This is a genomic window from Streptomyces tauricus, from assembly GCF_014650955.1.
Classification (GTDB): Bacteria; Actinomycetota; Actinomycetes; order Streptomycetales; family Streptomycetaceae; genus Streptomyces; species Streptomyces tauricus.
The window spans coordinates 1-57,671 of record NZ_BMVY01000016.1; the positions used below are offsets into that span (position 1 = coordinate 1).

General features: G+C 70.8%; 31 protein-coding genes and 1 pseudogene (1 of these 32 running past the window's edge). 25 read left to right on the top strand and 7 right to left on the bottom strand.

The window, feature by feature from the left end; all coding sequences use genetic code 11:
- From IE278_RS23450 to IE278_RS23460, 3 genes are all read left to right on the top strand, one after another.
- A partial coding sequence (locus tag IE278_RS23450) for an SAM-dependent methyltransferase (protein ID WP_189775221.1) occupies positions 1-1,662 on the top strand: 1,662 nt, incomplete at its 5' end.
- Positions 1,663-1,667: 5 nt separating this feature from the next.
- Complete coding sequence (locus IE278_RS23455) at positions 1,668-6,620, top strand: non-ribosomal peptide synthetase (protein WP_189775222.1); 4,953 nt, start codon at positions 1,668-1,670, stop codon at positions 6,618-6,620.
- Between the two features lie 64 nt (positions 6,621-6,684).
- Positions 6,685-7,419, top strand: coding sequence for a thioesterase II family protein (locus IE278_RS23460; RefSeq protein WP_189775223.1), 735 nt, complete (start codon positions 6,685-6,687; stop codon positions 7,417-7,419).
- Positions 7,420-7,666: 247 nt separating this feature from the next.
- Here IE278_RS23460 and ddaH read toward each other — a convergent pair whose 3' ends face one another.
- Entirely contained in the window at positions 7,667-8,521 is an 855-nt protein-coding gene (gene ddaH / locus IE278_RS23465) for a dimethylargininase (RefSeq protein ID WP_189775224.1), read from the bottom strand.
- Between the two features lie 478 nt (positions 8,522-8,999).
- On the opposite strand from ddaH, the gene IE278_RS23470 reads away from it, so the two are divergent.
- The 10 genes and pseudogenes from IE278_RS23470 (at position 9,000) to IE278_RS23515 (ending at position 35,873) form a co-directional block, all read left to right on the top strand.
- Positions 9,000-9,311, top strand: coding sequence for a phosphopantetheine-binding protein (locus IE278_RS23470; RefSeq protein ID WP_189775225.1), 312 nt, complete (start codon positions 9,000-9,002; stop codon positions 9,309-9,311).
- On the top strand, positions 9,308-10,558 hold the full coding sequence (locus IE278_RS23475; RefSeq protein ID WP_189775226.1) for a cytochrome P450: 1,251 nt from the start codon (positions 9,308-9,310) through the stop codon (positions 10,556-10,558). Before IE278_RS23470 ends, IE278_RS23475 begins: the two co-directional genes overlap by 4 nt.
- Positions 10,555-11,289: a thioesterase II family protein gene (locus IE278_RS23480; protein WP_189775227.1), complete on the top strand. Its 735-nt coding sequence runs from the start codon at positions 10,555-10,557 to the stop codon at positions 11,287-11,289. Before IE278_RS23475 ends, IE278_RS23480 begins: the two co-directional genes overlap by 4 nt.
- A 67-nt stretch (positions 11,290-11,356) precedes the next feature.
- A complete protein-coding gene (locus IE278_RS23485; RefSeq protein ID WP_189775228.1) occupies positions 11,357-14,521 on the top strand; it encodes a type I polyketide synthase in 3,165 nt (1,054 codons plus the stop codon).
- A gap of 54 nt (positions 14,522-14,575) precedes the next feature.
- Positions 14,576-20,299 (top strand): annotated as a pseudogene (locus tag IE278_RS23490) (type I polyketide synthase); the annotation flags it as partial.
- Entirely contained in the window at positions 20,296-26,985 is a 6,690-nt protein-coding gene (locus IE278_RS23495; protein WP_189775230.1) for a type I polyketide synthase, read from the top strand. The pseudogene IE278_RS23490 and the gene IE278_RS23495, both read left to right, overlap by 4 nt.
- A gap of 1 nt (position 26,986) precedes the next feature.
- Complete coding sequence (locus tag IE278_RS23500) at positions 26,987-30,142, top strand: type I polyketide synthase (RefSeq protein ID WP_189775231.1); 3,156 nt, start codon at positions 26,987-26,989, stop codon at positions 30,140-30,142.
- 97 nt (positions 30,143-30,239) lie between these two features.
- Positions 30,240-33,485: a non-ribosomal peptide synthetase gene (locus tag IE278_RS23505; protein ID WP_246570545.1), complete on the top strand. Its 3,246-nt coding sequence runs from the start codon at positions 30,240-30,242 to the stop codon at positions 33,483-33,485.
- A 195-nt stretch (positions 33,486-33,680) separates the two neighbouring features.
- Entirely contained in the window at positions 33,681-35,021 is a 1,341-nt protein-coding gene (locus IE278_RS23510) for a lysine N(6)-hydroxylase/L-ornithine N(5)-oxygenase family protein (RefSeq protein ID WP_189775233.1), read from the top strand.
- An 81-nt stretch (positions 35,022-35,102) separates the two neighbouring features.
- On the top strand, positions 35,103-35,873 hold the full coding sequence (locus IE278_RS23515) for a thioesterase II family protein (protein ID WP_189775234.1): 771 nt from the start codon (positions 35,103-35,105) through the stop codon (positions 35,871-35,873).
- Positions 35,874-36,376: 503 nt separating this feature from the next.
- Here the strand turns inward: IE278_RS23515 and IE278_RS23520 are convergent.
- Complete coding sequence (locus IE278_RS23520) at positions 36,377-37,219, bottom strand: DUF4097 family beta strand repeat-containing protein (RefSeq protein WP_189775235.1); 843 nt, start codon at positions 37,217-37,219, stop codon at positions 36,377-36,379.
- 337 nt (positions 37,220-37,556) lie between these two features.
- Positions 37,557-38,756: an IS701 family transposase gene (locus tag IE278_RS23525; RefSeq protein WP_246570546.1), complete on the bottom strand. Its 1,200-nt coding sequence runs from the start codon at positions 38,754-38,756 to the stop codon at positions 37,557-37,559.
- A gap of 792 nt (positions 38,757-39,548) precedes the next feature.
- Here IE278_RS23525 and IE278_RS23530 point away from each other — a divergent pair.
- Positions 39,549-40,118 (top strand): LmbU family transcriptional regulator, encoded by a 570-nt coding sequence (locus IE278_RS23530; protein WP_246570547.1) that lies wholly within the window; start codon positions 39,549-39,551, stop codon positions 40,116-40,118.
- A gap of 142 nt (positions 40,119-40,260) precedes the next feature.
- Here the strand turns inward: IE278_RS23530 and IE278_RS23535 are convergent, their stop codons facing one another.
- Positions 40,261-40,905, bottom strand: coding sequence for an FMN-binding negative transcriptional regulator (locus IE278_RS23535; RefSeq protein ID WP_189775237.1), 645 nt, complete (start codon positions 40,903-40,905; stop codon positions 40,261-40,263).
- A gap of 339 nt (positions 40,906-41,244) precedes the next feature.
- Positions 41,245-42,756 (bottom strand): FAD-dependent monooxygenase, encoded by a 1,512-nt coding sequence (locus tag IE278_RS23540; RefSeq protein ID WP_246570548.1) that lies wholly within the window; start codon positions 42,754-42,756, stop codon positions 41,245-41,247.
- A 357-nt stretch (positions 42,757-43,113) separates the two neighbouring features.
- Here IE278_RS23540 and IE278_RS23545 point away from each other — a divergent pair, with 357 nt between their 5' ends.
- The 7 genes from IE278_RS23545 to IE278_RS23575 all read left to right on the top strand — a co-directional run bounded on the left by IE278_RS23545 (position 43,114) and on the right by IE278_RS23575 (position 52,922).
- The gene (locus IE278_RS23545) at positions 43,114-43,632 is read left to right on the top strand and encodes a hypothetical protein (protein WP_189775238.1); all 519 of its coding nucleotides are present in this window, start codon (positions 43,114-43,116) and stop codon (positions 43,630-43,632) included.
- Positions 43,633-43,709: 77 nt separating this feature from the next.
- Entirely contained in the window at positions 43,710-44,561 is an 852-nt protein-coding gene (locus IE278_RS23550) for a DUF4097 family beta strand repeat-containing protein (RefSeq protein ID WP_189775239.1), read from the top strand.
- 196 nt (positions 44,562-44,757) lie between these two features.
- Positions 44,758-45,747, top strand: coding sequence for an ATP-binding cassette domain-containing protein (locus IE278_RS23555; RefSeq protein ID WP_189775240.1), 990 nt, complete (start codon positions 44,758-44,760; stop codon positions 45,745-45,747).
- Complete coding sequence (locus tag IE278_RS23560) at positions 45,744-46,538, top strand: ABC transporter permease (RefSeq protein WP_189775241.1); 795 nt, start codon at positions 45,744-45,746, stop codon at positions 46,536-46,538. The genes IE278_RS23555 and IE278_RS23560 overlap by 4 nt, the downstream gene beginning before the upstream one ends.
- 297 nt (positions 46,539-46,835) lie before the next feature.
- The gene (locus tag IE278_RS23565) at positions 46,836-50,789 is read left to right on the top strand and encodes a glycoside hydrolase family 2 TIM barrel-domain containing protein (RefSeq protein ID WP_189775242.1); all 3,954 of its coding nucleotides are present in this window, start codon (positions 46,836-46,838) and stop codon (positions 50,787-50,789) included.
- 97 nt (positions 50,790-50,886) lie between these two features.
- On the top strand, positions 50,887-52,413 hold the full coding sequence (locus IE278_RS23570; RefSeq protein ID WP_281403188.1) for an AlkA N-terminal domain-containing protein: 1,527 nt from the start codon (positions 50,887-50,889) through the stop codon (positions 52,411-52,413).
- Positions 52,410-52,922: a methylated-DNA--[protein]-cysteine S-methyltransferase gene (locus IE278_RS23575; protein WP_246570549.1), complete on the top strand. Its 513-nt coding sequence runs from the start codon at positions 52,410-52,412 to the stop codon at positions 52,920-52,922. Before IE278_RS23570 ends, IE278_RS23575 begins: the two co-directional genes overlap by 4 nt.
- On the opposite strand, the gene IE278_RS23580 is transcribed toward IE278_RS23575, so the two are convergent.
- The gene (locus IE278_RS23580) at positions 52,919-53,410 is read right to left on the bottom strand and encodes an NUDIX domain-containing protein (RefSeq protein WP_189775243.1); all 492 of its coding nucleotides are present in this window, start codon (positions 53,408-53,410) and stop codon (positions 52,919-52,921) included. The two genes, IE278_RS23575 and IE278_RS23580, sit on opposite strands and share 4 nt — an antisense overlap.
- A 179-nt stretch (positions 53,411-53,589) precedes the next feature.
- Between IE278_RS23580 and IE278_RS23585 the strand changes: the two genes are divergently transcribed.
- Both IE278_RS23585 and IE278_RS23590 read left to right on the top strand, forming a co-directional pair.
- Positions 53,590-53,835 carry a hypothetical protein gene (locus IE278_RS23585; RefSeq protein WP_189775244.1) on the top strand — a complete coding sequence of 82 codons (246 nt, stop codon included), beginning with the start codon at positions 53,590-53,592 and terminating at the stop codon, positions 53,833-53,835.
- Between the two features lie 153 nt (positions 53,836-53,988).
- Positions 53,989-55,155 carry a glycerate kinase gene (locus tag IE278_RS23590; RefSeq protein ID WP_189775245.1) on the top strand — a complete coding sequence of 389 codons (1,167 nt, stop codon included), beginning with the start codon at positions 53,989-53,991 and terminating at the stop codon, positions 55,153-55,155.
- Positions 55,156-55,345: 190 nt separating this feature from the next.
- Here IE278_RS23590 and IE278_RS23595 read toward each other — a convergent pair whose 3' ends face one another.
- On the bottom strand, positions 55,346-56,548 hold the full coding sequence (locus IE278_RS23595; protein ID WP_189775246.1) for a PucR family transcriptional regulator: 1,203 nt from the start codon (positions 56,546-56,548) through the stop codon (positions 55,346-55,348).
- Positions 56,549-56,762: 214 nt separating this feature from the next.
- On the opposite strand from IE278_RS23595, the gene IE278_RS23600 reads away from it, so the two are divergent.
- Both IE278_RS23600 and IE278_RS23605 read left to right on the top strand, forming a co-directional pair.
- Complete coding sequence (locus IE278_RS23600) at positions 56,763-57,569, top strand: ABC transporter ATP-binding protein (protein ID WP_189775247.1); 807 nt, start codon at positions 56,763-56,765, stop codon at positions 57,567-57,569.
- A 10-nt stretch (positions 57,570-57,579) separates the two neighbouring features.
- On the top strand, positions 57,580-57,671 hold the 5' end (the start) of the coding sequence (locus IE278_RS23605) for an ABC transporter ATP-binding protein (protein ID WP_246570550.1). Its footprint extends 778 nt past the window's final position; only the first 92 of its 870 coding nucleotides appear in the window; it begins with the start codon at positions 57,580-57,582; the stop codon falls past the right edge of the window.

Here is a 57,671-nt window from a genome sequence, read left to right on the forward strand (position 1 = left end):
GAGGACCAGCAGGACGACAAGCGCCTCGTGGGATACGTCGTGCCCGAACCCGACACCGCACCCGCCGCAGCCGACACCCAGGTGGACGAGTGGCAGCAGGTCTACGACGACACCTACACGGCTTCCGAGGACCAGGAGTTGGGTGAGGACTTCCAACTGTGGAGGTCCTCGTACGACGGTGAGCCGATCCCGCTGGAGGAGATGACGGAGTGGCGTGATGCGGCGGTGGCGCAGGTGCTGCGGTTCTCGCCGCGGCGGGTGCTGGAGATCGGTGTGGGTTCCGGTCTGCTGCTCGCGAAGATCGTCGGTGAGGTCGAGGAGTACTGGGGCACCGACATCTCGGCCCCGGTGGTGGAGCGGGTCCGGGCCCAGGCCGAGCGGGCCGGGTTCGGTGACCGGGTCCGGCTCAGTGCCCAACCGGCCGACGATGTCACCGGGCTGCCCCGAGCAGGGTTCGACACCGTCGTACTCAACTCGGTGATTCAGTACTTCCCGGGTGTCGACTATCTGGACCGGGTACTGAGCCGGGCCCTGGATCTCCTCGTGCCCGGTGGACGGCTCGTCGTCGGCGATGTCCGCAACGCCACGACTCTTCGGGTCCTGCTGACCGCGGTGCAGCGGGCAGCACATCCTCATGCCACACAGGACGAGTTGCGTACGTCGGTGGAGAAGGCGCTGCTCGCCGAACGCGAGCTGGTGGTCGCGCCGGAGTGGTTCGCCGAATGGGCGGCGGACCGTTCCGTCGGCGTGGACATCCGGTTGAAGTCGGGTGCCGCGCACAACGAGTTGACCCGGCACCGGTACGAGGTCGTCCTCCACAAGGAGCCGGCCGACGTACTCGACCTGACCGGCGCCCCCGCGGTGCCGTGGGGCCGGGAGGTGCCCGACCTGGCCGGACTGCGCGGCCGACTCGCCCGCGCGGGCGACGGACCGCTGCGGGTGACGGGCATACCGAACGCCAGGCTGGCCGAGGAGGTCGGCGCGGCCACCACGGCGGGTGTGCTGGGTTCGGGCGGTGTGTCCGGCAGGGCCGTCGATCCGGAGGAACTGCTGCGCTGGGCGCGGGGCCAGGGCCGGGACGCGGTCATCACCTGGTCGGGCCAGGTCGTCCACGGCTTCGACGTGGTGCTGCTGCCCGAACAGCGGGCGGTCTCCGGCGCGTTCGTACCCGGTGGGGTGGCAGGGCGGACCCGGGCCAACAACCCCGGGCTCTCCCGCACGATCGGCCCCCTGCTCGCCGGCCTTCCCCAGCATCTGCGCGAGCGGCTGCCCGAGTACATGGTGCCGGCCGCGGTGGTCCCGCTCTCTGAGATCCCCCTGACTCCGAACGGAAAGCTCAACCGCCGCGCCCTGCCGCCGCCGGACTACGCGCAGGTGTCGACCGGCCGGGCGCCGCGCACCCCGCGTGAGGAGAGCTTCTGCGCACTGTTCGCGGAGGTGCTCGGCCTGGAGAGGGTCGGCATCGACGACGACTTCTTCGTGTTCGGCGGGCACTCGCTCCTGGCCACCCGGTTGATCAGCCGCGCCCGCGCGGAGATGGGCATCGAAATACCCATTCGCAAGATCTTCGACCTGCCGACACCGGCCGCGCTCGCGGCGTGGTCGCAGGAATCGGCCGCGCCGCGCCGACCCGGTCTCCGCAGGATGTTCGTAGAGGAGTGAGAAAGATGATCCCGCTGTCATACACGCAACGTCGTATGTGGCTTCTGCATCAGCTGGAGGAGGCCGCGGAGACCTACAACATGGCGGCGGCCTTCCGGCTGGCCGGGGCTCTGGACAGGGACGCCCTCGCGGCCGCGCTCAGCGACGTGATCGAGCGGCACGAAGTCCTGCGCACCGTCTACGAGACGGACGCCGACGGCCAACCCTCCCAGCGGATCCTGCCGGTGTCGAAGGAACTGGTGCCGCTTCCGGTGGTCGAGGTGGCGTCCGACGGGGTGTCCGGTGTGATCGACGAGGCCATCGCGTACCGGTTCGACCTGGCGGCGGAGATCCCGTTCCGGGCGAGTCTGCTGCGTTGCTCGTCCCAGGAACACGTGCTGGTGCTGGTCATGCACCACATCGCCATGGACGGCAGTTCGAGCGCGCCACTGGCGCGGGATCTGGCCGACGCCTATGCCGCCCGTCTCGACGGTCGGGCGCCGGGGTGGGAACCGCTGCCGGTGCAGTACAAGGACTACACGCTGTGGCAGCGTGAGGTGCTGGGTGACGTGGCGGATCCGGGCAGTCTGGCCGCGGCGCAGGTCGACTACTGGCGTACGGAGCTGGCGGGGGTGCCGCAGCCGCTGAGCCTGCCCCTGGACCGGCCGAGACCGGTGGAAGCGGCCTCGCACGGGGACACGGTCGCCCTCGCGGTGGGACCGGAGGTGACGGCGGGGCTGGAGAAGCTGGCCGCCGGCCGTGGGATGTCGATGTCGATGGTCCTCCAGGCGGCGCTGGCGGTGCTGCTGCAGAAGCTCGGCGGTGGGGAGGATGTGACGATCGGCAGCCCGACGGCCGGCCGGACCGACGAAGCGCTGGCCGATCTGGTCGGCTCCTTCGTCAACACTCTGGTGCTGCGGGTGGACCTGTCCGGTGACCCGTCGTTCGACGAGCTGCTCGCGCGCGTACGGGACAAGGCGCTGGCGGGCTACGAGCACCAGGACCTGCCGTTCGAGGTGCTGGTCGAGACGGTCAACCCTGACCGCTCCATGGCGTACTCGCCGTTCTTCCAGGTGATGTTCGCCTGGCAGAACTTCGAGCGGGGGCAACTCGAACTCCCCGGTCTGCGGGTGGAGTTCGAGCAGATCGACACGTCGACCGCCAAGTTCGACCTGTTCTTCGCCATGGCCGTGGACGACTCGGGAACGCTGCGGGGCGACATCCAGTACGCGACCCGGCTGTTCGACCGGGACACGGTGGAGGCCGTCGCCACTCGGTTCGTCCGTGTCCTGGAGCAACTGGTCGCCGATCCGGCGGTGCCGGTGGGTGCCGTCGAGGTGTTGGCGGAGGAGGAGCGGGACTGGTTGGTGCGGGGGGTCAATGACACGGCGTGTCCGGTGCTCGTTGACACGTTGCCGGAGGCGTTCGAGGCCCAGGTGGAGCGTGATCCCGATCGGGTCGCTCTGGTGGGCGGTCAGGAGACGCTGTCGTACGGGGAGCTCAACCGGCGAGCGAATCGGTTGACGCACTGGCTGATGGAGCAGGGCGCGGGCGCCGAGCGGTTGGTGGCGGTGCGCGTTCCGCGTTCCGTGGATCTGGTGGTGGCGCTCTACGCGGTGGTGAAGGCGGGTGCGGCCTACCTGCCGGTGGACACCGAGCTGCCCGAGGACCGGGTGCGGAGCGTGCTGGACATCGCGAGGCCGCTGCTGGTGCTGGACGAGGTGCCTGCGGAGGCGTCCGGGTATCCGGAGACGAATCCGGTGCGGGTGTTGTCGCCGGACAACGCCGCGTACGTCATCTTCACCTCCGGGTCCACCGGCGTCCCCAAGGGGGTGACGGTCTCGCACGGCGCGTTGGCGAACTTCCTGTCGACGATGGGCCGCCGGTTCCCGTTGACGCCTGCGGACCGGTTGCTCGCGGTGACAACGATCTCGTTCGACATCGCGGGGCTGGAGCTGTTCCTCCCGTTGATCTCCGGTGCGGGTGTGGTGCTGGCGGACAGGGAGACCGTTTCCGATCCGTCGGCCGTGGTGGCGCTGATCGGTCGTCATGGGGTGTCGGCGGTGCAGGCGACTCCCGCGTTCTGGCAGATGCTGTTGATGCAGGAGCCGGATGCTGCGAGGGGTCTGCGGGTTCTGGTGGGTGGCGAGGCGTTGCCGGCGCGGCTGGCCGAGACCCTGGCGGGTCAGGCCGCCGAGGTGTTCAACGTCTATGGCCCGACGGAGACGACGATCTGGTCGACGATGGCGCCCGTCGAGCCCGGGACCGGTATCCCGTCGATCGGTGCGCCCATCGGGAACACCCAGGTGTATGTGCTGGATTCGTCGCTGCGTCCCGTTCCGCGTGGGGTCCAGGGCGAGTTGTACATCGCGGGTGAGGGTCTGGCCCGTGGGTATCTGGGGCGTCCGGGGCTGACGTCGGGGCGGTTCGTGGCCTGCCCGTACGGTCCGGCCGGTGTGCGGATGTATCGCACGGGTGACTTGGTGCGGTGGGGTGCGGACGGGCAGTTGGAGTATGTCGGGCGTAGTGACTTCCAGGTGAAGGTCCGGGGTTTCCGGATCGAGCTGGGTGAGGTCGAGCATGTGCTGGCCTCGCATCCCGGGGTGGCGCAGGCTGTGGTTGTCGTGCGTGAGGGCCAGCAGGACGACAAGCGCCTGGTCGGATATGTCGTGCCCGAGCCGGATGCCGCGCAGGCCGCGGCCGACGCCCAGGTGCAGGAGTGGCAGCAGGTCTACGACGACAGTTACCAGGCCTCCGAGGATCAAGTGCTGGGTGAGGACTTCCAGTTGTGGAGGTCCTCGTACGACGGTGAGCCGATTCCGTTGGAGGAGATGACGGAGTGGCGTGATGCGGCGGTGGCGCAGGTGCTGCGGTTCTCGCCGCGGCGGGTGCTGGAGATCGGTGTGGGTTCCGGTCTGCTGCTCGCGAAGATCGTCGGTGAGGTCGAGGAGTACTGGGGCACCGACATCTCGGCCCCGGTGGTGGAGCGGGTCCGGGCCCAGGCCGAGCGGGCCGGGTTCGGTGACCGGGTCCGGCTCAGTGCGCAGGCGGCCGACGATGTCACCGGGCTGCCCCGAGCAGGGTTCGACACCGTCGTACTCAACTCCGTCGTGCAGTACTTCCCGAGCGCCGAGTACCTGGACCAGGTGCTGCGCCAGGCCATGGAACTGCTCGCGCCCGGCGGCCGGGTCATCGTCGGTGACGTCCGCAACGCCACGACCCTCCGGCTCCTGCTCACCGCGGTGCAGCGCGCCCAGTATCCCGACGCCTCGCAGGACGAGTTGCGTACGTTGGTGGAGAAGGCGCTGCTCGCCGAACGCGAGCTGGTGGTCGCACCGGAATGGTTCGCCGAGTGGGCGCGCGAACACGCCGACGGCGTGGACATCCAGCTGAAGCCGGGGGCGGCGCACAACGAGTTGACCCGGCACCGGTACGAGGTCGTCCTCCACAAGGAGCCGGCCGACGTACTCGACCTGACCGGCGCCCCCGCGGCGTCGTGGGGCCGGGAGGTGCCCGACCTGGCCGACCTGGGCCGCCGGGTGGAGCGGTCGGCCGGCCCGGTGCGGGTGACCGGGATACCGAACGCCAGGCTGGTCGACGAGGCCGCCGCGGCGACCTCCGCCGGTGTACTCGGTGCGGCCGCCGCGTCCGGCAGGCCGCTCGACCCAGAGGAGCTGGCCACCTGGGCGCGGCAGCAGGGCCGGGTCGCGGTCATCACCTGGTCGGGCCAGGTCGTCCATGGCTTCGACGCCGTGCTGCTGCCCGAACAGCGGACGGTCTCCGGGGCGTTCCTTCCCAGTGGCGTGGCAGGACGGACCCGGGTGAACAACCCCGGGCTCTCCCGCACGCTCGGCCCTCTGCTCGCCGAGCTGCCGGAGTATCTGCGCGGGCGCCTTCCGGACTACATGGTGCCCTCCGCGCTGGTGCCGCTGTCGGAGATGCCGCTGACCCCGAGCGGGAAACTCGACCGGCGGGCACTTCCCTCGGAACACACGACCACCACGAGCAGCGGAGCGCCGCGCAACTCCCACGAAGAGAAACTGTGCGCCATCTTCGGCGAGTTGCTGGGCCGGGAAAGAGTCGGCATCGACGACGACTTCTTTGCGCTCGGCGGGCACTCGCTCCTGGCCACCCGGCTCAGCGTCCGTATCCGCAAGGAGTTCGGCGTCGAGATCCCGCTCAGGACGATCATGCAGTACTCCACGGTGGCCGGCCTGGCAGCGCTGGCGCTCGTCGGTGGCATTCCCGACGAGCAGGCCGACCCGTTCGCGGTCGTCCTGCCGTTGAACAGCGATCCCGGTACGGGCAAGCCGCCGGTGTGGTTCTTCCACGGCGGAGGCGGCCTGGGCTGGGCGTACTTCACCTTCGTCCTGCATGTGAAGGACCGGCGGGCGTACTCGCTGCAGTCCCGCGGTTTCAACGGCACCGACCCCCTGGTGGGATCGGTGGACGAGATGGTCGACGACTACCTCGCCCATATGCTGGAGATCCAGCCCGAAGGCCCCTTCCACCTCATCGGCTGGTCCTACGGCGGCACCGTCGCCCACGCCGTCGCGGCGGCCCTCGACGGGCTCGGGCACGAGGTCGCGTTCCTCGCCCTGCTGGACAGCCAGCCCGCCTTCGGGTTCAAGGAGATGGCCGACCTGAAGCCGGAGGCGTACCACGAGGCCATCGAGGAGGTGTTCAGCGAGATGGTGAGCACCGACAACCTGGGTGACTTCCTCGACGACATGGCGAAGGTCGGGGCCAACAACATGTCCGTCATGGCGGCGTACGAATCACCGGTGTACCGCGGCGATGTGCTGTTCTTCAACGCCAGGCTGAAGGACGGGGACGAGGGGTCGTGGGCGCCCCTGTGGCGGCCGTACATCGTCGGTTCCATAGCCGAGTACGAGGTGAACGCCAAGCACACCGATCTGCACATGCCCGCACCGGTGGCCGAGATCTTCGAGGTCGTCAACCGCACGTTGGGACAGTGACCGGGCGGCGGTTACCCCGGACGGGCCCGCCGAAGTACCGAATGGATGAGGGGAGTTGGTCGGGATGACTGAACCCGGCAGGTCCACAGGACACCGGGAGGGGACCGCGCTGCTGTGCGTGCCCTTCGCAGGAGCAGGTCCTTCGTTCTTCCACCCGTGGCGGGAGCCGGCCGCCGACCGGTGGCGCGTGGTCCCGGTCGACCTCCCCGGCAGGGAGAAGCGGTTCCTGGAGACGCCGTACCGCAATGTCGTCGAAGCGGCCAAGAACGAGGTCGACGACATTGCCGCGGCCCTCGGCGCGGGAGCGTCGACCGTGCTGTTCGGGCACAGCCTGGGCGCGGTGCTCGCGTACGAGCTGGTGCACCTGCTGAGCGCGCGCGGTGTGCGCGTCGAGCGGCTGGTCGTCAGCGGCTCGCCGGGGCCGTGGACACAGCGCGAGAGGCGGGCGACCGGGCTCCCGGACGAGGAGTTCCTCGCCCGGGTCGAGGAGTTCGCCGGGTTCAGGCACGAGGCCCTCGACCATCCGGAGATGCGCGAACTGATCCTCCCCGTGCTGCAGGCGGACTGCGAGATGCACGAGAACTACGTCCCGAGCACCGACGAACCGGTGTCGGTGCCGATCTGCTCGCTCCGAGGCAGCTCCGACGGCCTGGTCACCGCGGCGGAGGCGCAGCAGTGGCGGACCGCGACCACGGGTGGGTTCAGCTATACGGAGTTGCCGGGCGATCACATGTACCTGGTCGATCGGGCCCGGGAGGTGCTGGACGTGATCGAGGCGGAGTCCGCCGGCGGTCGTTAGCGCCGCGGCGCAAGGGCTCGGTCACGTCGGCGCCGGCATCCCGCTCCGGTAGTAGTCTCCGGCAGGGCCGGCGGCCCGACCGGCCACGGCGCCTCCCGCTCGCGGATGCGGCGCTGAGCCTGCGCCGGGCCGGTGCTGAGCGGCGCCCGGCGCATCGGTCGGGGACGCCCTCACGTTGCGGGCGCACCGGCAGCCGGGTGCACCGGCAACGCCGCGCCGCGCTGTCGCGACCGGCCGTGCTCTCGGCTCATTCGCGGAGTTCGAGGGTGCAGCACTTGACGCTGCCCCCGGCCTTCAACAGCTCGGTCAGATCGGCGCCCACCGGCTGGTAGCCGTGCTCGCGCAACTGATCCGCGAGTCCGGTCGCCGCCCGGGGCAGCACGACGTTGCGGCCGTCCGACAGCGCGTTGAGGCCGAACACGGCGGCGTCGGCCTCCTCGGCGAGGATCGCGTCCGGGAACCGCTCGGTCAGCGCTGCCCGGCTCTGCGGGGAGAACGCCCCGGGGTAGTACATGATCTGCCCGTCCCCGAGCACCGAGAGCGCCGTGTCGAGGTGGTAGAACCGCGGATCGACGAGGGTCAGGCTGAGCACGGGGCGACCGAAGAACTCACGCACCTCGTCGTGGGCCCTGAGGTCGGAGCGGAAACCGGTGCCGGCCAGGATCTCCGCGCCCGTGAAGAGGAAGTCGCCCTCACCCTCGTTGACGTACTCCGCCTGCCGGACCGTGGACCAGCCGCCGTGGCCGAACCACTCCAGGTAGGCCGCTGACTCGTCCCTGCGCTGCGGGTGCCGGAAACGCGCGACGAGCACCTTGCCGTCCACGACGAGGGCGCCGTTCGCGGCGAAGACCATGTCGGGAAGTCCCGGTGTGGGCTCGATCAGCCGGATGTCGTGGCCCAGACCGACGAAGGTGTCGAACAGCCATTTCCACTGGGCCAGTCCTGTCTGTGCCGAGGTGGGGCGATCCGGGTCCATCCACGGATTGATCGAGTAGGTGACGTCGAAGTACGTGGGGCGGCACATCAGATATTGCCGGGTCGATGCATTGTGCTCTTCGTGTTGCTGTTCGTGCGCCGTCCGTTCCCACTGTGTGCGCGGCATTTCTGCTCTCCTTTGCTGGCGAAACGTCGAAAACTCCACAACCGATTGCGGATTGTTCACGGCAATCCGCGAAATCCGCCGGATGGGCTTGAAAAGAGGCCGGGAGGCGTGCTTCTCCGGGGAGTCCCGCGGGCCGCGTCCGGTGCCGTCCGGGGCTGCCGGAGGGGGCGGGCGGCGGAGAGTCCGCAGGCTAGCCGCACCGCGCGGGAGATATCCAGAGCGCGCAGCATCCGCATTACTGTCCTGTCGGCGGGACAACCTGTGTCCGGCAGAGATGGGCACTGTCCTCTCTTGCACCGGGTTTCCCCGGCCAATTACCTTGGCGTCGCGACGGCCAGAGCCGGACTGTCGAAAGGTCCGCTCTCCGCCCCACCCGGATCAAAGGGTTTGTCTCGTCGGCGGGACAGCGGAACGGACCTCAGAGGCCGTGACGGCACGGGCGGGCATTCCCGTTCGGCCAAGGAAGGAAGGGCTGGCAATGGAATCGTTGCCGCGAGTTCACCAGCAAGGCGAACAGCACGAGGCATCGGAACGACAAACCGCGCCCTCGGGCGCGCCGGCGTCCCTCGTGCGGGAGATCGCGGCGCTGTGGGAGGAGCACCTCGACGGTCGTGAAGTCGGGGCGGACGACGACTTCTTCACGGTCGGCGGCAATTCGCTGATCGGTATCCGCGTCATCGACCGGGTGTCCCGGGACTACGGCGTCGAGCTGTCCGTGCGCGCGTTCTACCTCGCGAAGACCCCGGCCCGGGTCGCCGAGCTGATCGAGCAGGGGAGGGCGCGGACGTGAGGTTGACGCCGGGCGCCGGGCGCGACATCGACCTCGATCGCGTCGACCTGTTCGACCTGGACCTCTACACCTCGGGCGATCCGCACCCGATCTGGGACGCGATGCGGGCGAAGGCGCCCCTGCATCACCAAGTCCTGCCGGACGGGCGGGAGTTCTGGTCGGTGACCCGCTACGACGACGTGTGCCGGGTGCTCGGCGACCACCGGGAGTTCACCTCGGAACGCGGCACGGTGGTCACCCACCTCGGGGTGGACGACGTCGCGGCGGGCAAACTCATGACGTCCACCGACCCACCGCGGCACACCCAGGTCCGTAGGGCCATCGGTGCCAAACTCACCGCGCGGGCGGTGGCGCCCTGGGAGGACCGGATCCGGCAGGCGATCGCGCGCTTCCTCGAACCGGCGCTCGACGGCGGCACCTTCGACCTGGCCGAGCAGGCGCTGCTCCTCCCGGCGATCGTCACAGGACCGCTGCTGGGGATCCCGGAGCGGGACTGGGACGAACTCGTGCAGCTGACCGCGATGGTGACAGCCCCCTCGGACCCGCACTTCCAGCACGGCAGCGAAGCCGCGACGCTGGCCATCTCCCACCACGAGCTGGTCACCTACGTCACCGAGTGGGTCGCACGGCGGCGGTCGGCCGGCGGCGAGGACGGGAGCCTGCTCGACCACCTCATGAACGTCCAGGTGGGTGACGCGCCGCTGACCGACGAGGAGATCGCCCTCGACGGCTACAGCATCCTCCTGGGTGCCAACGTGACGACGCCGCACACCGTCTCGGGCACGGTGCTCGCGCTCATCGAGCGGCCCGAGCAGTTCGAAAAGGCCCAGGCGGACCCGTCGCTGATCCCGAACCTGGTCGAGGAAGGGCTGCGCTGGACATCGGCCGCGTGCAATTTCATGCGGTACGCGGTCAAGGACACCCGGATCGGTGCGGGCACGGTCCCGGCCGGCGGGGCGGTCGTCGCGTGGATCGGGTCGGCCAACCGGGACGAGTCCCAGTTCACCGGTCCGCACGAGTTCGACGTCACGCGGAGCAACGCGAACCGTCAAGTCGCCTTCGGGTTCGGCCCGCACTACTGCATCGGGGGCCCGCTGGCCCGGATGACCCTGCGCGTCTTCTTCGAGGAACTGCTCCAGCGGTTCGCATCGATCGACCTCGCCGGCGAACCGCAGCACCTGCGGTCGTACTTCATCGCCGGGATGACCCACCTCCCCATCGTCGCCCGGAAGCGAAGGACGCCATGACCTCCGGCTCCGCCGCCCCGTCGCCGTGGTTCGTCCGGCCGCACTCCACCGGCCACTCCGCCCGGATCTTCTGCTTCCCCTTCTCCGGTTCCGGGGCCTCCGCCTTCAGTGCCTGGCCCGCCGCGATCGACGACGTCGAGATCTGCCCGGTGCAGTTCCCCGGCCGCGAGAACCGCCTCGGCCACCCCCACTACGACACCTACGAGAAGCTCGCCGCCGACCTGGTCGAACCACTGGCGCCGCTGCTCGACCGGCCGTTCGCGTTCTTCGGACACTGCGCGGGCGCGCTGCCCGCGTACGAGACCGTGCTGCGCCTCGCCGAACTCGGCCTGCCGGGGCCCGACCGCCTCTTCGTGTCGGGTCAGCCGGCACCGCACCACGCCTCACGTGACCGGATGCTCACCCTGACCGAGCCCGAACTGCGGGACGAGGTCGCGGCGTTCATCCGCGGCCGGGGCATCGAGCCGCGTCCCGACATGATCGACATGGGCCTGTCCGTGCTGCTCCGCGACCACGCCGCCGCGGCTGCCTACCGGCGGGTCGAGCAGGTGGCGGTGGGCTGCCCCATCGTCGTACTGCAGTGGCGGGACGACCCCGAAGTGAGCGTCGAAGACCTCCAGGGGTGGCGTCGGTACGCCGACTCGGTCGACATCCGGGTGGTCGAAGGCGGCCACTACGACTTCATGGAAGCGCCGGACGAGCTGCGGAAGTTGTTGACCTCTTGGCGATGAGAGCAGCGCGGCCCGTCACAAGCGCAGCCGTCAGATCCGTACGCCGAGGGAACCGGAAGGAATTCGCATGACTGGCGCAGCCACCGACATCGCCGTCATCGGGATGTCGTGCCGCTTCCCCGGAGTGCACGGCCTGGAGGAGTTCTGGCGCCTGCTGCTCGACGGGGAGTCCACCGTCGGAGAGTTTCCCGGGCGGCGGGCGGCCGACGCGCACCACACGACCCACCCGGACGCCGACACCTTGAACTCGGGTTCGTTCTTCGACTCCATCGACGGCTTCGACGCGGAGTTCTTCGGAGCGGGGCCGGCGGAGGCGGCCGCCATGGACCCCGTGCAGCGGCTGGGTCTCGAACTCGCCTGGGAGGCCGTCGAGGACGCCCGTGTCCCGGCTGCCGCGCTCGCGGGCCGCGAGATCGATGTCGTGGTCGGTAGCGCACCCTCCGGGTACGAACTGCTGCGCAAGCTGTCCGGCAGCGACCGGGAGGACCACTACGCCGCGCTCGGTTCGAGCGGTGCGTTGATCGCGAACCGGATCTCGAACCTGTTCGACGTGCGCGGCATGAGTTTCTGCGCGGACTCGGGACAGTCCTCCTCACTCGTGTCGCTGGCGCTGACGTGCGACCGGATACGGAGCGGCGCGGTCGACATGGCGATCGCGGGCGGCGTGCACCTGATCGTCGACCCGGAAGCGGGACTCGGCCTGGCGAATCTGGGCGCCCTGTCACCCGACGGCCGCTGCTTCACCTTCGACGAACGGGCCAGCGGGTTCGCCCGCGGAGAGGGCGGGGCGTTCGTCGTGCTCAAGCGGCTCGACCTCGCCGTCGCCGACGGCGACCACATCTACGCGGTGGTCCGCGGCTGGGGCGTCGGCAGCGGCGGTGCGTCCAGCAGGATGCCGGATCCGAGCCCCGGCGCGCAGGCGGCGGCTGTGCTGTCGGCTCTGGAACGCGCGGCCGTCCCGTTCGACGGTGTCGACTATGTCGAGGCCCACGGCACCGGTACGCGACTCGGCGATCCGGCTGAGATCGCCGGTCTGCGCGAGGTGTTCCGGACGACCGGGCGGCGCCGCCCGCTGATGATCGGCTCGGTGAAGACGAACGTCGGGCACCTGGAGCCGGCCGCGGGCATCGTCGGCTTCGTGAAGTCGGCACTGTGCGTGGACCGCGCTCACCTGGTTCCGAGTCTGAACTTCCGGTCCCCGAACCCCGCCATCCCGGACTTCCAGGAGGACTTCGAAGTCCTCCGAGCCGCGCGACCCTGGCCGGGCGCGCCCGGCCGGCCGCGGCGGGCAGGGGTGTCGGCGTTCGGGATGGGCGGCACCAACGCACACGTGATCCTCGAACAGGCCCCGAAGGTGCGGGCCGAACGCCACACCCCAGGCGGGGACGTGGCGCCCACGGGTGCTTCCGCGGTGCTGCCCTGGGTGCTGTCGGCGCGGTCGGAGTCGGCACTGCGGGAGCAGGCGGCGCGGCTGCGGGATCTCGTGGCCGCGGACGCGTCGCTGTCGGCGGCCGACGTGGGGCATTCGCTGGTGTCGACGCGGTCGTCGTTCGAGCACCGGGCGGTGGTACTGGGCGAGGGCCGTGAGGACTCGCTGGCCGCCGTGGACCTGCTGGCGACGGGCGGTGACTCGGCGCGTGCTGTCCATGGGGTGGCCGCGGGGCCGGTGGATCCTGTCGTCTTCGTCTTCCCCGGTCAGGGGTCCCAGTGGCCGGGCATGGGCAGGCAGCTGTACGCGGAGTCGGAGGTTTTCGCCCACAGCATCGATGCCTGCGCACGGGCTCTGGCGCCCTGGGTGGACTGGTCACTGGTGGACGTGGTGACCGGTGTGCAGGGGGCCGCGTCGCTGGACCGGGTGGACGTGGTCCAGCCGGTGCTGTTCGCGGTGATGGTGTCGCTGGCGCGGGTCTGGCGGTCGCTGGGAGTGCACCCCGACGCCGTGGTGGGGCACTCGCAGGGCGAGATCGCCGCGGCATACGTGTCGGGTGCGCTCTCGCTGGAGGACGCGGCCCGGGTCGTCGCCCTGCGCAGCCGGGCACTGACCGAGCTGGCCGGCTCGGGCGGAATGAGCGCGGTGGCCGCGTCCCCGCAGTGGGTGCACGACCGGTTGGCGCGGTGGTCCGGGCGGCTGTCGGTGGCCGCGGTCAACGGGTCGGCGTCGGTGGTGATCTCCGGGGACGGCGAGGCGCTGGACGAGTTCGGCGCGGAGGCGGCCGGTGACGGCGTCCGGGTGCGGCGGGTCCAGGTGGACTACGCGTCGCACTCCCACCACGTCGCACGCATCCGTGATCGTCTGCTCGCGGACACCGCGGGTGTCTCGCCGAGGGAATCGGCGGTGGCGTTCCACTCCACGGTCACCCGGGAGGCACTCGACACCCGCGTGCTCGACGGCTCGTACTGGTACGACAACCTGCGCTCGACGGTGCGTTTCGGCGAGGTCGTCGAAGACCTGATGCGCGACCGCGGCGGTGTGTTCGTCGAAGTCAGTCCGCACCCCGTGCTCCAGGTGGCGATGGAGGAGGCCGCCGACGCGGTGTCGGCCTCGCCGGTGGTGGTGGGCACCCTGCACAAGGACGACGGGAGCGCGGGCAAGGTCCTGACATCGCTGGCCGAGTTGTACGTGCGCGGTGTGCCGGTGAACTGGGAGGCGGTGTTCGCCCCGCACCGGCCGCGCCGGATCGGCCTGCCGGCCTACGCGTTCCAGCGGCAGCGGTACTGGCTGACGGCGCCCGACGACACCGGCTCCGCGAACGACGACACCGGCTTCACGAACACGGGCTCCGCCACGCGGGGGATCGGCCCAGGAGTGCACGGGGGCGCCGCCACCGGCACCGCGGCAGCGGAGTTGGACTCGGAACGGTCGGTCCTCCGGCTGGTCTGCGCCGAGACGGCAGCGGTGCTGAGCACGAAGAAGCCGGATCTGACGGGCGCCGATCTCGCGGCGAGGTCGGGCGACACCTTCAAGGATCTGGGTTTCGACTCCTCGATGGCCGTGCGGCTCCGCAACCGGCTCACCACGGCGGCCGGAGTGCGACTCCCGGCCACGGTCGCGTTCACCTACCCCACGCCGCGCACGCTCGGCCGCCACATCTTCACCCTCCTGGAGCCCGAGGCACCCGAGGCACCCGAGGCGCCCGAAGCTCCCGAAGCAGTGGAAGCAGTGGAGGAAACGAGGGCGGAAAACCGTAGTGACGACGATTTGTACGCATTGATCGACCGCGGATACGTGTAGCAACACCCGTTTTCCAAGCGACTGTTGGGGGAGGCCCTGGTGGAGGATGTCGACAAGCTCCGGTCCTACCTGCGACGCGCCGTCGGCGACGCGCAGGCACTGCGCGAGCGAGTGCGCGAGCTGGAGGAGTCCGCTCGCGAGCCCATCGCGATCGTGGGTGTGGGGTGTCGCTTCCCGGGTGGGGTGACGTCCCCCGAAGGACTGTGGGGAGTCGTGTCCGAGGGTGTGGACGCGATGGGCGACTTTCCGTCGGACCGCGGGTGGGACCTGGAGGGGCTGTACGACCCGGACCCCGACGCGCACGGGAAGACGTACACGCGCTCGGGCGGATTCCTGCCCGATCTCGCGGAGTTCGACCCGGCGTTCTTCGGCATCAGCCCGCGAGAGGCGCTGGCGATGGATCCCCAGCAGCGGCTGATGCTGGAGACGTCGTGGGAAGCGCTGGAACGGGCGGGTATCGACCCGGCCGGGCTGCGGGGGTCGGCGACCGGGGTGTTCACCGGGATCTACGGGGTCGACTACGGTCCGCGGATGGGCGGCGGGGCGGCCGGCGAGGTGGCGGGGTTCGCGATCGCGGGGACGTACACCAGCGTGGCCTCCGGCCGGGTGGCGTACGTGCTGGGTCTGGAGGGTCCCGCGGTGTCGGTGGACACCGCGTGCTCGTCGTCGCTGGTCGCCGTCCAGCAGGCCGTGCGGTCACTGCGGTCGGGGGAGTGCGGGCTGGCGTTGGCCGGCGGGGTGTCGGTGCTGCCGACTCCGGGGCTGTTCGTGGAGGTCGCCCGGCAGCGCGGACTGTCGGCCGACGGACGGTGCAAGTCGTTCGCGGAGTCCGCCGACGGAACCGGCTGGGGCGAGGGCGCGGGCGCACTGGTGCTGGAACGGCTGTCGGACGCGCTGCGGCACGGGCGTCGGATCTGGGCGGTGATCCGGGGTTCGGCGATCAACCAGGACGGGGCCTCCAACGGCTTGACCGCGCCCAGCGAACTGGCCCAGCAGCGGGTCATCCGAGCGGCCCTGGCCGATGCCGGTCTCTCGGCCGCCGAGGTGGACGCGGTGGAGGCGCACGGGACCGGCACGAGGCTGGGTGACCCCATCGAGGCGGAGGCGCTGCTGGCCACCTACGGGCAGGACCGGGACCCGGACAGTCCGCTGTGGCTGGGCTCGCTGAAGTCGAACATCGGCCATACCCAGGCGGCGGCCGGCGTCGGCGGGATGATCAAGATGATCATGGCGATGCGCCATGGAGTTCTGCCCAGGACGCTGCACGTGGACCGCCCGACCCCGCACGTCGACTGGTCGGCCGGGGCGGTGGAACTGCTGACCGAGGCCAGACAGTGGCCCAGTACGCCGGGACGGCCCCGGCGGGCGGGGGTGTCGTCCTTCGGGGTCAGCGGCACGAACGCGCACCTCATTCTTGAGCAGGCGCCCGAGATGCCCGAGGCGCCCGAGGCGGAGGAGGTCGTGGCCCGCCCGGCTGTGGCTCTTCCGGCTGTGGCCCGTCCGACCGTGGCCCGTCCGGCCGTGGAGCCGGGAGGCACCCCCTCGGCCGCACCGGGCGAAAGCCCGACCACGTCCAGTACGAGGGTGTCGGAGGGACCGTCGGCACCCGCCCCGGGGGCGGCGGTGCCATGGGTGCTGTCGGCGCGGTCCGCGCAGGCGCTGCGGGGGCAGGCGCTGCGGCTGCGGGACGGCGTGGCGGCGAACGCGGACCTGCCGGTCGCGGGGGTGGGGTATTCGCTGGTGGCGACGCGATCCCTGTTCGAGCACCGCCAGGTGGTGATCGGCGCGGACCGGGGCGCCCTGCTAGCCGGCCTGACCGCCGCCGCCGAGGGGGGCAGGAATCCCGTCGGCGTGGTTTCCGGCGTCGCGAAGCCGGTGGGCCGGACGGTGTTCGTGTTCCCGGGCCAGGGGTCGCAATGGGCGGGCATGGGGCGGGAGTTGTGGGAGTCCAGCCCGGTGTTCGCCGAACAACTGCGGGCCTGCGCGGAGGCGCTGGCGCCCTGGGTGTCCTGGTCGCTGATCGACACCTTGCTCGGGGGACCGGAGGCGGCGGACCTGGACCGGATCGACGTCGTCCAGCCGGTGCTGTTCGCCGTGATGGTGTCGCTGGCGCAGCTGTGGCGCTCGCTGGGGGTGGCCCCGGACGCGGTGATCGGTCACTCCCAGGGTGAGATCGCCGCGGCCTGCGTCGCGGGCGCCCTGACGCTGCAGGACGCGGCCAAGATCGTGGCGCTGCGGTCCCGACTGCTGGCCACGGCCGCCCAGGACGGCGGCATGGCCGGGATCGTGCTGCCCGAACACCGCGTTCGGGAGTTGCTGGGGCGGGTGGGGCCCCGGGCCGTGATCGCCGCGGTCAACGGACCGTACTCGACGACGGTCTCGGGGGAGGCCTCGGCGGTCAAAGAACTGGTCGCGATCTGTGAGGCCGAAGGCGCTCGCGCGCGGTGGATCCCGGCGAGCGTCCCCGGGCACTCACCGCTGATGGACCAGTTCGAGGACCGGCTCCTGGACGAGCTGGGCCCGCTCACACCCGTGTCCTCACCGGTGGCCTTCTACTCGACGGTGACCGGTGGGCCGGTCGACACCGCGGAGCTGGACGCGGCCTACTGGTTCCGCAACATGCGCGAACCGGTCCAGTTCGAAGCCGCCATGAGACGCCTCCTCGAAGAGGAGTACGGCGCGTTCATCGAGGTCAGCCCGCACCCGCTGCTCACGATCAATATCCAGGACATGCTCGACAGCACCCCCGGCGCCGACGGGGTCGTGGTGGGTTCGCTGCGCCGGGGCGACGGCGGACCGGCACGGTTGTACCGATCGGTGGCCGAGGCCTTCGTGGCGGGGGTCGAGGTGTCGTGGGAGGCGGTGTTCCCGGGCTGGGACGGCCGGTGGGTCGAGTTGCCCACGTACGCCTTCCAGCGGCAGCGCTACTGGCTGAACACACCCCAGGACACCACCACCGGGAGCACATCCGACCACCCCCTTCTCGATGCCGTCATCGATCTGCCCGACGACGGAGGACACGGCGCGGTGGTGGGCAGCGGGCGCCTGTCGCCGGAGCGCCATCCGTGGCTCGCCGATCAGGTGGTGCACGGCGCCGTGCTGGTCCCGGGCACGGTACTGGCGGACCTGGCGGTGTGGGCGGCGCACAAGGCGGGGTGCGATCTCGTCGACGAACTCACCCTGGAAACACCGCTGGTGCTGTCCCGGACGGCCGATCGCGAGATCCGTGTCGTGGTCGACGGCAAGGGTGTGCTCAGCGTCCACTCACGGGGTGAAGGCGAATCCGGGTGGCTGCGGAACGCCGTCGGGGTCGTCGGGTCCGACACCGACACCGGAGGAACCCGGGGGGAGGAAAGCCTCGCTTCCTGGCCTCCCGCGGGCGCGGTCCGCGTGCCCTTCGAGGACGAGTACGCCAGGCTGTCCGCCCTCGGGTTCAGCAACGGTCCGCTGTCGCGTGGTGTGAAGGAGGTGTGGCGGCGCGGCGACACCCTGTTCGCGCAGGTGGAGTTTCCCTCGCACGACGGCTCGGATCCGGGCCGGTTCCGGGTCCACCCGGCGCTGCTCCACGCCGCGTTGCTCCCGATCGGCCTGGGGCAGTTCGTCGACAACTCCCGGCCGGAGGGCTGGCTGCCGTTCCGCTGGACGGGGCTCCGTATGAACTCCGCCGGGCCGGGTGTGCTCCGCGTCCGTCTCGCGCCCGTGGGGGAGAACACGCTGTCCGTGGCCCTCGCGGATCGGAACGGAGTACCGGTCGGCGGCGTCGACTCCCTGAGCCTGCGGCCCGCAGACGTCGAGAAGCTGACCGAGCTGGGCTTCGACCGCCAGGACTCGCTGTTCCGGGTGGACTGGGCACCCCTTCAGGTGCCGTCCGGGGAAGCCGCGGGCAGGTACGCGGTGCTGGGCGCGTCCGGCACACTCACCGCGGCCCTGGGACAGGACGACGCGGTCGTCGGTGGCCTCGGAGAACTTGCCGCTTCCGGCCGGGCGGTCCCCCCTGTCGTCATCGCCGGTATCGATCGGGCGGGCCCGGGTGACGGCGGCACACCCGCCGACGTCGAGCGGAACATCCACCGTGTGCTGCGGTGGACTCAGGACTGGCTCGGTGACGACCGGTTCTCGGACTCCCGCCTGGTCATCGTGACGCGGCGGGCGATCGCCGACGACCAGGTTCCCCACCCCGACCCCGCGGCGGCCGCGATCTGGGGATTCGTACGCACCGCGCAGACCGAGAACCCGGGCCGGTTCACGATCGTGGACACGGACGACCAGCCCGCTTCATGGGCTCGCATACCGGCTGCGGCGGAAACCGGAGAACCCCAGCTCAGAATCCGGGCCGGTGCCGTGACCACCCCGCGACTGGCACACGCCCACCGCACCGCCGCCGGGCCCGAGTCCCGCAGCGGGGCAACGGACGTTCCCGGGCTCGGGGCAGGGACGGTACTGATCACGGGCGGTACCAGCGGTCTGGGGGCGATGCTGTCCCGGCACCTCGTGGAGCATTACGGGGTGCGTCGGCTGGTTCTGACCAGCAGGCGAGGGCCGTCGGCGCCGGCGGCGGCAGCGCTGAGGGAGGAGCTGACCGCGGCGGGGGCGCAGGTCGAGATCGTGGCCTGCGATGTCACGAACCGTGAGTCCGTCGCCGAGCTGATCGCCGCGATGCCCGACGCGTACCCGCTGACGGCGGTGATCCACTGTGCGGCGGTGCTGGACGACGGGGTCGTCGAGGCGCTGACCGAGGACCGCGTGAACACGGTGCTGGCGCCCAAGGTGCACGGCGCCTGGCACCTGCACGAGCTGACCGAGCATCTGGACCTGGCCGCGTTCGTGCTGTTCTCCTCGGTCGCGAGTGTGCTCGGGACGGCCGGGCAGGCCAACTACGCGGCGGCGAACGCGTTCCTCAACGCACTGGCTGAAGCCCGTCGGGCCGCGGGACTGCCCGCCACCGCGCTGTGCTGGGGTTTCTGGGCGGAACGCGGTGAGGCGGGCGCCGACCTCCGCGAGGCGGACGTCGTACGCCTGCGACGGCAGGGTGTGCTGCCGCTGTCGTCGCACGAAGGGCTCGCGCTCTTCGACGCGGCGATCTCGCGCGGTGAGCCGGTGCTGGTGCCCGCGCGCCTGAACCTCCCGGCACCGGGCGCGCCCCACACGGGGCAGGCGGGCTCGCCGCTCCTGCGCGGTCTGCTCGGGACGCCCGCCGAACCCGCCGGCCCGGGAAGCCGGGAGCTCACCGACGGCGGACTCGCGCAGCGGGTGAGAACGCTGCCGCGGGCCGACGCGGAGGCGGTACTGCTCGACACCGTCCGGGCCCAGACCGCGATCGTCCTCGGTGATGCCGACACCGGGAGGATCGGTCCCGTGGTCGCCTTCAGGGACCTGGGGGTCGATTCACTCATGGCGCTGGAACTGCGCAACAAGCTGGCCGCGGCGACCGGCCTGAAGCTGCCTGCCACGCTCGCGTTCGACCACCCGAACCCGAGCGCCCTCGCGCGGTCCCTGTACGAAGCCCTCACCCCCGACTCCGGTGCAGGGCCGCAATCTCCGGCGGACCGCCTGACCACGGAGATCGAAGGACTGGGCGCTCGGCTGGAGGACGCGTTCCTCGAACTCGCCGAGGAGGACAGGACCACCATCTCCACTCTGCTCGCCGAACTGCAGGGCCGAGTCCGTTCGATGGTGGGCGATCGATCACCGGACGGCATCGCCGACCGGATCAGTTCGGCCTCAGCCGGCGAGCTTCTCTCGCTGCTGGACCAGGAGCTCGGCCAGGGAGAGCGATGACGAACGACGACAATGCCGAAGTTCTCGACTACCTGAAGCGCACATCGATCGAGCTGATGGACACACGTCGGCGCCTGCACGAGGTCACGGAGGCCGCCGCCGAGCCCATCGCGGTGGTGGGTGTCGCCTGCCGCTTCCCGGGCGGGGCGGTCTCCCCGGAGGCGTTGTGGGAGTTGGTGCTGGCGGGCGAGGACGCGGTGTCGGACTTTCCCGACGACCGCCACTGGGACCTGGAGAGTCTGTACGACCCGGATCCGGACCGGCCGGGTACCTGCTACACACGTTCCGGCGGCTTCCTGTACGACGCGGGTGACTTCGACGCCGAGTTCTTCGGGATCAACCCACGCGAGGCGCTGGCCGCCGACCCGCAGCAGCGGTTGCTGCTGGAGACGTCGTGGGAGTCCCTGGAACGCGCCGGTATCGACCCGCTGACCCTGCGCGGCAGCAACACCGGCGTCTTCGCCGGCCTGGCGTACTTCGGATACGGGAACCACTTCTTCACCCCCGAGGTCATCTCGGGCTACGGGCAGACCGGTTCGCTGCTGAGCGTCGCCTCAGGTCGGGTGGCGTACTCGCTGGGTCTGGAGGGCCCGGCGGTGTCGGTGGACACCGCGTGCTCGTCGTCGCTGGTGGCGGTGCACCAGGCGGTGCAGTCGCTGCGACAGGGCGAGAGCGCGCTGGCCCTGGCCGGTGGCACCACCGTCATGGCCATGCCGCAGGTGTTCCGGGAGCTCTCCAGGCAGCGGGGCCTGGCGGTGGACGGCCGGTGCAAGGCGTTCGCCGACGCGGCGGACGGCACCGGCTTCTCCGAGGGCGCCGGGATGCTGGTGCTGGAGCGGCTGTCGGACGCGCGGCGCCACGGCCGTCCCATCTGGGCGGTGATCCGGGGCTCGGCGATCAACCAGGACGGGGCCTCCAACGGGCTGACCGCGCCCAACGGGCCGTCGCAGCAGCGGGTCATCCGCGCGGCGCTTGCGAACTCCCGGGTGCAGGCGAACGAAGTGGACGCGGTGGAGGCCCACGGGACGGGCACGGTACTGGGCGACCCCATCGAGGCGCAGGCGCTGCTGGCCACCTACGGGCAGGACCGGGACCCGGGCAGCCCGCTGTGGCTGGGCTCGCTGAAGTCGAACATCGGCCACGCGCAGGCCGCCGCGAGTGTCGGCGGAATGATCAAGATGATCATGGCGATGCGGCACGGGGTACTGCCCAGGACGCTGCACGTGGACCGCCCGACGACCCACGTGGACTGGTCGGCCGGGGCGGTGGAGCTGCTGACCGAGGCCAGACAGTGGCCGCGCACCCCGGGACGGCCCCGGCGAGCGGGTGTGTCCGCCTTCGGGGCCAGCGGCACCAACGCGCACCTGATCCTGGAGGAGGCGCCCGAGCCCGAGCCTGAGCCCGGGCCGGAGGCAGGGTCAGTGCTCTCCGTCGCCGATCAACTGCCGGGCGGTCTTGGTGGGTTGGTGCCGTGGGTCGTGTCGGGGCGGTCGGCGCGGGCGCTGCGGGCGCAGGCGGAGAAGCTGCGTGATTTCGTTGCCGCTGATCCTGGCTTGGATGTCGCCGATGTGGGTGGGGCGTTGGTGTCGAGCCGGTCGGCTTTCGGGCATCGGGCGGTGGTGCTGGGGCGTGACCGGGACGAGTTGCTGAGTGGTCTGGCGTCGTTGCGTGACGGTACGGAGTCCGCCGGGGTGGTGCGGGGTGTCGCCGGGGACCTGGGTGGTGTGGTCTTCATGTTCCCGGGTCAGGGGTCGCAGTGGGCCGGTGTGGGGCGGCAGTTGTATGACGCCTTCCCGGTCTTCGCGCGGAGCCTCGACGAGATCTGCGAACACTTCGACGAACACCTTCCCTATGACCTGAAGCCCCTGCTCCTCGCCGACTCACCCGAGGAACACCGAGCCGACCGGACAGACATCGCGCAGCCGGCGTTGTTCGCCCTGCAAGTCAGCTTGTACCGGCTCCTGGTGAGGTTCTGTCGGCCACCGGACCACCTGGTCGGTCATTCCATCGGCGAGATCGCCGCCGCTCACGTGTCCGGAGCCCTGGACCTCGCCGACGCGACACGGCTCGTGGCCGCTCGCGGACTGGTCATGCAGACCGTCGGCGAGCGCGGTGCCATGCTGGCGGTACGCGCCTCGGAAGCCGAAGTGAGCGCAGCGCTCCCCGAGTTCGACCGCATCGGTATCGCCGCCGTCAACGGGCCGGGATCGGTGGTGGTCTCGGGCATCCGCGATCAGGTCCTCGCCCTCCGGGACCGGCTCGTCGCCGGCGGCACCTCGGTCAAACTGCTGCAGGTCGACCACGCGTTCCACTCCCCGCTCATGGACCCGGTCCTGGACGAGTTCGCCGGATCGATCGGAGAGCTGTCCGCGGGCCTTATGTCGATCCCGGTCGTCTCCACCAGATCGGGCCGCGAGGCCACGCTCCAGGAGCTGACCTCCATGGAGCACTGGGTGAACCACGTGCGCGAACCCGTTCGCTTCCACGACGGCGTGGAGTGCGCCCGCGCGGCCGGTGCGAACGTCTTCCTCGAAGTGGGACCGGGATCGACCCTCACCGGCATCCTCAAGGAGGCCTTCGCCGGCGAGGACGTGGACGACGCGGTGGTCCTGTCGGCGTCGCGGCGGGACCGCGGCGCGGTGGACGCCCTGGTCGGCTCGCTGGCACAACTGCACACCCAGGGCGTGGCCGTGGACTGGGACGCCGTGTTCGGGGCGCGTCGGCGGCGGGTGGACCTTCCGACGTACGCGTTCCAGCGGCAGCGGTACTGGTTGGATTTCCGGGCCGGGACGGACGGGGCGGACGTGGCCTCCGCGGGGCTGGCTGCCCCGGAACACCCGTTGCTGGGCGCTGTGGTGGACCACCCCGGCACCGACGAGGTGGTGTTCACCGACCTGTGGTCCCTGCGGACCCACGCATGGCTGGCCGATCACGCCGTGTTCGGCGCGGTCGTCGTCCCGGCGACGGCCTACCTGGACCTGGCCCTGTGGGTGGGCGGCTTCGTCGGGTGCGAGGGGGTGGAGGAACTCTCCCTGGAGGTTCCCCTGGTTCTTCCCGACTCGGGTGACGTACAGCTGCGGGTCGTCGTCGGTGCGGCCGACGAGACGGGGCGCCGCTCCCTGGACGTGTACTCGCGGCACGGCGGGGACGACCGGACGACCGGTGGCTGGACCCGCCACGCGACGGGGAGCCTGCCGCCGAGCACACCAGGGACACCAAGTACGCCGAGCACACCGGGGACGGCCGCGGGGTCCGATGACGGGCGCTCTCTTGCCGTGTGGCCGCCGGCCGGGGCGGAACGACTCGACGTCGACGGCCTCTACGACTCCTTCGCGGACGCCGGTTTCGTCTACGGCCCGGCCTTCCTCGGACTGCGAGAGGTATGGCGGCGGGACGCCGATCTCCTCGCGCTGGCCACACTGCCGATGGCCGCCGAGAGCGCGGCCGGTGCCGGGTTCACGCTGCATCCGGCGCTGATCGACTCCGTGCTGCACGCGGTGGTGGCCGGCGGCCTCATCGAGGTGGCCGGCGACCAGGCGTGGATGCCTTTCTCGTGGTCCGGGGTGAACCTGCTCGGGGAGTGCGGCCCGAGCGTACGGGTCCGGATCTCCCCGGTCGGCGACGGCGTCGTATCAGTGGCCGTCGCGGACGAGCACGGCCGCCCGGTCGCTCACATCGAGGCGCTGACGTTCCGGCCGGCGAGCGCCGAACAACTGCGGTCGGTGCGCGGCGGCCACGAGCAGTCGCTGTACGAACTGCGATGGCGGCCGGCCCAGCCGGACAAGCGGCGGACCGACCGCGGCCGGTGGGCCGTACTCGGTACGAAGAACGGCCTGGCCGCCAGGCTCCGCGAGGCGGACGACGAGAATGCCGAGTTGTACGAGTCCCTGGACGAGGTCCTCTCCGGGGAGGCACCCCGGCACATCGTCCTGTGCCTGGACGATTTCGCCACCGCCACCGCCACCGCCACCGCCGACACCGATGTGCTCGGCGAGGTCGGCAGCGCGGACACGCGTGTCCTGGACGGAGTAAGACGATTCCTCGCCGCCGAGCCGCTCGCCGGATCCACGCTGGTGGTCCTCACCCGCCTGGCTCTCGACACCGGAGGAGGGGAGAGCGTCGAAAGCCTCCCCGGCGCCTCCGTGTGGGGCTTGATCCGCTCCGCCCAGACCGAGCACCCCGGCAGGTTCCGGCTGGTGGACACCGACGACGAGGCGGTCTCCTGGGCGCGTCTCCCGGACGCGCTCGCCGCCGGCGAGGACCAACTGGCGCTGCGCGGGGGCGAATACCTCGTCCCCCGTATGGCGACGGCCGCGCCCGCGCACAACCAGCTGGAGCCCCCGGCGGCCGGCGCGCACCGGCTGGGCATTCTCAAGAAGGGGACACTGGAGAACCTGACCTGGGTTCCCTGCCCCGAGGTGGAAGCGCCCCTGACGAGCGGCCAGGTGCGCATCGCCGTACACGCCGCGGGGCTCAGCTTCCGCGATGTCACGATCGCCCTGGGACTGGTGGAGAGAACAGCCATCGACGCCGGGCTCGGCAGTGAGGGCGCCGGAACAGTGGTGGAGGTGGCGGACGACGTCACCGGACTCTCGCCGGGCGACCGGGTGACGGGTATCTTCTCCGGCGCCTTCGGCCGCGTGGCGGTGGCGGACCACCGGATGCTCATGCCCGTCCCCGACGAGTGGAGCTACGCCGAAGCGGCGTCCGTACCGGGTGCCTTCCTCACCGCCTACTACGCGCTCTGCCACCTGACGAAGCTCGCGAAGGGGCAACGGATCCTCATCCACGCCGCGGCGGGCGGTGTCGGGATGGCCGCTGTCCAACTGGCGAGGCACGCCGGTGCCGAGATCTACGCAACCGCCAGCCCGGCCAAGTGGCCCGCCCTGCGCGCCGTGGGACTGGACGACGCGCACCTGGCGTCGTCGCGGACTCTGGAGTTCGCGGACACGTTCCTGGCGTCCTCGGGAGGCCGTGGCGTGGATCTCGTCCTGAACTCCCTCGCGCACGAATTCGTGGACGCCTCGCTGAAGGTGCTTCCCGGCGGCGGGAGTTTCATCGAGATGGGGAAGACGGACATCCGCGACCCCCAGCGGGTGGCGGCCGATCACCCCGGAGTCGACTACCAGGCCTTCGACCTCTACGAGGCGGGCCCGGACCTGATCCATGAGATGTTCGAAGCGGTCATGGAGCTGTTCGCCGACGGACGGCTGCACCTGAACCCGGTCTCCGTCCGGAACATCCGCGACGCGCGCAAGGCGTTCCGCGAGATGAGCCAGGGCCGCCACGTCGGGAAGATCGTTTTTGAGCTGGGCGACGGCTTCGGCGGTGGGACCGTGCTGGTCACCGGAGGGACCGGCGGAGTGGGCGCGCTGGTGGCGCGGCACCTCGTCGCCGAACACGGTGTACGCAGCCTGCTGTTGGCGAGCCGGCGGGGCCTGGCAGCCGCGGGCGCCGCCGACCTGGTCTCGGACCTGGAGGCGGCCGGCGCGCTCGTCAGGGTCGTGGAATGCGATGTCGCGGACCGCGACGCCGTGGCCGGCCTGCTCGCGGACATGCCCGCCGCGTACCCGCTGACGGCGGTCATGCACGCGGCCGGTGTGCTGGCGGACGGCACCGTCGAGTCGCTGACCGCGGAGAGCCTGGACCGTGTGCTGAGCGCCAAGGCAGGCGGTGCGGTCAACCTGCACGAGCTGACCCGGGGACACACCCTTTCGGCGTTCGTCCTGTTCTCCGCGCTGGCGGGCACGCTCGGCACCGCGGGACAGGCGAACTACGCCGCGGCGAACACGTTCCTGGACGGTCTCGCGGCGCGGCGCAGGGCGTCCGGCCTGGTCGGCACGTCACTGTGCTGGGGCTGGTGGGAGCAGCGCAGCGGCATGACCGAGGACCTGGACGAGGCCGACCTCTCGCGCGTCCGGCGGCTGGGCATCGCCGAGATGCCGACCGCCGAGGCACTGGCCCTGTTCGACTCGGCGTGCACGTTCGACAAGGCTGTGCTGATCCCGGCCCGGATGGACCTCTCCCTGCTGCGGAACAGGACCGCTGACGAACTGCCGCCCCTGCTGCGCGACCTCGTGGACGGCAGCCGTCCACGCCGGAACCGGACGAGCACGACCAGCGGCAGCGGCTCCGTCGGCCTGGCCGCCAGGCTGGCCGCCCTGCCGGAGCGCGAGGCGACGGCGGCAGCCCTCGACTGGGTCCGCGAACAGGCGGCCATCGTGCTCGGACACCCGTCCAGCGCGGCCGTCGAAGCGGACCAGGCGTTCACGGACCTCGGATTCGACTCGCTGACGTCGGTCGAACTGTGCAACCGCCTGGCCTCCTCGACCGGGCTGCGCCTGCCGGCCGCACTCGTGTTCAGCTACCCGACACCACGCGAGCTGGGCGCACACCTCTTCGGCCTGCTGCGTCCCCAACCGCCGGACGGCCCGGACGGCCCGGACGGCCCGGCCGACCCGGCCGAGGACGAGGAGATCCGCGAAGTGCTGCGGACCGTCCCGATCGACCGGCTGCGCAGCGCGGGCCTCCTGGAGCGGGTGCTGGAATGCGCCGCCCCGACTCGGCCGGACACCGAAGGGCAGCTGCCCGGCGTGGGCAACGGTGCGGGCACAGGTGCGGACGAACTGGCGGCGATGGACCTGGACGCACTGGTCGACCTGGCGCTGGACGAGAGGGGCAAGTGACATGAACGACACCGCCGATCGCCCGGATGAGGGCGGGGACCGGGTCCAGCGGGCGCTGCGCATGCTGCTGGAGGAGCGGGACCGCCTCCGGCAGGAGAACGACGCCCTGAAAGCCGGCCGCGTCGAGCCGGTCGCCGTGGTGGCCATGGCGTGCCGCTACCCCGGAGGTGCGGCCTCGCCCGAGGACCTGTGGGAGATGGTGCGCGGTGGAGTGGACGCCGTGGGCGAGTTCCCCACGGACCGCGGGTGGCGCGATGTGTACGACCCGGACCCCGACACGCTCGGCAGCTCGTACGTGCGGCACGGCGGCTTCCTGACGGACGTGGCCGATTTCGACGCGGACTTCTTCGGCATCAGTCCGCGGGAGGCACTGGCGATCGATCCGCAGCAGCGCCTGTTGCTGCAGACGTCGTGGGAGGCCCTCGAACGGGCGGGCATCGTGCCCGTCGGCGTACGCGGGACCGATGTGGGTGTCTTCACCGGGGTGAGCTCGTCGGAGTACGGCTCGCGCTTCCTGGAGGCGAGCAACAACGAGCTGGAGGGCTACCTGATGCACGGGAGCGCGCTGAGCGTCGCGTCCGGCCGGGTGGCGTACGAACTGGGGCTGACCGGGGCGGCGGTGACCGTGGACACGGCGTGCTCGTCGTCGCTGGTGGCCCTGCACCTGGCAGTGCAGTCGCTGCGTTCGGGGGAGTGCTCACTCGCCCTGGCGGGCGGGGCGTCGGTGATGTCGACGCCCGCGATCTTCGTGGAGTTCTCCCGGCAGCGGGGTCTGTCGGCCGACGGCCGGTGCAAGTCCTTCGCGGCGGGAGCCGACGGGACCGGCTGGGCCGAAGGGGTGGGTGTGCTGCTGCTGGAGCGGTTGTCCGACGCCCGCCGCAACGGCCACCCGGTGCTGGCCGTCATCCGCGGTTCCGCGGTGAACCAGGACGGGGCCAGCAACGGGCTGACCGCTCCCAACGGCCTCGCCCAGGAGAAGGTGATCAGAAAGGCGCTGGCGAACGCGGGGGTCGCGGCCTCCGAGGTGGACGTGGTGGAGGCCCACGGCACCGGAACCGTGCTGGGGGACCCCATCGAGGCGGGCGCTCTGCTGGCGACCTACGGGAAGGACCGGGCCGAGGGCAGACCGCTCTGGCTGGGGTCCATGAAGTCGAACATCGGTCACGCCCAGGCCGCCGCCGGGGTCGCCGGTGTCATCAAGACGGTGATGGCCATGCGTGCGGGGTTCCTGCCGAAGACCCTGCACGTGGACGCGCCCTCACCGCATGTCGACTGGTCCTCCGGTGCGATCCGACTGCTGGAGGAGGGACGTGAGTGGCCCACGGCGGCGGGCCCGCGACGGGCCGGGGTGTCGTCGTTCGGAGTCAGCGGCACCAACGCGCACCTGATCCTGGAGGAGGCGCCCGAGCCCGAGCCCGAGCCCGGGCCCGGGCTGGAGGCAGGGGCAGTGCTCTCCGTCGCCGGTCAACTGCCGCGTGGTGCCGGTGGGTTGGTGCCGTGGGTCGTGTCGGGGCGGTCGGCGCGGGCGCTGCGGGCGCAGGCGGAGAAGCTGCGTGATTTCGTTGCCGCTGCTCCGGGGTTGGATGTCGCCGATGTGGGTGGGTCGTTGGTGTCGAGCCGGTCGGCTTTCGGGCATCGGGCGGTGGTGCTGGGGCGTGACCGGGACGAGTTGCTGACCGGTCTGGCGTCGTTGCGTGACGGTACGGAGTCCGCCGGGGTCGTGCGGGGTGTCGCCGGGGACGTCGGTGGTGTGGTCTTCATGTTCCCGGGCCAGGGGTCGCAGTGGGCCGGTATGGGACGGCAGTTGTATGACACCTTCCCGGTCTTCGCGGAGAGCCTCGACGCGTGCGCGGACGCATTGGCCGAGTGGGTCGACTGGCCGCTGCTCGACGTGCTGCGTGGTGTGGCGGGGGCGCCGACTCTGGACCGGGTCGATGTGGTCCAGCCCGCGTTGTTCTCGGTGATGGTGTCCATGGCCGCCCTGTGGCGGTCCTGGGGGGTGGAACCGGCCGCGGTGGTGGGACACAGCCAGGGCGAGATAGCCGCCGCCCACGTGTGCGGTGCGCTGTCGCTGCGCGACGCCGCCAGAGTCGTGGCACTGCGCAGCAAGGCCCTGGTGAGCCTGGTCGGCCACGGCGGGATGGCGTCGATCGCGGAGTCCGCGGACGTCGTGGAGTCCCGGCTGGCGCCGTGGCACGACCGGGTGAGCGTCGCCGTCGTCAACGGACCCCGCTCGGTGGTGGTGTCAGGGGAACCGGACGCGCTCGACGAACTGGTCGAGAAGATGAAGGCCGAAGGCGCTCAGGCCCGGCGGATATCGGTCGACTACGCCTCCCACTCGCACCAGGTGACCCGGGTCCGTGACCAGGTGATCGGATCGCTGTCCGGCGTGAGCCCGAGAACGTCCACGCTGCCCTTCTACTCGACCCTGTACGGCGAAGTCATCGACACGGCGGAGCTGAGCGGCGACTACTGGTACAACAACCTGCGCGAGAAGGTCCGCTTCGCATCCTCCGTCCGGCGCCTGCACGACGACGGCTTCGGGGTGTTCATCGAGATGAGCCCGCACCCCGTGCTGACCGTCCCGGTACAGGAGATGGTCGAGGAAGCGGGCGACGCGGTGGTCCTGTCGTCGGCGCGGCGCGATCGCGGAGAGGTCGAGGCCGTGCTCGGCTCGCTGGCCCAACTCCACGCCCAGGGCGGGTCCGTGGACTGGAACGCCGTGTTCGGGACGCGCCGCCGGCGGGTGGATCTGCCGACGTACGCGTTCCAGCGGCAGCGGTACTGGCTGAACTCCTCGCACACCGCGCCGGCGGCGGAGATGCCCGCGACACAACTGCCCGCGGACGACGACGACCTGGTTCCCCTGTCGGACATGCTCTCCACGCTCTCCGACAGTGACGCGAAGGCGCTCGTGCTGGACCACGTCCTGGAGAAGGCCGCCGTCGTGCTCGGACACCCCTCCGGTGAGGCCATCGACCCCGACCAGGAGTTCAGGGCCATCGGATTCGACTCGCTGCTGTCGATGCAGTTGAGCAAGCGCCTGGCCGAGACGACCGGCCTGCGGCTGAAGGCGAACGTGGCGCTGCGGTACCCGACACCGAGGCTGATCGCGGGACACATCGTGACCTCGATGGCCGACCGGGACCGGCAGTGATCCCACCGCGCCCCGGTCGCCTTCCGTCCGTAGGAACGTCCTGCCGACGGGACACCGCGAGCAATGTACGGGCCTGTCTACAGAGGAGATGATCGGTGTGCGTTCGTTCGATGCGTCGTCCGCGCAAAAGGGGATGTGGCTGGCACAGCAGATGTCGCCCGACACCCTGAACCATGCGCTGGTCATGTGGGACGTGGACGGTGCGCTGGACACGACGGTGATGGAATCCGCGTTCCGGCATGTGCTGGGCGAGGCGGAGGTGCTGCGCGTCAACTTCGTCGACGACGGCGGCGGACTGCGGCAGGTGCCCCGGGAACTGGGGGACTGGCAGCCGTTCTTCCTGGATCTCAGCACCGCGGCCGATCCCGAGCAGGCGGCGCGCGAAGCCGTCGCCGACGTGGTGGGGAAGCCGTTCGACCTGGAGCGGGATCTGCTGCTGCGCCTGGGTGTGCTGAGACTCGGTGCGGCCCGCTCTCTCGTGGTGATCGCCTACCACCATCTCGTGTCGGACGGGTACGGGGCGGGCGGTCTGCTGTCCAGGCGCCTCGCCGAGGTGTACACGGCGCTGGCGCGGGGCTCGGAGCTGCTTGAGCTGCCGCATCCGTGGGACGTCGAGTCGTTCGCGGCCGAGGCGGCGCAATACCGTGCCTCCCAGCAGTTCACCGAGGACGAGGAGTTCTGGCGCGACTACCTGGCGAACGCGCCCGCACCCGCGCAGGTGCCGCGCGTCGCCCTGTCCGACTCGACGCGGTCGGCGCTCCTCGAACCGATGAGCGGCGCCGACCGCTGGGCGCAGTTGGCCGACTCCATCGGCATGGTGAGCCGGACACTGACCGTTGAGCGCGCGGAGGCGGACAGGTGGACGGACAAGGCGAAGTCCATGGGTGTGTGGATGTCGTCACTGCTGACCGCGGCCGCGGCGGTGTTCTTCCGGCACCGCTGCGACCGTCCGGAGTTCCTCCTCTCGCTGGCCGTGGCCAACAGGGCCGGGGTGGCGAGCACGACGCCCGCGCTGGCGGTGAACGTGGTGCCGGTGCGGGTGGGGGTCCCGCTCGGAGCGACCTTCGCCGACATCGCCGACACAGTGGTCGACGAGACGTACGAGATCTTCGGTCACACCGCCTGCCACTACTCCGACATCCAGCGCGCGAGCGGAGCCACCCTGAGCGGCCGCAGCGGTTTCGGCGCCGCCATCAACGTCGTCGAGTTCGCGGAGCAACTCCACTTCGCCGACAGCCCGGCGCGCCACATCGGAGGGACGACCGGGGTCTTCGACGAACTGTCGATCGGCGTCTACACCGACGGGAGCGCCGACAGCGATCTGTTCCTCCGGCTCGATGCCCCCGCGGGCCTGTACGACGGTGCGGAGCTGCGCTTCATCGGCGCGGAGCTGATCGAGTACATCCGTGCCCTGACGTCCGGCGACGCGCAGCTGCCGGTCGGTGCGCTGGATGTGCTGAGTGGTACCGAGCGGGACCGGGTGCTGACGGTACCGAACGACACGGACACACCGCTGCCGGGGCTGACGGTCAGCGCGCTGTTCGCCCGCCAGGTGGAGCGGGCCCCCGATGCCGTCGCGGTGGAGTCCGGCGACACGGCTCTCTCGTACCGGGAGCTGGACGAGCGGTCGAGCCGCCTGGCCGAGGGGCTGCGACGCCGGCAGGTCGGACCCGAGACCGTCGTGGCGGTGGCGCTGCCGCGGTCGGTGGACCTGGCCGTCGCCCTGCTGGGGGTGGTGAAGGCGGGCGGAGCATGTCTGCCGGTCGACCCGGCGCTCCCGGCGGAACGGATCAGGTCGGTGGTGAGCGATTTCTCGGCGCGCGTGCTGCTCACCGACGCGACGACAGCCGACGTCCTCTCCACCGACGTGGATGTTCCGTCGATCGTCTTCGACGACATCCTCTCGGACAACGCCACCGCCACCGCCGCCGACAGCGACGGTGTCCGGGAGGTTCACGCGGCGTCGCACGGAGACAGTCTGCTGGCCGTGATGTACGGCTCCGGACCGGCCGGTGCGACCACGGGAGTCGCTGTGACGCACCGGAACATGGAGCGGTTCGTCCTGGACCGCCACTGGCAGGAGGGCGGCCGGAGCGCTGTGCTGTGGCACGCGCCCCACACCTCCGACGCGCTCGCCCTGGAGCTGTGGGTGCCCTTGCTGAACGGCGGCCGGGTGGTCGTGGCTCCTGAGGGCGAGCTGGACCCCGACGCACTGACCGGGTTGCGGGAGGCGAACCGGATCTCCACGGTATGGCTGTCCGCGGGCCAGTTCTCGGCGGTCGCGGCGGAGCGCCCCGAGTGCCTTGCCGGGTTGCGCGAGGTGTGGACCGGCGGCGACCGCGTGCCGGTGGCCGCGCTGCGGCGGGTGCGGGACGCCTGCCCGGACCTGACGATCGTCAACGGTCACGGTCCGACGGGGACGACCCTGTTCGCCGCGTGCGACCGCCTCGCGGCGGCCGAACCGATGCGCGACGCGGGCGCGGCCGGGCGGCCGATGGACAACACCGCCCTCTATGTGCTGGGGCCGGGGCTGGCGCCGGTCCCCGCCGGCGTGACAGGCGAGCTGTACGTGGCCGGGGCCGGTGTGCCGCGTGGCTTCGCCGGGCGGCCCGGACAGACCGCGGAGCGGTTCGTGCCCTGCCCGTTCGGTCCGCCCGGCGCTCTCATGTACCGGACCGGAGACCGGGTGCGCTGGGGTACCGGCGGCCGGCTCGAGTCGGTGGGCCGGGCCGGTACCCAGGCGGAGATACGGGGTGTCCGGGTCGAGTCGGCCGTGGCCGAGGAGGCGCTGGCCGAGCACCCCGGGCTGGCGCAGGCCGTCGTGGTGGCCGGCCAGGACGACTCCGGGCAGCAGCGGCTGGTGGCCTACGTGGTCCCGGTGGGCGGCCGGGGCGCCGACGGCGCGGACACCGAGGAGCTGCGCCGGTTCGCCGCGGGACGGCTGCCGGAATTCCTGGTGCCGTCGGTGTTCGTGGTACTGGACCGCCTGCCGCTGACGGTCGGCGGAAGGGTGGACCGGGCGGCGCTGCCGGAGCCCGAGTTCGATGACGAGACGTACCGGGCACCGCGCAACCGTACCGAGCGGGTACTGGCCGAGGCCTTCGCCGAGGTGCTCGAACTGGACCGGGTGGGCATCGACGACGACTTCTTCGACCGCGGCGGCAACTCGCTGCGGGCGATCAGGCTGGTCAACCTGATCCGGGCGGAGCTGAACATCGAGGTGTCCATCCGTACGTTGTTCGCGGCGCGCACCGTCACCGGTCTGTCGGACGTGCTGGCGGACCTCGCCCGGTCGAGCAGGCCCGCCCTGCGCAGGAGGACGCAGGACGGCGAGGTCCTCTGACGGGCCGCTACGGCGAAGGAGGGACGAACACCGGGTGCATGTGTGTCCCGTCGGTGGGGAACACACGCATGGCCCCCATGGATGCTCCGAAACAACGGTGCGCGTCGGCGGAGTCCGGCGCACTCGAATGGTTCATCGTGCCGGTCGAAGACGCGGCCAGCGCATCGCGCAGCTACGCCAGCGGGAGAATTCTCTATGAGCAGTCACGAACACGAGATCTACGACGTGGTCGGCATCGGATTCGGTCCTTCCAATCTGTCGCTCGCCATCGCCCTGGAAGAGAGCCGGGCGAATGGTCTGGAGGGTGGGATCAACAGCCTCTTCTTCGAGCGTCAGCCCTCCTTCGGCTGGCACCGCAACATGCTGCTGCCCTCCGCGACCATGCAGATCTCCTTTCTCAAGGACCTGGCGACCTTCCGTAATCCGACGTCGGGTTTCAGCTTCATCTCGTACCTGTACGCGTCGGGGCGGCTCTCGCAGTTCGTCAACAACCAGGATTTCTTCCCCACGCGCCAGGAGTTCCACCAGTACCTCGAATGGGCGCAGGCGCAGGTGTCCGACCGGGTCGCGTACGGCTCGGAAGTGACGTCGGTCGGGTTGCGTCCGGGCGCCGATCCGGAACTGTCGGACCGGCTGCGACTGGAGGTGGCGGACGCCGCAGGCCGGGTCAGCCGCGTGGTCGAGGCACGGAACGTGGTGATCTCGACGGGCCTGGTACCGAGCATGCCCGAGGGGACCGACCGTGACGAACGGGTGTGGCACAGCTCCGAGTTCCTGGAGAAGTACCGCCGCATGAACCCCGCGGAACTGCGTCGGGTGGCGGTGGTCGGGGCGGGCCAGAGCGCCGCCGAGATCGCCAGGTTCCTCTACGACGAGCTTCCGCACGCCCAGGTGTGGGCCGTCATCCCGTCCTACGGCTACTCCGTCGCGGACGACACCCCCTTCGCCAACCAGATCTTCGACTCGGGGGCCGTCGACGACTACTACTTCGGCACCGAGCAGACGCGGGAGGCGTTCTGGCGGTACCACCGCAACACGAATTACTCGGTCGTCGACGACGAGGTGATCCGGGATCTGTACCGCAGGTCGTACGACGACGACGTACGCGGCATCAAACGCCTGCACTTCCTCAATCTCACGAGGGTCACCGATGTGAAGCGCGCCGGCGCCGAGACCCGCGTCTCGCTGCAGGAGGGTCCCGGCGGCGGGGTGCGCGAACTCGACTTCGACGCGGTCGTCTGCGCGACCGGTTACACCGAGATGGAGCCCACCAGGCTGCTCGGCGATCTCGACCGGTACTGCCTGCGGGACGAGTCGGGCCGGTACCGGGTGGAGCGGGACTACCGCATCGTCACCGAACCCGAGATGCGGTGCGGCATCTATCTTCAGGGCGGCACCGAACACACCCACGGGCTGACCTCCTCGCTGCTGTCGAACATCGCCGTACGAAGCGGTGAGATAGCCGACTCGATCGTCGCCCGGCGGGTGGAACAGAACAGCGAACGCGCGGCCCGGGCATTGTCATCTCCTCTTTGAGAACAACCGGAACAACCGAAATGCGGATCGATGCATGTCTCCGGCGTGCGGAAAAGAGGGTTCTGGGATGAGGGTTCTGGGATGAGGAATCCGGTGGAAGAGCTGTGGGTACGCCGTTTCCGTGATGACGACGGGTGCGGGACGAAGCTCGTCTGCTTCCCGCACGCCGGCGGCTGGGCCCACGCGTACCGCACCTGGCCCATGGGGCTCCCTTCGGACGTCGGCGTGCTCGCCGTCCGGTACCCGGGCCGGGAGGACCGGCTCGACGATCCCTTCCCGTCAGGGCTGGAAGCCCTCGCGGACGACATAGCCGACGCGCTCGGCGAGTTGACGCGGCATCGGCTGGTGCTGTTCGGCCACAGCATGGGGGCTTCGGTGGCGCATGAGGTGGCCGTGCGCCTCCAGCGACGGGGGAGTCCGCCGGCCGCCTTGTGCGTGTCCGGCAGACGTCCACCGCAGGCGCTGGGCGGCCTGCGGAAGCTCTTCGGCACGGACGAGGAGATCATCGCGGACGTCCTGCGCTTCGACGAGAGCCGTGCCCCGGTCTTCGAGGACCCCGGGCTGAGGGAGTTGGTGCTCCCCGCGATCCGCGCGGACTACCGGCTGGTCGACGCCTATCCCGCAGGGCCCCGTCCTCCGCTCGACTGCCCGGTGTACGGCTACACCGGGCACGACGATCCCGAAGTGACCCCGGAGCAGATGCGCGGCTGGGCGGAGACGACGCAGGGCGCCTTCCGGCTCCGGGTACTGCCCGGTGGGCATTTCTACCTCAGAGCCGAGGAGGCCGCGCTGCTGGCGGACATGAGGGACGTACTGGGTCGCCTCAAGTACCGTACGGAAGCCGTCTCCTGACGTACCACCCGGCCCCTGCGGACAAGACGGTCGTCCTGTCCGCAGGGGCCGGTGGCGTGGCGGGCCCCGGAGGACGGGGGGCCTCTCCGGAGCCCGCGGGGCGGTACCGATGAACCGACGGGGACGGCATCGGTACCGTGATCGTGGTCGGCGCTCGGTCGCCGCCGGTGTCTCCACGGCAGCGTCGAGCCTGCTTCGTGGAGAGGGGCCGGCGACGAACATCGGGGCCTGGTCGCCGGGCCGCTCGGAGACAGGGCCACCTTCGCCCTCCGCCTCAGTGGGGCCGGGCTCGCTCACTCGCGTTGTCGTGCAGCACCGAATCTGTGGTGCCACTATGGCACTTATATGACTCTGGCACAAGACCACGGCGGACTGTGAGTGACGGAAATGCGGGTGATCGACCGGATATCGTCGACCGGCCCCGAAGAGGGAATGGCGCCATGCGTGCGGCAATGTGGCGTCATGCAGGTCTGACGTGCGACCCCGCGAGGGTGGGTCCGGATTCATGCCGGGTGGGAACGCTCCACGACGACGTCGCCGCACACGGTCCGGGCCTGGACGCGTACGACTCTGTCGGCCCGCTCGCGCTCCTCCAGGAGCGAGAGGGCCGTGTAGACGGTGCCCGCGGCGGAGTCGAGGGACAGGCGGGCGCTGCTGGCCTCGGCCACACCGACCCGGATGCTGCCGAACGTGGTGGTGGCGACCACACATCCCCGCATCGCCTCCCCGACGTCGATGTCGCCGTGGGTCGTGCGGGCTTCCACGTCGGTGTGTGCCCGGTTGATCCTGATGGCCCCCTTCTCGGCGTGCAGGCGCGCGGCACCGCGCGCCTCCCGCACGGTGGCGTCGCCCTCGCCCTTCGCGCTGATCGTGGTCCTGCCCTCGACCAGCCCCAGGTGGACGTTGCCGCGGTCCGCCGTGACCTCGACCGTGCCGACCGCGCGGGCGACCGTGATGTCGCCCAGGGTGGCGGCCAGTTGAAGGCTTCCGGTGCGGTGGAGCCTGATGTGCCCCAGGCCCGTGCTGAGCCGGCACTCGCCCAGCTCTCCCACTCCGAGGAAGTCCGCGGCGATACCCCGCCCGTGCAGACTGGATCCGATCGGTACGGCCAGCGTCACGATGACCGCGCCGCCGTTCCCGTCCGGCTCCGAGGCGTTCACGAGCAGCCGGCCGTCGGCGTAGTCGATGCGGAGTTGTTCGGTGGTCTGTACGTCGTCCTGGTCGTCGCTGTCGCGCGGACGCGCCGTGACCATCGTCTTGGCGCGGTTGCTCGCGACGATGCGGACCTGGCCGATCGCCAGGCTGAGCCCGACCCGGACAGGTGATGGTGTGTCGAACGTCGGCATGGCGGGCCTCCTCGGAGATGTCTGCGGCCGCCGGTTGGTGCAGACGACGCTTCGTTGCGGCGCCCGGTTCGGCCCCGGGGCGCGAGCCGCCCGATACGGCTCGGTGTGACGATCCCCTTACGCCACGTGATGCCACATTAGTGTCACAACGGCATGTCGGGGTGCGAAACACTTGTAACTTCATGGGGCAGCGAGCGAAACCGGTCATGCACGCACCGACGTCGCCCTGGGAGCGTCGTCCCTGGTGAGGACAGGCAGGGGCGGTCCGGCAGACAGCGGGGGCCGGTCCGAGCCCGGACCGGCCCCCGATCGGAGGAAGAAGCCGCCTGCCGCGTCGCTACGGCACCCGCCGCGCCGTGTGGTGGGACGGCGCGGCGGTGCGCTCGTGCAGGCGCCGGTAGGTGTACGCGGCCGAGACGAGGGCCATGTGGTGGTACCAGCCGGGGAACGAGCGCCCTTCGAAGTCCAGCAGCCCGATGTCCTGCTCCATGGAATCGATCGCGTCCATCGTCCCGGGGTACAGCGCGGCGATCGAGCCGGTGTCCGCGAGAGTGCTGTGGACGAGGCTCGTGAGCCACAGGGGAACCGGCGTGCGGGCGGGCACCACTTCGGTGAAGAGCCGGTAGGGAGCGCCCGGGGAGCTTCCCTGTGAGCCGCCCGTCAGATGGACGAGCGACGTCTGGAGGTGTGTCGCGCGCTGCTTCCCGCCGGGCAGCGGAACGACGGCCCTCTCCAGGCTCTGCGCGGCGAGCAGCGTCCTCGCGCTCACCGGTGCCGGGGCGCTCTCGCCGGCGGGCAGTACCGCCAGATGTGGTGGCACCGCGACGACGAAGTCGCGCCGGCGCCTGGAGAGTCCGTGCAGCAGGTGCCCCACGTCGGGCTCGTCGCTCATGTCCACGAGGACGACGGAGGACGTGGAGCCCGTGCGGGCCGACAGCCGGTCGACGAGCCGGAGTGCGTGCGCCCACAGTGGCTGGTACTGCTCGGACTCCGGTATCCGCGCCTCCCTGCGCCGTTCGGGGTCCTGCGTCCAGGCCGTCGACAGGTGCAGGCACCAGTCGACGGGAAGCTGGGACCCGCCCACGCTCAGGAAGGAGCCCAGTCCCAGCTGGCAGTTGAGCGTACGGCCCGAGGACGGGTCGAAGTAGCGGTTGACACCCACCGACCGGTCACCGCGCTTGGGCAGGACGGCCCGGCTGATGGACCACACGGGTTCGGGACGATGGGCCTTCACCCATCGGGTCAGTTCTTCCATGACCTCGTCGAAGTCCCACGGGCTGAGACTGACGAATTGGCGCAGCGACTGCACGACGGACGGGTCGCGGGAGATCGAGGTGGCGAGTCGACGCACCGACTTCTTGCCCGTGGTGACGAGTAACCCTTGCAAATAGGCGTGTGCCCACTTGCGTTGGTCGGTCCGGCGCAGACTCTGGAAGATCGTGCTGCTGTATCTTTCAAGAGTTAATTCCGAATTGACGGCGTAAGTCGTGTCTCGTGAAGGCGACGAGGCGTTCGTGGTCGCGTGAGTCCCATCCATGCCGCAATAACTCCCCCGAGTTTACTGAGCGTTGTGGGACGAGAGTCTAAGTCGCGCTTCAGTGTGGCGCCACTTCCTGGGGCCGGTGGACTGTCTTGGCGTCACGAGTGGCACCGGGCCCCGGGATGCCCGCCGAAGGATGACGGCTGGATTCCGCTCATGCCTGTCGACGGCGGGCTGTTCGTCCCTGTCGTCGGCGGCGGGGTGGGGACTCCGCGGCCGCAACGCCCGTGACCTGCGCGGGAATTGAGCGCGTGCGCCCGGTCGGGGCGATGGTGCGGTGATGGGGAGCGGCGCCGCGGGTGGCCCGTGGCGCGTCGGGGCGGTTGTCCGAGGGACCCCAACCCCAGGATGCGTACTGAGATCGCGCCATTCAGTGGAGTGGACCACTGACTTGAGGAGGCGTTCGGACTCCGCAAAGTAGTGCTCGATGGTGCCAAGATCCTTGAACTCGCATCTTCGTCAGGATCTACTCGGGACGCGGCAGTTGGTCATCTGGACCTCGGCATGGAACCGCGCAATGCCGGTTCATTCAGGCCGGTAGTGCCCGTCTGTGGAGGATGGTGGCCATTGCTTTTGGGCTGCGTGCAAGAAAACACGGGGTGAGTGCTTTCTGTATTCGAACGGGGAGCCACCGCGAATCCGCTCGGTCGATACGCGAGTAGACACGGAGGCGTGATGAAGAAGCAGGTAGAGGATTGCATTGACACCGAGGTACTCATGTCCGGCGGAGCCCCGGGGGCTGTTCCGGGGCCACGAAGAGCCGGCGGGGTCGATACGCGGAGCGATCAGGTGCTCACCACGAAAGTGGGGCTGCACATACCCGTGGGACTGGCCTTCGAGGAGTGGGAACGCGCGGGCCGCCAGCTCTCCGGGCTGCTCAACTCGTCGTCCTGGTGGCTCGGAGACTGGCTCGTCTACGGCAAGGACCACTATGCCGACCGCTACGAGCGCGGCATCAGCGCGGCCGGACTCCAGTACCAGACGCTGCGCAACTACGCCTGGGTCTCCCGGCGCTTCGAACTGCGCCGACGGCGGCCCGCGCTCAGCTTCCAGCACCACGCCGAGTTGGCGTCGCTGCGCGTCGATGAGCAGGAGGCCTGGCTCGATCGCGCCGAGCGGATGAAGTGGAGCACCAAGAAGCTGCGCCTTGCCCTCCAGGCCGAGCGGGACGGCACCCCGCAGCAGCCGGACGCGGTGGCGGCGACGCGTCGGCTCGCCGTGCCCGACAACCGGATCCAGTGGTGGCACAAGGCGGCGGCCCAAGCGGGCGCCGATCTGGGGGAGTGGGTGACGGCCACGCTCGACGCCGCCGCCGATCAGTTGCTGAAGGAGGCCGACCGGCAACCGCCCCTCGTATGACCGCTCCGTAGGCGTCGGCCCGGCCGGTGCGACGGTCGCGCCCGAGCGCCGGGGTGTCCGCCCGGAGCGGAGAAGGCAAGCGGAGAAAGCAGCGGGGTCCACACGCCAAGGCGTGTGGACCCCGCCGCGCGTGGGGCAGCCGTCACGGCAGACGGTTCATGAGATCCGCGGTCTGCGCGTGCCGTGTGCAGCCGCGCCCGCTGAACGACTGAGCCACTCGCTCACGAACCTCTGGGCGCTGTTCCTGACTGAGCTTGAACATTCCCTCGGCCTTGGTCACCCGGACACGGAACGCGCCCACGGCGGGCACTATCTTGCGGAAATATTCGAGGGATTCGGTCATGTCCCAGCTGTCGCCGAATTCCTTTTCGAAAGCCTGCACCGTGGCCTGTACGACGCCCAGCGTCTCCTCCGTCGATTCGATCCTTTCCACGACTCCGTGCACGTGCACCGATGTGAAGTCCCATGTCGGCGCGGCCGGTGTGAAGTCGTAGACGGTAGGCGAGACATAGGCGTGCGGACCGGTGAATGTCAGCAGGATCGTCGTCCCGGTGTCCAGCGCCGCCCAGTGCGGATTGGCGCGGTTCATATGACCCAGCAGGGGCATGCCGGACAGGTCCGCCGCCATGCGTTCCTCCCCTCCGGGGTCGATGATGACCGGCAGGTGGGTGGCGAACGGCCCGTCGGCGGGCGTTCCGTTGCTGGCCATCAGAGCCAGCGGGTTCTCGCGCATCAGACCGACCATCCAGGAGACGTCCGGTTCTCGGTATTGGCTGGGGACGAACATGCAGCGCTCACCTTTCGTGGGGTGACGAGAACAAGGACATCGCGGTGTCGAGTCCGTAGGGCGCCGAAATGCTGCGGCGAATAGTCGGCGAAATCACCGCGCTGTCCTGTTGGCAGGACAACGGGGGCCTCCATCGTGGACCGTCCGCAGCCTCCGGTGCAACGAATGCAAGAACCGGATCAGGGATTCACCGGAAATTGGTGCCGGCCGCCTCGATTCGAGGTCGCGAGTTGTTCCGGGCAGCAGCAGGCGCTTGGAAAGAACCCATTCGGGCCGCGGGGGAATTCATGGCCGACCGTCGGCGGCACCGGCCGTGAACCGGTCGGGTCGGTCGGTGTCTCACCCCTGAGGACGCGGGCCCAGCCAGGTGGCGAGGGCGGTCCGGAGCGCGGAGGTGTCGGGCGCGTCGGCGGCGGACGCCCAGGCGACATGGCCGTCGGGGCGGATGAGAAGCGCGGCGGGAGCGGGGATCCGGCCGACGGCCGGGACGCGCCAGTCGTCGTCGCTGCGGGCCTCGACGAGGTCGACGAGGCCGGCCCACTCCCCGGCGACCGCCGCCACCTCGGCGCTGCCACGCAGGTCGAGCAGCACGGGACGGGCGGTGTGCAGCAGCTCGTGGACGCGGGTGGCGCCCTCGGGCGTCTTGAGGTCGGCGTCGGGGACCCGGCGGCCCGTCAACGGGTGGTCGCCGTCGAGCGGGTACCGGATGTCCAGCGCGGTGAGCATGCCCGCCAGATACCGGTTGACATCGTCGAACGCGATGAGCGAGCCGAACACGTCGCGCAGCGCGTCCGTCTGGGCGCCGGGACGGGTCAGGGCCGCCTGCGCCCGGGTGTTGTGCAGCACGCGCTCCGCGACGGGGTGGCGCTCGGCATCGTAGCTGTCCAGCAGGCTCTCCGGCGTCTGGCCGCGCACCACCGAGGCGAGCTTCCAGCCGAGGTTGACCGCGTCCTGCACTCCCATGTTCAGCCCTTGCCCGCCGGCCGGGAAGTGGGTGTGCGCCGCGTCGCCCGCGAGCAGCACCCGGCCCTCCCGGTACCGGGCGGCCTGCCGTGCGGCGTCGCCGAACCGCGAGACCCATTTGGGGCTGTGCATGCCGTAGTCGGTGCCCGCGAGCCTGATCAGCGACTCGCGCAGCTGCTCGAACGTCGCGGGTTCGTCGCGGCCCGCGACACGGTCGTACTCGGATGTGATCACCCGGTACCAGCCCGGCTCGAAGGCGATCGCCGAGAACTCGCCGCTCGGACACCGCCGCGCCCAGATGTATTCCTCGGCCAGGTCGGGGAGTACGACGTCGCCGATCAGCGCGGTCATCGTCGCCGGAGTGCCGGGGAAGGCGATGCCCGCCAGTTTGCGCACCGTGCTGCGGCCGCCGTCGCAGCCCACGAGGTAGCGGGCGCGCAGCGTCGCGGGGGAGGCCTGAGCCGTACGCAGCTCGACCGTCACGCCGGCCTCGTCCTGGCGGATCCCGGTCACCTCGGACGACCTGCGCACCCGCACGCCGAGCTCGGCGGCCCACTCCTCCAGCAGCCGCTCGATGGCGGACTGCAGGATCATCAGCGGGTAGGGGTGCCTGGACTCGGATGCGTCGAATTCCAGCATGAGCCCGGAGAAGTGGCCCACCAGCTGCGGTTCGCCGACGGCCAGGAAGCGGTCCAGGACTCCACGCTGGTCCAGTGTCTCCAGGGTGCGGGAGTGCATTCCGCCGGCTCGCGACTCGCCGGTCCGGTCGGCGAGCCGCTCGACCACCTCGACGTCGACGCCCCCCAGCCGTAGTTCGCAGGCGAGCATCAGGCCCGTAGGTCCGGCGCCCGCGATCACCACGTCCGTGTCCATGCCGGTGTGTCCCACGCGGTTTCCCCCTCATTCCACTGCGCCGCCGAGGTCGTTGAGTCATCTCCACGTTCACGGAGGTGGATCAACCGGTCAAGACAACTCCGGTGCCGGGGCGAGCAGTTGTGGAAAGTGCCCTGTCCCGCCGGCAGGACGGTGCCGCGACGAGGCGGAAGCGATCCCGGACGCCCGCACGGCACTGTCATATCGAGACCGAGAAACTGCTGCCGGGCTCGATGGTGCCAATGTGCCACCGAGGGGGATGCCCTGGTGTCTCGGTGTTCTTGCAGGTCAGAGCGTATGAGTCAACGTGAAGGGAAAGTTCTGCCTCTCGTCGACTTGAAAGTGGAGCCACTTTGGTGCCATGATAGCTTCATGGACTTGAGGCCGTATGTTGACACTCTCCGCCGCGAGCTGGCAGTGGCCGCCGAAGCAGGCGGGGACGAAGCCCGCGAGCTGGCCGAGCGGCTCACCGCTCCGCTGGAGTCGGCGGCTCACCTGACTCTGCTCAACGCGCTCTCCGCCGCGATGGACGAGGTCACCCGTGAGCTCGCTCCCGGGTCGGTCGACGTACGGTTGCGCGGGCTCGACCCGGAATTCGTGGTGACGCCGCCGTCCGGCGACCACAGCTTCGAGCCGCAGGGCGCCACCGCCGCACCGCCTCCTGCGATGCCGGTCGAGGACGGTGACGGCGCCACCGCGCGTATCAACCTCCGGTTGCCCGCCCACCTCAAGGCCCGTACCGAGGAAGCGGCCGGCCGGGAGGGCCTGTCGGTCAACGCGTGGCTGGTGCGCGCCGTGGCGTCCGCCGTCGAGGCCGGCGCCGGCGCCCCGGTACCCGCCGGGGAGAGAGCGATGACCAGCGGCCGGAACTTCACCGGCTGGGTGCGCTGAGCGCCCACTGCCCACACCGCCCCACACCACCTTCCACCAGCGAGAACACCTCGACGACCCAAGATGACGGGACAGCCATGCCTTCTTTCGACACTCCTGAACCGATCGCCGTCGCGTTCCGTGTGGATGCGGGAACGGTCCGGCTCATCGCCTCCGAACGCTCCGACACCGTCGTCGACGTACTGGCACGCGACCCGGAGAAGAACGCCGACATCAAGGCGGTCGACCAGACCCGGGTCACCTACGCGGGTGGCACCCTGACCGTCGCGGCGCCCAAGACGCGCTACCCGCTCGGGCGCACCGGGAGCGTCGACGTCGTGGTCGAACTGCCCGCCGGTTCCCGGGTCGAGGTGGACGGATCCTGGACCGAGGTGCGGGGCGAGGGGCGGCTCGGTGAGGTCCGGGTGAAGACGTCGAGCGGCGACGTCCACCTGGATGTCACCGGTCCGCTGCAGCTGACCGCGTCCCACGGCAGCGTCACCGTCGGCCATGTGCAGGGGCTCGCCGAGATCACCACCAGCTCCGGCAGCCTGCGCGTCGGCACCGTCGACGGGAACGCGGTCCTGAAGAACTCGCACGGCGCCACGACCGTCGGAGCCGTCGTCGGCGAGCTGCGTGTCAAGGGCGCGCACGGCGACATCCTCGTCGAGCGCGCCGAGAGCTCCGTCATCGCCGCGAACGCGCACGGCACACTGCGCGTCGCCGATGTCGCCCGCGGGACCGTCCAGCTGGAGACGTCCTACGGCGGGATCGAGGTCGGTATCCGCGCGGGCACGGCCGCCTGGCTCGACGTCAGCTCGGAGAAGGGGCGCGTGCACAACGCGCTCACCGTGGCCGACGGCCCGGACCCGGAGGAGTCCGGGGACTCCGTCGAGGTCCGGGCCCGTACACGGTGGGGCAACATCGAAGTCCGCCGCGCCCGCGCCTGAGCCGAGCACCTGCGCCCGACCCTCGACGCCTGAGCACCCGCGCCCGACCGCCCACGCCTGAGCACCTGCGTCCGACCGCCAGCGCCTGAGCACCTACGCCTGAGCACCCGCGCCCGACCGCCTGCGCCTGAGCATCCGTCGCAGAGCAGTACCTGGCTCCCACCCGTCCCTCACGCCTCTCGACCAGGAGGGCTCCATGCCTTCATCTGTCATGCCCACATCCAATGAGGGCGCCCACCCGTCGCCCACCGCCGTGTCCGCCATCGGGCTGCGCAAGTCGTACGGCGACAAGGTCGTCCTCGACGGCATCGACCTGCGTATCCCGGCCGGGTCCGTGTTCGCCCTGCTCGGGCCGAACGGCGCCGGCAAGACCACCGCCGTGAAGATCCTCTCCACCCTCATCACCGCCGACGCCGGCGAGATGCAGGTCGCCGGGCACGACCTGGCCACCGCTCCCCAGGCCGTGCGGGCCGCCATCGGTGTCACCGGCCAGTTCTCCGCGGTCGACGGGCTGATCACCGGCGAGGAGAACATGCTCCTCATGGCCGACCTGCACCACCTGCCCAAGGGCGAGGGGCGGCGGGTCACCGCCGAACTGCTGGAGCGCTTCGACCTGGTGGAGGCCGCGAAGAAGCCCGCCTCCACCTACTCCGGCGGTATGAAGCGCCGCCTCGACATCGCCATGACCCTGGTCGGCAACCCCCGGATCATCTTCCTCGACGAGCCGACCACCGGCCTCGACCCGCGTTCGCGCCACAACATGTGGGGCATCATCCGCGGCCTGGTCTCCGACGGCGTGACCGTCCTGCTCACCACGCAGTACCTGGAGGAGGCCGACGAACTCGCCGACCGCATCGCGGTGTTGAACGACGGGAAGATCGCCGCCGAGGGCAGTGCCGATGAGCTGAAGCGGCTCATCCCGGGCGGGCACGTCCGGCTCCGCTTCACCGACCCGGCCGCCTACCAGACAGCCGCAGCCGCGCTGCGCGAGGTCACCCGCGACGACGAATCCCTGGCGCTGCAGATCCCCAGCGACGGCAGCCAGCGCGAACTGCGCTCCATCCTCGACTGGCTGGACTCGGCCGGTATCGAGGCCGACGAACTCACCGTGCACACCCCCGACCTCGACGACGTGTTCTTCGCTCTGACCAGCAGCACCACCCAGCCCAAGGAGACCGTCCGATGAGCGCCCTGACCCTCGCCGTCCGCGACACGAACACCATGCTGCGCCGCAACCTCCTGCATGCCAGGCGCTACCCGTCCCTCACCCTGAACCTGCTGCTCACCCCGGTGATGCTGCTGCTGGTGTTCGTCTACATCTTCGGCGACACCATGAGCGCGGGCATCGGCGGCGGCGGCGCCGACCGCTCCGAGTACATCGCGTACATCGTCCCGGGCCTTCTCCTGATGACCATCGGCAGCACCACGGTGGGCACCGCGGTCTCCTTCGCCAACGACATGGCCGAAGGCATCATCGCCCGCTTCCGCACCATGGCGATCCACCGCGGCTCCGTGATCACCGGGCACGTCATCGGCAGCGTCCTGCAGTCGGTCATGAGCGTGGTCTTCGTGGGCGCCGTCGCCGTGGCCATCGGCTTCCGTTCGACCGACGCCACGCTGCTGGAGTGGCTGGCGGCGTTCGGGCTGCTCACGCTGTTCGCCCTGGCGCTCACCTGGATCGCGGTCGGTATCGGCCTGGTCAGCCCGAACGCCGAGGCCGCAAGCAACAACGCGATGCCGCTGATCCTGCTGCCCCTCTTCTCCAGCGCCTTCGTCCCGGTCGACTCCATGCCCGGCTGGTTCCGGCCGGTCGCCGAGTACCAGCCCTTCACTCCGGCCATCGAGACGCTGCGCGGACTCCTTCTCGGCACCGAGATCGGCCACAACGGGTGGCTCACCATCGGCTGGTGCGTGGGCCTCACGGTACTCGGCTACTTCTGGTCGACCGCGAAGTTCAGCGGCGACCCGAAGAACTGACGTTCCGCCGCACTGGCCCCGGGGCGAAAAGCCCCGGGGCCAGTGCCTTTTCGTGCTCCACCCTCGCCCGCCGGCTCTCAGAATCACACAGAGCCCGACAGAGTCATTGCTCCGTTTGTGTTCGGGTCCTAGGGTTTTCTGTGGCTCACCAGGTGTCTTCGTCCTCAGCAGTCGCATTCTGGCCCGACATCAACTTACGTATGCCATCCGTATGCCCACTGCATCGACCAACATCGACCAGACGTGACGCTCCCTCAGTTCGCGCACCCCACTGTCGTACCGAGGAAGGCCCCAGCCATGCCGCACCCGCGCCCGTACCTGCCTGCGCACGCGACTCCTGTCAGCCGTCGTCGACTTCTCGAGGGCGGGGCCGTCGTCCTCGGCGCGCTCGCCCTGCCCTCGTCCGCCGCCACGGTCCACGCGGCCGGCCTGCCCGCCGCGGCGGACGGATCCCCGGAGTGGAACGGAGCCATCGACGTCTTCCAGGTCGGGACCGAGCCGCCGCACACCACCCTCACCCCGTACGCGGACGTCGCACAGGCGCTGGACGGCGACCGCACCCGCTCGCCGTACCGGATGAGCCTCGACGGGACATGGAAGTTCGCCTACGTCGACCGCCCCGACGACCGGGACCCCGACTTCCACCGCACCGACGTCGACGACAGCTCCTGGGACACGATCCCCGTCCCCTCCTGCTGGCAGCTGCACGGCTACGACTTCCCGATCTACATCAACATCACGTACCCCTACTGGGGCCCCAACGGTCTGGGCGAGGAGCCGCAACCGCCGGCCGCCCCGACCCGGTACAACCCCGTGGGCCAGTACAGACGTACCTTCACCGTGCCGAGGGGCTGGTCCGGGCGGCGGACGTTCCTGCACTTCGAAGGGGTCAAGTCCGCCCACTACGTGTGGATCAACGGAGAACTGGTCGGCTACCACGAGGACTCCTACACCCCCGCCGAGTACGACATCACCGAGCACCTCAAGCCCGGCACCAACCAGATCGCGGTGGAGGTGTACCGCTACTCCGACGGCGACTGGCTGGAGGACCAGGACATGATCCGGCTGAGCGGCATCTTCCGCTCGGTCCACCTCTACTCCACCCCGGCCGTGCACCTGCGTGACTTCAAGCTGGACACCCCGCTGAGCGACGGCTACCGGGCCGCCGAACTGTCGGTCACCGCGAGCGTGCGCGACTACGGCGGCCAGGACGGAGACGACGGGGGTGACAGGTACGGCGCCGGGGGGTCGTACTCCGTCGAGACCCAGCTCTACGACGCGCGCGGGCACGCCGTCTGGTCCCGCCCGCTGCGCCAGGGCGTCGACCTCGGCTCCGCCCCGGCCGGCGAGGACGTGACCGTACAGGCCGCGAGAGCCGTGCCCGCGCCGAGGCTGTGGTCGGCCGAGGACCCGTACCTGTACACGGCCGTGCTGCGGCTGCGCGACCCGGCGGGCAGGGTCGTCGAGACGCTCTCGCACCGGGTCGGTCTGCGCGAGTTCGCGCTGACGGACGGGCTGATGCGCGTCAACGGCCGGCCCGTCTCCCTGCGGGGCACCAACCGGCACGAGATGCACCCCGACCGCGGCACCGCGCTCACCCGCGCGGACATGGTCCGGGACATCGAGATCATCAAGCGGACCAACATCAACAGCGTCCGCACCTCGCACTACCCGAACAACATCCACTGGTACGAGCTGGCCGACGAGTACGGCCTGTACCTGGTCGACGAGACCAACCTGGAGACCCACGGCATCCGCGACGAGTACCCGGGCGACCACCCCGACTGGAGCAGGGCGTGCGTGGCCCGCGCCCGGAACATGGTCCACCGCGACAAGAACCACGCCTCCGTCGTCATCTGGTCGCTCGGCAACGAGGCCGGCGGCGGCAGCACCTTCGTCGCCATGCACGACTGGATCCGCTCGTACGACCCGACCCGTGTCATCCAGTACGAGGGCGACGACCGGCCGGAGATCAGTGACATCCGCTCGGAGATGTACGACAGTCCGGCGCGCGTCGAGGCCCGGGCGAAGGACACCTCGGACACCCGCCCGTACGTGATGATCGAGTACTCGCACTCGATGGGGAACTCGACCGGCAACTTCAAGAAGTACTGGGATCTCATCCGCCGCCACGACGTGCTGCAGGGCGGCTGGATCTGGGACTTCGTCGACCAGTCCCTGACCACGCCGGTCCCCGCACGCACGCTTTTCACGGAGACCGGGCCGGCCGCGGTGCGCGGCGAGATCCAGGCCGCCGGCGCGACCTTCGACCGCAGGAAGGGCCTGTCCGGCAGCACCGTCTTCGCCCGCGACCCCGGACTCGACCTCACCGGCTCCCTGACCCTGGAAGCCTGGGTCACCCCGCACGTGACGGGCTACCACCAGCCGCTCCTCACCAAGGGCGACACCCAGTACGCCCTCAAGCAGACGAGCGAGAACCTGGAGTTCTTCATCCACGGCGACGGCCAGTGGATCACCGCGACCTGGCCGCTCCCGGACGACTGGACCGGCCGGGAACACCACGTCGCGGGCGTCTTCGACGCGGCGGCGGGCACCCTGACCCTCCATGTCGACGGCACGGTCAGGGCCACCCGGACCACCACCCGGCGGCCCGCCGTCAACACCGCGCCGCTCTCGCTCGCCACGGACGTCGACAACCCCACCCGGGAGTTCAGCGGCAGCATCCGGCGGGCGCGCGTCTACGCCCGGGCCCTGTCCGCGGCCGAACTCGCCTCCGAGAGGCGCGGCCCCGGCGACGACGGAGTGCGGTTCTGGTTCGACGCGGCCACCGTGAAGGTGACGGGGAAACGGCCCGGGAGCCGCAACTTCTTCGCGTACGGAGGTGACTGGGGCGACCACCCGAACGACGGGGCCTTCGTCGCGGACGGCATCGTCACCGCCGACCGCGGCCACACCGGCAAGGCCGCGGAGGTCAAGCGGATCTACCAGGCGGTCAACGCCGCGCCGGCGTCGTACGGGAAGACCCTCGCCGTCGGATCCGCCGGAGCCGCCATCACCCTCACCAACGAGTACCTGTTCACCAACCTCCGCGAGTTCGACGGTAGTTGGACCCTCGTCGCCGACGGCCGGACCGTGCGGCGCGGCAAGCTGAGCCGCGCCCAGCTGGACGTGCCCCCGCTCAGCGGCAAGGACATCACCGTGCCCGTCAGACTGCCGGCGGACCCGGCGCCCGGCACGGAGTACTTCCTGCGCCTGTCCTTCACCACCAAGGAACGCACCAAGTGGGCCGAGGCCGGCTTCGAGGTGGCCGCACAGCAGCTCCCGGTCGACGCCGGCAGCCCGGCCGTACGGCAGGTGCCGCTGGACCGCGTGCCCCGGCTGCGCCACCAGGACGGCGAGCGGTCCGTCACGGTGAGGGGCGACGGCTTCTCCGTGACCGTCGACAAGAAGACCGGCACCCTCACCTCGTACGAGGCCCGTGGCGCCCGTCTCCTCACCTCCGGGCCCGTGCCGAACTTCTGGCGGGCACCGACCGACAACGACCGGGGCAACGGCCAGCACGTCCGCAACCAGACCTGGCGCGACGCCGGGACCCTGCGGAAGGTGACGGACGTCAGCGTCGCCACCCTGCGCGACCGGGCCGTCCGGATCAAGGTCACCGGAACCCTGCCCACCACCACCGCGTCGACGTACACCACCACCTACACGGTCTTCGGCAACGGTGAGATCAAGGTCGACAACACCCTCCACCCGGGCGCGGCGAACCTGCCCTACATCCCGGAGGTCGGCACCCTGCTGTTCCTCCCGGGCCGCCTGGAGCACCTGCACTACTACGGCCGCGGCCCCGAGGAGAACCACTGGGACCGCAACGACGGCACCGACGTGGGGCTGTACTCCGGGACCGTCTCAGAGCAGTGGACGCCCTACATCCGCCCGCAGGAGAACGGCAACAGGACCGACGTCCGCTGGGCCGCGCTCACCGGCCGCGACGGCGCCGGACTGCTCGTCTCGGGCGAACCGCTCATCGAGGTCAACGCCTCGCACTTCACCCCCGAGGACCTGTCGGTGGGCACACGCCACGACTACCAGCTCACCCGTCGGGACGAGGTCGTGCTGCGCGTCAACCACCGGCAGATGGGGGTGGGCGGCGACAACAGCTGGGGCGCGCACACCCACGACGAGTACAAGCTCTTCGCCGACCGGGACTACTCCTACACCTACCGGCTGCGCCCCCTGACCGATGTGGACAGGGCCACGGCGGCATCCCGGCGGCCCACGGCCGATCAGTGACGGCGAGGGAGGCGGGGGAGAGGGGGAGCGGCCGGGCCTGAGGCAGATGTCGGATTCCCGCCAGCCATCGCCCTGACCAAGGGCGATGCTGGGAGGCATGCAGAACGGGATGCACGCCGAGACCGAGCGCTGTGTGCGCGCCGTCCAGTCGAAGGACGCCCGCTTCGACGGATGGTTCTTCACCGCGGTCCTGACCACGCGGATCTACTGCCGGCCCAGCTGCCCCGTCGTGCCTCCGAAGCCGGAGAACATGACGTTCTACCCGAGCGCCGCCGCCTGCCAGCAGGCCGGGTTCCGGGCGTGCAAGCGCTGCCGCCCCGACACGAGCCCCGGCTCGCCCGAGTGGAACCGGCGCGCCGACCTCGTGGCCCGCGCGATGCGGCTGATCGGCGACGGGATCGTGGACCGCGAGGGCGTACCGGGGCTCGCGACCCGCCTCGGATACAGCACCCGGCAGATCGAACGCCAGCTCCTCGCCGAGCTGGGCGCGGGCCCGCTCGCCCTGGCCCGCGCCCAGCGCGCCCAGACGGCACGCCTGCTCATCGAGACGACACCGCTCCCGATGGCCGAGATCGCCTTCGCGGCGGGCTTCTCGTCCGTCCGCACCTTCAACGACACCGTCCGTGAGGTCTTCGCGCTCGCCCCGAGCGAGCTGCGCACCAGGGCGCCCAAGGACCGCGCCGGCCGCACCAACTCCCCCGGAACACCAGGGGTGTTGGCGCTCCGCCTCCCCTTCCGGGCCCCGCTCAACCCCGACAACCTCTTCGGCCACCTCGCCGCGACCGGCGTACCCGGGGTGGAGGAGTGGCGCGACGGCGCGTACCGGCGCACCCTGCGGCTGCCGTACGGCCACGGAGTCGTCGCGCTCACTCCCGAGCCCGACCACATCGGCTGCCGGCTCACCCTCAGCGACCTGCGCGATCTGACCGTCGCCATCAGCCGCTGCCGCCGCATGCTCGACCTGGACGCCGACCCGGTCGCGGTCGACGACCAGTTGCGTACGGATCCGGTGCTGGCGCCGCTCGTCGACAAGGCGCCGGGCCGCCGCGTGCCCCGTACGGTCGACGAGGCCGAGTTCGCCGTACGGGCCGTGCTGGGGCAGCAGGTGTCCACGGCCGCCGCCCGTACGCACGCGGGACGCCTGGTCACGGCCCACGGCGAAACGGTCGACGACGCCGAAGGCGGCCTCACGCACCTCTTCCCGTCCGTCGAGGCACTCGCGGCACTCGACCCCGAAGCGCTCGCCATGCCGGCCACCCGCCGGACCACCCTCACCACACTCGTGGGCCAACTGGCCGACGGCACCCTCAATCTGGGCGTCGAGGGCGACTGGACGGAGACCAGGGCCCGGCTGCTCGCCCTGCCCGGTTTCGGACCCTGGACGGTCGAGGTCATCGCCATGCGCGCGCTGGGCGACCCCGACGCCTTCCCGGTCACCGACCTCGGAATCCGCTACGCGGCACGGGACTTGGGCCTGCCGTCCACTCCCGCCGCGCTGACGGCACGGGCCGCGGACTGGCGGCCCTGGCGCGCGTACGCCGTCCAGTACCTGTGGGCGACAGGCACGCACCCGGTCAACTTCCTCCCAGAACCGGCAGTTCACGCACCGAAGGAAGCACAGTGAAGCAACCCCTGAAACAGCACACGAAGCAGCACACCGTCATCGACAGCCCGTACGGCCCGCTCACCCTGGTCGCCACCGACGGCGTCCTCAGCGGGCTCTACATGACAGACCAGCGCCACCGCCCGCCCGAGGAGAGCTTCGGCGACCCGGACGACGCACCGTTCGCGGAGACGACCGAGGAGCTACGAGCCTATTTCGCAGGAGAGTTGAAGGACTTCTCCGTGCAACTGCATCTCCACGGCACCCCGTTCCAGCGGTCGGTCTGGGCGGAGCTGCGCAGGATCCCGTACGGCGAGACCCGTTCGTACGGTCAGCTCGCGGACGCCCTCGGCAATCCGAAGGCGTCGCGGGCGGTGGGCCTCGCCAACGGCAAGAACCCGCTGGGGATCATCGTGCCCTGCCATCGCGTGGTGGGCGCGGACGGCAGCCTGACGGGCTACGGCGGCGGCCTGGAACGCAAGCAGCGGCTGCTGGAGTTCGAGCGGGGAGAACGAGCGGGGAGCGTCTAGCCGACGCGGTCGCCGTTCTCCAGTTCCGCCGTTCCCGTCCCCTCCACCAGCACGTCGAGTGCGGTGACCACGCGGCGGCCCAGGGAGCCCGGCATGTGATCGGTGAGCTCCTCGCGCGGGACCAGCCGCCAGGACAGCAGCTCCGACTCCTGGAGGCGGATCGACTTGAACTGCTCGTCAGTGAGGACTCCGCCGTCGTACAGGTACGCCACGATCGGGGGCCGCTCCGTGCCGGGCACCCAGTCCACCGCGAGCAGCCTGCCGATCTCCAGGTCCAGGCCGATCTCCTCAAGGGTCTCCCGGTGGGCGCCCTGCCTCGGGGTCTCCCCGGCGTCCGACTCCACGGTCCCGCCCGGCAGCGCCCAGCCCTCGCGGTAGTTGGGCTCGACGAGCAGCACACGGCCCTCGGCGTCACGGAAGAGAGCGGCGGCGCCGACGAGCACGCGGGGCAGGCCCGCGATGTACGTGGCGTAATCAGGGGTGGTCATCGGGCCAGGGTAGCGAGATCGACCACGAGGCCCGCTGGATCGTCAACGCGCGGGGGGACTTACACCCGGTCTGTCGAATTCCTCTCGTTCTCAGCTGTTCTGCATGCGTACGGCACCGCACCACATGAGAAGGTCGTCAGGTTTTATTCGTATTGCGCCTTGGGAGTCCGATGAATGCGTTGAGTCGTACGAGGGTCCTCGCGGCGGGTGCCGTCGCGGTCGCCGCCGTCCTGTCCGGTACCTGCGCCGCGACCGCACAGGCGGCCGCCCCCGCGGACCCTCTGGTCAAGACCGGGGACGTCGGGGTGCGGACCGGGGACGTCGACGCGCTGGAGGATGTGCTGGAGCACATCAGCATCCCGTTCGGGCACGAGGGAACGCTGACGCACCAGCTGTACGACTCGCGCGGCACCGACGCAGGCTGACCCGCCGCAGCCCTGCCCCGCCCCCTGAAGCCTGATCCGCCGCTGTCCGGGTCCTGAGAACCGCCCTGGGCAGCGGCCCCCTCCTGCGGTTAGGGTCGCAGCGGCGCGACTGCCTTGACATGCGCAAGGCCTGAAGAGCAAGGGGAACACAAGGTGGCGGACGCTGCAGTGAACCGGACCGGTAGCCAGATCCAGCGCGTACTCATCGCCGCGGACAAGTTCAAGGGCTCGCTCACGGCCGTGCAGGTGGCCGAGCGGGTCACGGCGGGACTGCACCGGATCGCGCCCCAGGTCGAGATCGAGTCGCTCCCGGTGGCCGACGGCGGCGACGGCACCGTCGCCGCGGCGGTCGCCGCGGGGTTCGAACGGCACGAGGTACGGGTCGCGGGGCCGCTCGGTGACGAGGTCATCGCCGCGTTCGCGCTGCGCGACGGAACCGCGGTCGTGGAGATGGCCGAGGCCAGCGGGCTGCAGCGGCTGCCCGCCGGGACCTTCGCGCCGCTCACGTCGTCCACGTACGGGTCCGGGGAACTGCTGCGGGCCGCGCTCGACGCCGGGGCGCGGACGATCGTCTTCGGCGTCGGCGGCAGCGCGACCACCGACGGCGGGGCCGGGATGCTGGCCGCGCTCGGAGCCCGGTTCCTCGACGAGGACGGCGAGCCGGTGCCGCCCGGCGGCGGCTCCCTCGGGCAGCTGGCCACGGCGGACCTGACCGGCCTCGACCCGCGCCTCGCCACCGTCGACGTGGTCCTCGCCAGCGACGTGGACAATCCGCTGACCGGGCCGAAGGGCGCACCGGCGGTGTACGGGCCGCAGAAGGGCGCCTCCCCGGACGATGTCGCGGTGCTCGACGCGGGGCTCGCCCACTTCGCCGCGATCCTGGAGAAGTCGATCGGGGGACGGGCCGCGGAGTACGCCGTCGCGCCGGGGGCGGGGGCCGCCGGTGGCATCGGGTACGGGGCCCTCGTGGGGCTGGGGGCGAGCTTCCGGCCCGGTATCGAGGTCATGCTCGACGTGCTCGGGTTCGGGCCCGCGCTGGAGCGGGCGACGCTCGTGATCACCGGGGAGGGGTCGCTGGACGAGCAGACCCTCCACGGGAAGGCTCCCGCCGGGGTCGCGGCGGCTGCGCGGGCCGCGGGCAAGGAGGTCATCGCCGTGTGTGGGCGGTTGGCGCTCGCTCCTGAGGCGCTGGGGCGGGCGGGGATCCGGCGGGTGTATCCGCTCACGGATGTCGAGCCCGATGTGGGCCGGTGCATCGCGGAAGCGGGCCCCATCCTGGAGGAACTCGCGGAACGCATAGCCCACGACTTCCTGACCTGACAGCTCTTCTCGCCCCCGCCGCCCCTACCCGTCCCGTCCCGCATGAGGGCTGCCCCCTCGCCCCCGTTGTCCTCAAACGCCGGACGGGCTGGTAGTTAGCCCCTCCGGCGTTTGAGGAGCGGGGGTTCGGGGGCGGAGCCCCCGAGTACGTGACGGGAAGGGTAGGGGCGGCGGGGGCGAGGAAACGTCCCTACCCCACCCCCGTGGCCCCCGCCAACCGATACGCGTCGAGTGCCAGCGTCATCTCGATCAGGTCCCGCGGCCGCGCCAACGACCGCGACGTCAGCTGCTCCAACCGCCGCAGACGGTTGAACACAGTGTTCCGATGGCAGTACAGCCGCCCGGCCGCCCGCCCCGCGGACCCCTCACAACTCAGCCACGCGTCAAGCGTCTCCAACAGCACGGCCCGATCAGGCGGTTCGAGTTCCAGCAGGGAACCGAAGACGTCCGACACCAGCCGCGACGCCAACTCCGGCTGGCTGACGACGAGCGCGGTCGGCATCCGCTGATCGAGCCGCACGACGGCACTCGCGTCCGGCGGACACGTACGCAGCGCCAGCTCGGCGAGCCGCCGCGCCCGCCCCAGCTCGGCGAGCCCGGCGACCACGGGACTGATCCCGCCGGGACCTGAGCAGCGCCCGTCGAGTGCCCGGGCGACCCCGTCGAGGCCCTGCCCGGCCCCGAGGGCGACCACCCCGACCTCGCAGTCCGCCCGCATCCGCCAGACGAACCGCAGCCCCGCCCCCTCCACGGGCCGCCGCAACGGCTCCCGCCGCTCCGAGCGCAGCACGACCACGGCGTACGGACCCCGTTCGGGCAGGTCCAGGCCGGCGGCGGCCCGCGCGGCCAGCCCGGGCGCCTCCTGGCCCTCCAGGAGCGCGTCGAGCAGCGCCTGGAGCCGTTCGTCGGTACGCCGCCGAAGCTCCATCTCGGTCGCCAGATACGCCTCGGTCGCCGCCGCGGCCTGCGCGTCCACGGCGGACCACACCATGGTCGCCGACCGCATCAGCACGGTGAGACGCTCCGGCTCCTTGCCCGTCGCCGCCTCCAGCAGCGCGTCCCAGACCAGATAGCCGGCGGAACGGTAGGCGTGGACCAGCAGCTCCAGCGGCAGGCCCTGCTGGGCCCGGCGCCGGCCCGCGTCCTCCGCGTACCGCAGATCGCGGCGGGGCGAGTCCCGGGGCGCGGAGATCGTCTCGATCCCGATCCGCATCGCCTCCTCGGCCTCCCGCCACTGCTGGTCGTACGGCAGGAACTCCCCGTAGACGGGGGAGTGTTCGGCCAGTTGCCGCATGTGCTCGTCGACCAACTCCGGCAGCCGCTCCAGCAGTGCCGTGCACGATGCGGCGAGCAGCTTCCAGTCATGACCGGTACGCCTTCTGCGGGCTCCCATGGCCGGAGGATGCCACCTGTGGGCCACCCCGCACAGGCCCCTGACACGCGGTGTTGTGCGCGCGCACAACGCCTGACCGCACCCGCTGGTCACCCGCAGCGATTCGCCCGCGCCCCGTGGACGCACGCCCCGGCCGGTGCTGTGGTGAGCGCCACACCGGCTGTGAACACACCGGGTGCACGACGAGCGAGAGCGCGATGACAGGGGGAATGCCATGGGTGGTTCGGGGCTGGCCGTACGGGACCTGTCGGTCGGATACGGTCCGGTACGAGCACTGCGTCAGGTGTCCCTCGAAGTGCCGGAGGGAGCCGTGGTCACGGTCCTCGGCGGCAACGGCGCGGGCAAGACGACCCTGCTGCGGGCCATCTGCCGGACCCTGTCCTTCCACGGCGGCGCGGTCACCGGCGGAACGGCCGAGTTCGACGGCCGCCCGCTCGACGGACTTCCACCGGACCGGGTGGTGGCCGCCGGGATCTCCCAGATCCCGGAAGGGCGCCGGGTGTTCGCCCGGATGACCGTCGCCGACAACCTGCGCGCCGGGGCGCTCGGCGCCACCGGCGGCCGCGCGGAGCGGGCCGCCGCCCTGCGCCGCGTCCACGAACTGTTCCCCGTCCTCGCCGACCGCGCCCAGCAGCACGCCGGTCTGCTGTCCGGCGGGGAACAGCAGATGCTCGCGGTCGGCCGCGCCCTGATGGCCGCCCCGCGGATGCTGCTCCTGGACGAACCGTCCCTGGGACTCGCCCCGTTGATGGCGGCACGGATCGCCGAGACGATCCGGGAGATCAACACCCAGGGCACCTCGATCCTGCTCGTCGAACAGAACGCCGCCCTGGCCCTGCGCCTCGCCACCCGCGCGTACGTCCTGGAGGTCGGCGAGGTCACCCTGTCGGGGCCCGCGGACGAACTGGCGGCCTCCGACGAGGTGCGCCGCCGCTACCTGGGCGTGGTCGACGAGGACGCGGCGGCCGACGCCGAGCGGGCCCGCGCCTCGCACCCGGCGCTGACCCGATGGAAGGGGTGAGCACCTCACCATGACGAACGACGCGCCACCACAGCCCACCGCACCCGGCCCCGGGGCCGACACGGACGTACCACCGCTGGAGGTCCGGGACCTGACCGTGCG

Excerpts from the sequence above, each read along its gene's own strand:
- IE278_RS23470 (WP_189775225.1), top strand. The coding sequence starts at position 9,000 with ATGGAATCGTTGCCGCGAGTTCACCAGCAAGGCGAACAGCACGAGGCA.
- IE278_RS23525 (WP_246570546.1), bottom strand. The coding sequence starts at position 38,756 with ATGGATGGGACTCACGCGACCACGAACGCCTCGTCGCCTTCACGAGAC.
- IE278_RS23580 (WP_189775243.1), bottom strand. The coding sequence starts at position 53,410 with ATGACCACCCCTGATTACGCCACGTACATCGCGGGCCTGCCCCGCGTG.
- IE278_RS23535 (WP_189775237.1), bottom strand. The coding sequence starts at position 40,905 with ATGTTCGTCCCCAGCCAATACCGAGAACCGGACGTCTCCTGGATGGTC.
- IE278_RS23560 (WP_189775241.1), top strand. The coding sequence starts at position 45,744 with ATGAGCGCCCTGACCCTCGCCGTCCGCGACACGAACACCATGCTGCGC.
- IE278_RS23460 (WP_189775223.1), top strand. The coding sequence starts at position 6,685 with ATGACTGAACCCGGCAGGTCCACAGGACACCGGGAGGGGACCGCGCTG.
- IE278_RS23555 (WP_189775240.1), top strand. The coding sequence starts at position 44,758 with ATGCCTTCATCTGTCATGCCCACATCCAATGAGGGCGCCCACCCGTCG.
- IE278_RS23510 (WP_189775233.1), top strand. The coding sequence starts at position 33,681 with ATGAGCAGTCACGAACACGAGATCTACGACGTGGTCGGCATCGGATTC.
- IE278_RS23565 (WP_189775242.1), top strand. The coding sequence starts at position 46,836 with ATGCCGCACCCGCGCCCGTACCTGCCTGCGCACGCGACTCCTGTCAGC.
- IE278_RS23520 (WP_189775235.1), bottom strand. The coding sequence starts at position 37,219 with ATGCCGACGTTCGACACACCATCACCTGTCCGGGTCGGGCTCAGCCTG.
- ddaH (WP_189775224.1), bottom strand. The coding sequence starts at position 8,521 with ATGCCGCGCACACAGTGGGAACGGACGGCGCACGAACAGCAACACGAA.
- IE278_RS23480 (WP_189775227.1), top strand. The coding sequence starts at position 10,555 with ATGACCTCCGGCTCCGCCGCCCCGTCGCCGTGGTTCGTCCGGCCGCAC.
- IE278_RS23570 (WP_281403188.1), top strand. The coding sequence starts at position 50,887 with ATGCAGAACGGGATGCACGCCGAGACCGAGCGCTGTGTGCGCGCCGTC.
- IE278_RS23550 (WP_189775239.1), top strand. The coding sequence starts at position 43,710 with ATGCCTTCTTTCGACACTCCTGAACCGATCGCCGTCGCGTTCCGTGTG.
- IE278_RS23485 (WP_189775228.1), top strand. The coding sequence starts at position 11,357 with ATGACTGGCGCAGCCACCGACATCGCCGTCATCGGGATGTCGTGCCGC.
- IE278_RS23600 (WP_189775247.1), top strand. The coding sequence starts at position 56,763 with ATGGGTGGTTCGGGGCTGGCCGTACGGGACCTGTCGGTCGGATACGGT.
- IE278_RS23455 (WP_189775222.1), top strand. The coding sequence starts at position 1,668 with ATGATCCCGCTGTCATACACGCAACGTCGTATGTGGCTTCTGCATCAG.
- IE278_RS23515 (WP_189775234.1), top strand. The coding sequence starts at position 35,103 with ATGAGGAATCCGGTGGAAGAGCTGTGGGTACGCCGTTTCCGTGATGAC.
- IE278_RS23495 (WP_189775230.1), top strand. The coding sequence starts at position 20,296 with ATGACGAACGACGACAATGCCGAAGTTCTCGACTACCTGAAGCGCACA.
- IE278_RS23595 (WP_189775246.1), bottom strand. The coding sequence starts at position 56,548 with ATGGGAGCCCGCAGAAGGCGTACCGGTCATGACTGGAAGCTGCTCGCC.
- IE278_RS23545 (WP_189775238.1), top strand. The coding sequence starts at position 43,114 with ATGGACTTGAGGCCGTATGTTGACACTCTCCGCCGCGAGCTGGCAGTG.
- IE278_RS23500 (WP_189775231.1), top strand. The coding sequence starts at position 26,987 with ATGAACGACACCGCCGATCGCCCGGATGAGGGCGGGGACCGGGTCCAG.